This window comes from Marinomonas mediterranea MMB-1, from assembly GCF_000192865.1.
Lineage (GTDB): Bacteria > Pseudomonadota > Gammaproteobacteria > Pseudomonadales > Marinomonadaceae > Marinomonas > Marinomonas mediterranea.
In genome coordinates this window covers 2,133,847-2,190,497 of record NC_015276.1, presented here as the reverse complement: position 1 = coordinate 2,190,497, position 56,651 = coordinate 2,133,847, and the positions used below count along the sequence as shown (strand labels likewise).

Annotated in this window: 63 protein-coding genes, 2 tRNA genes and 1 pseudogene (1 of these 66 running past the window's edge); 13 read left to right on the top strand and 53 right to left on the bottom strand. The window is 43.7% G+C overall.

Annotated features, from left to right (window positions below; all coding sequences use genetic code 11):
- The 5 genes in view from fabG to MARME_RS10080 are tightly spaced (at most 35 nt apart) and all read right to left on the bottom strand, a layout consistent with a single transcriptional unit that may run on beyond the window.
- On the bottom strand, positions 1–256 hold the start of the coding sequence (gene fabG / locus MARME_RS10100) for a 3-oxoacyl-ACP reductase FabG (protein ID WP_013661162.1). 479 nt of this gene lie to the left of the window's left edge; only the first 256 of its 735 coding nucleotides appear in the window; its start codon is at positions 254–256; the stop codon falls past the left edge of the window.
- Positions 257–291: 35 nt separating this feature from the next.
- Positions 292–1,212 (bottom strand): ACP S-malonyltransferase, encoded by a 921-nt coding sequence (gene fabD / locus MARME_RS10095; RefSeq protein ID WP_013661161.1) that lies wholly within the window; start codon positions 1,210–1,212, stop codon positions 292–294.
- On the bottom strand, positions 1,209–2,177 hold the full coding sequence (locus MARME_RS10090) for a fatty acid synthesis protein (protein WP_013661160.1): 969 nt from the start codon (positions 2,175–2,177) through the stop codon (positions 1,209–1,211). Before MARME_RS10090 ends, fabD begins: the two co-directional genes overlap by 4 nt.
- A 12-nt stretch (positions 2,178–2,189) precedes the next feature.
- Positions 2,190–2,369, bottom strand: coding sequence for a 50S ribosomal protein L32 (gene rpmF, locus MARME_RS10085; RefSeq protein ID WP_013661159.1), 180 nt, complete (start codon positions 2,367–2,369; stop codon positions 2,190–2,192).
- 11 nt (positions 2,370–2,380) lie between these two features.
- A complete protein-coding gene (locus tag MARME_RS10080; RefSeq protein WP_223295026.1) occupies positions 2,381–2,932 on the bottom strand; it encodes a YceD family protein in 552 nt (183 codons plus the stop codon).
- Positions 2,933–3,105: 173 nt separating this feature from the next.
- Between MARME_RS10080 and MARME_RS10075 the strand changes: the two genes are divergently transcribed.
- Positions 3,106–3,738 carry a Maf family protein gene (locus MARME_RS10075; protein WP_013661157.1) on the top strand — a complete coding sequence of 211 codons (633 nt, stop codon included), beginning with the start codon at positions 3,106–3,108 and terminating at the stop codon, positions 3,736–3,738.
- A 32-nt stretch (positions 3,739–3,770) separates the two neighbouring features.
- Here MARME_RS10075 and MARME_RS10070 read toward each other — a convergent pair whose 3' ends face one another.
- Positions 3,771–4,874 (bottom strand): S49 family peptidase, encoded by a 1,104-nt coding sequence (locus MARME_RS10070; RefSeq protein ID WP_013661156.1) that lies wholly within the window; start codon positions 4,872–4,874, stop codon positions 3,771–3,773.
- Positions 4,875–4,994: 120 nt separating this feature from the next.
- Here MARME_RS10070 and MARME_RS10065 point away from each other — a divergent pair, with 120 nt between their 5' ends.
- Entirely contained in the window at positions 4,995–5,402 is a 408-nt protein-coding gene (locus tag MARME_RS10065; RefSeq protein ID WP_013661155.1) for a MaoC family dehydratase, read from the top strand.
- Positions 5,403–5,505: 103 nt separating this feature from the next.
- On the opposite strand, the gene rluC is transcribed toward MARME_RS10065, so the two are convergent.
- Positions 5,506–6,480 carry a 23S rRNA pseudouridine(955/2504/2580) synthase RluC gene (rluC, locus tag MARME_RS10060; RefSeq protein WP_013661154.1) on the bottom strand — a complete coding sequence of 325 codons (975 nt, stop codon included), beginning with the start codon at positions 6,478–6,480 and terminating at the stop codon, positions 5,506–5,508.
- Between the two features lie 28 nt (positions 6,481–6,508).
- Entirely contained in the window at positions 6,509–6,904 is a 396-nt protein-coding gene (locus MARME_RS22295) for a hypothetical protein (protein ID WP_013661153.1), read from the bottom strand.
- Between the two features lie 44 nt (positions 6,905–6,948).
- Here MARME_RS22295 and rne point away from each other — a divergent pair, with 44 nt between their 5' ends.
- Together rne and MARME_RS10045 are read left to right on the top strand one after the other, a co-directional pair.
- Positions 6,949–10,236, top strand: a complete 3,288-nt coding sequence (gene rne, locus MARME_RS10050; protein ID WP_013661152.1) for a ribonuclease E — start codon at positions 6,949–6,951, stop codon at positions 10,234–10,236.
- 88 nt (positions 10,237–10,324) lie between these two features.
- Positions 10,325–12,010 (top strand): SulP family inorganic anion transporter, encoded by a 1,686-nt coding sequence (locus MARME_RS10045; protein WP_013661151.1) that lies wholly within the window; start codon positions 10,325–10,327, stop codon positions 12,008–12,010.
- 73 nt (positions 12,011–12,083) lie between these two features.
- Here the strand turns inward: MARME_RS10045 and murI are convergent, their stop codons facing one another.
- From murI to MARME_RS10005, 8 genes are read right to left on the bottom strand one after another with little or no spacing between them, the layout of a single operon-like run.
- Positions 12,084–12,914, bottom strand: a complete 831-nt coding sequence (murI, locus tag MARME_RS10040; RefSeq protein ID WP_013661150.1) for a glutamate racemase — start codon at positions 12,912–12,914, stop codon at positions 12,084–12,086.
- The gene (gene murB / locus MARME_RS10035; protein ID WP_013661149.1) at positions 12,911–13,924 is read right to left on the bottom strand and encodes a UDP-N-acetylmuramate dehydrogenase; all 1,014 of its coding nucleotides are present in this window, start codon (positions 13,922–13,924) and stop codon (positions 12,911–12,913) included. Before murB ends, murI begins: the two co-directional genes overlap by 4 nt.
- Before the next feature lie 5 nt (positions 13,925–13,929).
- On the bottom strand, positions 13,930–14,391 hold the full coding sequence (locus tag MARME_RS10030) for a low molecular weight protein-tyrosine-phosphatase (RefSeq protein ID WP_013661148.1): 462 nt from the start codon (positions 14,389–14,391) through the stop codon (positions 13,930–13,932).
- A 1-nt stretch (position 14,392) separates the two neighbouring features.
- Entirely contained in the window at positions 14,393–14,587 is a 195-nt protein-coding gene (locus MARME_RS10025) for a Trm112 family protein (RefSeq protein WP_013661147.1), read from the bottom strand.
- Positions 14,580–15,611, bottom strand: a complete 1,032-nt coding sequence (lpxK, locus tag MARME_RS10020; protein ID WP_013661146.1) for a tetraacyldisaccharide 4'-kinase — start codon at positions 15,609–15,611, stop codon at positions 14,580–14,582. Before lpxK ends, MARME_RS10025 begins: the two co-directional genes overlap by 8 nt.
- On the bottom strand, positions 15,608–16,030 hold the full coding sequence (locus MARME_RS10015; RefSeq protein ID WP_013661145.1) for an ExbD/TolR family protein: 423 nt from the start codon (positions 16,028–16,030) through the stop codon (positions 15,608–15,610). Before MARME_RS10015 ends, lpxK begins: the two co-directional genes overlap by 4 nt.
- Positions 16,031–16,055: 25 nt before the next feature.
- Complete coding sequence (locus tag MARME_RS10010) at positions 16,056–16,670, bottom strand: MotA/TolQ/ExbB proton channel family protein (RefSeq protein WP_013661144.1); 615 nt, start codon at positions 16,668–16,670, stop codon at positions 16,056–16,058.
- Between the two features lie 11 nt (positions 16,671–16,681).
- On the bottom strand, positions 16,682–18,532 hold the full coding sequence (locus MARME_RS10005; protein WP_148231020.1) for a ComEC/Rec2 family competence protein: 1,851 nt from the start codon (positions 18,530–18,532) through the stop codon (positions 16,682–16,684).
- An 89-nt stretch (positions 18,533–18,621) separates the two neighbouring features.
- Here MARME_RS10005 and MARME_RS10000 point away from each other — a divergent pair, with 89 nt between their 5' ends.
- On the top strand, positions 18,622–19,143 hold the full coding sequence (locus MARME_RS10000) for a DUF2062 domain-containing protein (protein ID WP_013661142.1): 522 nt from the start codon (positions 18,622–18,624) through the stop codon (positions 19,141–19,143).
- A gap of 90 nt (positions 19,144–19,233) precedes the next feature.
- On the opposite strand, the gene MARME_RS09995 is transcribed toward MARME_RS10000, so the two are convergent.
- The 5 genes from MARME_RS09995 to dapA all read right to left on the bottom strand — a co-directional run bounded on the left by MARME_RS09995 (position 19,234) and on the right by dapA (position 24,017).
- The gene (locus tag MARME_RS09995; RefSeq protein ID WP_013661141.1) at positions 19,234–19,914 is read right to left on the bottom strand and encodes an ABC transporter ATP-binding protein; all 681 of its coding nucleotides are present in this window, start codon (positions 19,912–19,914) and stop codon (positions 19,234–19,236) included.
- A complete protein-coding gene (locus MARME_RS09990) occupies positions 19,907–21,148 on the bottom strand; it encodes a lipoprotein-releasing ABC transporter permease subunit (protein ID WP_013661140.1) in 1,242 nt (413 codons plus the stop codon). Before MARME_RS09990 ends, MARME_RS09995 begins: the two co-directional genes overlap by 8 nt.
- Positions 21,149–21,294: 146 nt before the next feature.
- A complete protein-coding gene (gene purC / locus MARME_RS09985) occupies positions 21,295–22,011 on the bottom strand; it encodes a phosphoribosylaminoimidazolesuccinocarboxamide synthase (protein WP_013661138.1) in 717 nt (238 codons plus the stop codon).
- 33 nt (positions 22,012–22,044) lie between these two features.
- Complete coding sequence (locus MARME_RS09980) at positions 22,045–23,139, bottom strand: hypothetical protein (protein WP_013661137.1); 1,095 nt, start codon at positions 23,137–23,139, stop codon at positions 22,045–22,047.
- Entirely contained in the window at positions 23,139–24,017 is an 879-nt protein-coding gene (dapA, locus tag MARME_RS09975; protein ID WP_013661136.1) for a 4-hydroxy-tetrahydrodipicolinate synthase, read from the bottom strand. Before dapA ends, MARME_RS09980 begins: the two co-directional genes overlap by 1 nt.
- Positions 24,018–24,277: 260 nt before the next feature.
- On the opposite strand from dapA, the gene bcp reads away from it, so the two are divergent.
- Positions 24,278–24,727 (top strand): thioredoxin-dependent thiol peroxidase, encoded by a 450-nt coding sequence (bcp, locus tag MARME_RS09970; protein ID WP_013661135.1) that lies wholly within the window; start codon positions 24,278–24,280, stop codon positions 24,725–24,727.
- An 87-nt stretch (positions 24,728–24,814) separates the two neighbouring features.
- Here bcp and MARME_RS09965 read toward each other — a convergent pair whose 3' ends face one another.
- Together MARME_RS09965 and MARME_RS09960 are read right to left on the bottom strand one after the other, a co-directional pair.
- On the bottom strand, positions 24,815–25,885 hold the full coding sequence (locus MARME_RS09965; RefSeq protein ID WP_013661134.1) for an AI-2E family transporter: 1,071 nt from the start codon (positions 25,883–25,885) through the stop codon (positions 24,815–24,817).
- A gap of 4 nt (positions 25,886–25,889) precedes the next feature.
- Positions 25,890–26,141 carry a sulfurtransferase TusA family protein gene (locus tag MARME_RS09960; RefSeq protein ID WP_013661133.1) on the bottom strand — a complete coding sequence of 84 codons (252 nt, stop codon included), beginning with the start codon at positions 26,139–26,141 and terminating at the stop codon, positions 25,890–25,892.
- A 47-nt stretch (positions 26,142–26,188) separates the two neighbouring features.
- Between MARME_RS09960 and MARME_RS09955 the strand changes: the two genes are divergently transcribed.
- Positions 26,189–27,616, top strand: coding sequence for a M48 family metallopeptidase (locus MARME_RS09955; protein ID WP_013661132.1), 1,428 nt, complete (start codon positions 26,189–26,191; stop codon positions 27,614–27,616).
- 137 nt (positions 27,617–27,753) lie between these two features.
- Here the strand turns inward: MARME_RS09955 and nadA are convergent, their stop codons facing one another.
- From nadA to MARME_RS09860, 19 genes are all read right to left on the bottom strand, one after another.
- Positions 27,754–28,800 (bottom strand): quinolinate synthase NadA, encoded by a 1,047-nt coding sequence (gene nadA / locus MARME_RS09950; RefSeq protein WP_013661131.1) that lies wholly within the window; start codon positions 28,798–28,800, stop codon positions 27,754–27,756.
- A gap of 40 nt (positions 28,801–28,840) precedes the next feature.
- Positions 28,841–28,916: transfer RNA gene (locus MARME_RS09945), tRNA-Lys, on the bottom strand.
- Between the two features lie 34 nt (positions 28,917–28,950).
- Positions 28,951–29,026 (bottom strand) — tRNA-Lys (locus MARME_RS09940).
- A 43-nt stretch (positions 29,027–29,069) separates the two neighbouring features.
- Entirely contained in the window at positions 29,070–29,882 is an 813-nt protein-coding gene (gene ybgF, locus MARME_RS09935) for a tol-pal system protein YbgF (protein ID WP_013661130.1), read from the bottom strand.
- A complete protein-coding gene (gene pal / locus MARME_RS09930; RefSeq protein WP_013661129.1) occupies positions 29,882–30,484 on the bottom strand; it encodes a peptidoglycan-associated lipoprotein Pal in 603 nt (200 codons plus the stop codon). Before pal ends, ybgF begins: the two co-directional genes overlap by 1 nt.
- A gap of 20 nt (positions 30,485–30,504) precedes the next feature.
- Positions 30,505–31,803, bottom strand: coding sequence for a Tol-Pal system beta propeller repeat protein TolB (gene tolB, locus MARME_RS09925; RefSeq protein ID WP_013661128.1), 1,299 nt, complete (start codon positions 31,801–31,803; stop codon positions 30,505–30,507).
- Positions 31,803–32,822, bottom strand: coding sequence for a cell envelope integrity protein TolA (gene tolA, locus MARME_RS09920; protein WP_013661127.1), 1,020 nt, complete (start codon positions 32,820–32,822; stop codon positions 31,803–31,805). The genes tolB and tolA overlap by 1 nt, the downstream gene beginning before the upstream one ends.
- 3 nt (positions 32,823–32,825) lie before the next feature.
- A complete protein-coding gene (tolR, locus tag MARME_RS09915) occupies positions 32,826–33,251 on the bottom strand; it encodes a protein TolR (protein WP_013661126.1) in 426 nt (141 codons plus the stop codon).
- Positions 33,251–33,931 carry a protein TolQ gene (gene tolQ, locus MARME_RS09910; RefSeq protein WP_013661125.1) on the bottom strand — a complete coding sequence of 227 codons (681 nt, stop codon included), beginning with the start codon at positions 33,929–33,931 and terminating at the stop codon, positions 33,251–33,253. The genes tolR and tolQ overlap by 1 nt, the downstream gene beginning before the upstream one ends.
- Before the next feature lie 10 nt (positions 33,932–33,941).
- A complete protein-coding gene (ruvB, locus tag MARME_RS09905; protein ID WP_013661124.1) occupies positions 33,942–34,958 on the bottom strand; it encodes a Holliday junction branch migration DNA helicase RuvB in 1,017 nt (338 codons plus the stop codon).
- Between the two features lie 6 nt (positions 34,959–34,964).
- Entirely contained in the window at positions 34,965–35,564 is a 600-nt protein-coding gene (gene ruvA, locus MARME_RS09900; protein ID WP_013661123.1) for a Holliday junction branch migration protein RuvA, read from the bottom strand.
- A complete protein-coding gene (ruvC, locus tag MARME_RS09895) occupies positions 35,554–36,111 on the bottom strand; it encodes a crossover junction endodeoxyribonuclease RuvC (RefSeq protein WP_013661122.1) in 558 nt (185 codons plus the stop codon). Before ruvC ends, ruvA begins: the two co-directional genes overlap by 11 nt.
- 117 nt (positions 36,112–36,228) lie before the next feature.
- A complete protein-coding gene (aspS, locus tag MARME_RS09890) occupies positions 36,229–37,998 on the bottom strand; it encodes an aspartate--tRNA ligase (protein WP_013661121.1) in 1,770 nt (589 codons plus the stop codon).
- Positions 37,999–38,259: 261 nt separating this feature from the next.
- Positions 38,260–38,745 (bottom strand): GreA/GreB family elongation factor, encoded by a 486-nt coding sequence (locus tag MARME_RS09885; RefSeq protein ID WP_013661120.1) that lies wholly within the window; start codon positions 38,743–38,745, stop codon positions 38,260–38,262.
- A 2-nt stretch (positions 38,746–38,747) separates the two neighbouring features.
- On the bottom strand, positions 38,748–39,359 hold the full coding sequence (locus MARME_RS09880) for a pyridoxamine 5'-phosphate oxidase family protein (RefSeq protein ID WP_013661119.1): 612 nt from the start codon (positions 39,357–39,359) through the stop codon (positions 38,748–38,750).
- A 127-nt stretch (positions 39,360–39,486) separates the two neighbouring features.
- Positions 39,487–41,100: a sulfate adenylyltransferase subunit CysN gene (gene cysN, locus MARME_RS09875; protein WP_013661118.1), complete on the bottom strand. Its 1,614-nt coding sequence runs from the start codon at positions 41,098–41,100 to the stop codon at positions 39,487–39,489.
- Between the two features lie 18 nt (positions 41,101–41,118).
- The gene (gene cysD, locus MARME_RS09870; protein WP_013661117.1) at positions 41,119–42,030 is read right to left on the bottom strand and encodes a sulfate adenylyltransferase subunit CysD; all 912 of its coding nucleotides are present in this window, start codon (positions 42,028–42,030) and stop codon (positions 41,119–41,121) included.
- A 127-nt stretch (positions 42,031–42,157) separates the two neighbouring features.
- Complete coding sequence (gene trhP, locus MARME_RS09865; protein WP_013661116.1) at positions 42,158–43,513, bottom strand: prephenate-dependent tRNA uridine(34) hydroxylase TrhP; 1,356 nt, start codon at positions 43,511–43,513, stop codon at positions 42,158–42,160.
- Between the two features lie 126 nt (positions 43,514–43,639).
- A complete protein-coding gene (locus MARME_RS09860; RefSeq protein ID WP_013661115.1) occupies positions 43,640–44,647 on the bottom strand; it encodes a coiled-coil domain-containing protein in 1,008 nt (335 codons plus the stop codon).
- A 164-nt stretch (positions 44,648–44,811) separates the two neighbouring features.
- Between MARME_RS09860 and MARME_RS09855 the strand changes: the two genes are divergently transcribed.
- Positions 44,812–45,396: a superoxide dismutase gene (locus MARME_RS09855; RefSeq protein WP_013661114.1), complete on the top strand. Its 585-nt coding sequence runs from the start codon at positions 44,812–44,814 to the stop codon at positions 45,394–45,396.
- Between the two features lie 90 nt (positions 45,397–45,486).
- On the opposite strand, the gene MARME_RS09850 is transcribed toward MARME_RS09855, so the two are convergent.
- Together MARME_RS09850 and MARME_RS09845 are read right to left on the bottom strand one after the other, a co-directional pair.
- Positions 45,487–45,930: a tellurite resistance TerB family protein gene (locus tag MARME_RS09850; RefSeq protein WP_013661113.1), complete on the bottom strand. Its 444-nt coding sequence runs from the start codon at positions 45,928–45,930 to the stop codon at positions 45,487–45,489.
- A 23-nt stretch (positions 45,931–45,953) separates the two neighbouring features.
- Entirely contained in the window at positions 45,954–46,442 is a 489-nt protein-coding gene (locus MARME_RS09845) for a DUF6942 family protein (protein WP_148231019.1), read from the bottom strand.
- Between the two features lie 248 nt (positions 46,443–46,690).
- Between MARME_RS09845 and MARME_RS09840 the strand changes: the two genes are divergently transcribed.
- The 3 genes from MARME_RS09840 to MARME_RS09830 all read left to right on the top strand — a co-directional run bounded on the left by MARME_RS09840 (position 46,691) and on the right by MARME_RS09830 (position 48,480).
- On the top strand, positions 46,691–47,104 hold the full coding sequence (locus MARME_RS09840; RefSeq protein ID WP_013661111.1) for a YeeE/YedE family protein: 414 nt from the start codon (positions 46,691–46,693) through the stop codon (positions 47,102–47,104).
- A 6-nt stretch (positions 47,105–47,110) separates the two neighbouring features.
- Entirely contained in the window at positions 47,111–47,551 is a 441-nt protein-coding gene (locus MARME_RS09835; protein ID WP_013661110.1) for a DUF6691 family protein, read from the top strand.
- Between the two features lie 95 nt (positions 47,552–47,646).
- On the top strand, positions 47,647–48,480 hold the full coding sequence (locus MARME_RS09830) for an MOSC domain-containing protein (protein WP_013661109.1): 834 nt from the start codon (positions 47,647–47,649) through the stop codon (positions 48,478–48,480).
- Positions 48,481–48,545: 65 nt separating this feature from the next.
- Here MARME_RS09830 and MARME_RS09825 read toward each other — a convergent pair whose 3' ends face one another.
- Complete coding sequence (locus tag MARME_RS09825; protein WP_013661108.1) at positions 48,546–48,827, bottom strand: DUF6404 family protein; 282 nt, start codon at positions 48,825–48,827, stop codon at positions 48,546–48,548.
- Between the two features lie 365 nt (positions 48,828–49,192).
- Here MARME_RS09825 and MARME_RS09820 point away from each other — a divergent pair, with 365 nt between their 5' ends.
- Positions 49,193–49,693: a cyclic nucleotide-binding domain-containing protein gene (locus MARME_RS09820; RefSeq protein ID WP_013661107.1), complete on the top strand. Its 501-nt coding sequence runs from the start codon at positions 49,193–49,195 to the stop codon at positions 49,691–49,693.
- Between the two features lie 119 nt (positions 49,694–49,812).
- Here MARME_RS09820 and MARME_RS09815 read toward each other — a convergent pair whose 3' ends face one another.
- Both MARME_RS09815 and MARME_RS09810 read right to left on the bottom strand, forming a co-directional pair.
- Positions 49,813–50,976, bottom strand: coding sequence for a sterol desaturase family protein (locus MARME_RS09815; RefSeq protein ID WP_013661106.1), 1,164 nt, complete (start codon positions 50,974–50,976; stop codon positions 49,813–49,815).
- A gap of 242 nt (positions 50,977–51,218) precedes the next feature.
- Positions 51,219–51,581: a hypothetical protein gene (locus MARME_RS09810; protein WP_013661105.1), complete on the bottom strand. Its 363-nt coding sequence runs from the start codon at positions 51,579–51,581 to the stop codon at positions 51,219–51,221.
- Positions 51,582–51,729: 148 nt separating this feature from the next.
- Here MARME_RS09810 and MARME_RS09805 point away from each other — a divergent pair, with 148 nt between their 5' ends.
- Positions 51,730–52,071: a thiamine-binding protein gene (locus MARME_RS09805; RefSeq protein WP_013661104.1), complete on the top strand. Its 342-nt coding sequence runs from the start codon at positions 51,730–51,732 to the stop codon at positions 52,069–52,071.
- A gap of 40 nt (positions 52,072–52,111) precedes the next feature.
- On the opposite strand, the gene MARME_RS09800 is transcribed toward MARME_RS09805, so the two are convergent.
- From MARME_RS09800 to MARME_RS22480, 6 genes and pseudogenes are all read right to left on the bottom strand, one after another.
- On the bottom strand, positions 52,112–52,555 hold the full coding sequence (locus tag MARME_RS09800; RefSeq protein WP_013661103.1) for a hypothetical protein: 444 nt from the start codon (positions 52,553–52,555) through the stop codon (positions 52,112–52,114).
- A 58-nt stretch (positions 52,556–52,613) separates the two neighbouring features.
- Complete coding sequence (locus tag MARME_RS09795; RefSeq protein ID WP_013661102.1) at positions 52,614–53,069, bottom strand: hypothetical protein; 456 nt, start codon at positions 53,067–53,069, stop codon at positions 52,614–52,616.
- A gap of 129 nt (positions 53,070–53,198) precedes the next feature.
- Positions 53,199–53,648, bottom strand: a complete 450-nt coding sequence (locus tag MARME_RS09790; protein ID WP_013661101.1) for a GNAT family N-acetyltransferase — start codon at positions 53,646–53,648, stop codon at positions 53,199–53,201.
- A gap of 425 nt (positions 53,649–54,073) precedes the next feature.
- Entirely contained in the window at positions 54,074–54,892 is an 819-nt protein-coding gene (locus MARME_RS09785; RefSeq protein WP_013661100.1) for an alpha/beta fold hydrolase, read from the bottom strand.
- A 304-nt stretch (positions 54,893–55,196) separates the two neighbouring features.
- Positions 55,197–56,330 (bottom strand): annotated as a pseudogene (locus tag MARME_RS22685) (IS91 family transposase).
- Between the two features lie 5 nt (positions 56,331–56,335).
- Positions 56,336–56,533, bottom strand: a complete 198-nt coding sequence (locus MARME_RS22480) for a hypothetical protein (RefSeq protein ID WP_013661099.1) — start codon at positions 56,531–56,533, stop codon at positions 56,336–56,338.
- Between the last annotated feature and the right edge of the window lie 118 nt (positions 56,534–56,651).

Sequence of the window (56,651 nt, the reverse complement as noted above, 5' to 3'; positions counted from 1 at the left end):
TATTAACCAATACAGTGGGAGCGCCAAATTCTGCTGTAATCTGCTTTATAGTACTGTCTACTGAATCAGCATCAGAAACATCTAGAATATAACCTTTGCCGTGCTCACCCAAGTACTCACTGATACTTTGAGCACCTGATTCACTAGTTGCTGTACCGATTACTGTAGCACCTTGTGCAACCAATGCCTGCGCAATCGCCTTGCCAATTCCTCGCGTAGCTCCCGTTACCAGAGCAACTTTTCCATTTAGACTCATTTCAACCTCAGTTCTAATTTTAATGCTGTATTCGCTTAAAGCGCTGCTTCCAATCCAGCCAAATCTCCAATTGAAGCAGCACCAATACCTTTAACAATCCGTTTGTTCAGCCCTGAAAGCACTTTACCAGGACCACATTCTATCGTTTTAACAACACCAAGACTTGATAGCAACTGAACAGATTGCGTCCAAAGCACAGGCTGACTTAACTGCGCCACCAAATTCTTTTTAATAATTGCAGCATCAGAAACCGCTTCTGCAGACACGTTTTGCACCAAGGTGATCTTTGGCTCATTAAACGCAATACTATCCAGTTTAACAGCAAGCTTCTCACCCGCTGGAATCATCAATTCGCAATGAGAAGGAACACTTACCGGTAAAGGTAACGCTCGCTTAGCACCTGCCTCTTTGGCGTTCGCCATAGCCTGTTCTACAGGCTCTTTATGCCCTGCGATAACAACTTGGCCGGGGGAATTAAAGTTAACAGCACTCACGACGCCAGATTCAACTTTAGCACACACTGCTACGACATCTTCATCAGCCAAACCGATGATAGCAGCCATAGCACCCTCACCAGCAGGAACCGCTGTCTGCATAAACTCACCGCGAAGCTTAACCAGCTCAACAGCATCTTTAAACTCAATCACACCCGCACACACGAGCGCCGAATATTCACCAAGACTGTGGCCTGCAACGTAAGCTGGCTGGTCACCGCCAAGCTCTTCCCAAAGTCGCCACAAAGCAACACTAGCAGTTAAAAGCGCAGGTTGCGTTTTATCTGTTTGATTTAGACGTTCGGAATCGTTCTGAACGAGATCCCACAAATCATAGCCAAGTATCTCTGAAGCCTCAGCGAACGTCGCCGTCACAATATCATGTTTCTCGGCCAAATCGGCCAACATACCTAAAGCTTGTGATCCTTGTCCAGGAAAAACAAAAGCTAGCTCATTATTCATACAAAGCCCTCTTTTTCTAATTTTTTATCAATTGCACACCAAAGGTCTGCTCGCGCCATTTCGATGCCGTGCTCAATTGCACCAATAGCTGCGCGGAAATCAGATCTGCCGTGCCCTTTTACCAAATTGCCACGCACACCAATAAAACTCGCCCCATGGTGTCGTTCATTTTCGTAAAAAGACTCTAACATTTGTTTATTTGCCCCAGTTTTAACGAGCTTCTGTGAAAAGTATGTCAATAAGCCTTCAGAAGCCTTCAATACCGTATTACCCACCATGCCATCACAGACAAGCACATTATTCTCTCCATCAAATAGATCAAAACCTTCGGCGTAGCCATTATAGACAGGCCATAGCCGCGAAGATAAGGCAGAGTCTGCTTGCCTAATAACGGAATTCCCCTTTGTACTCTCCACCCCAACATTAAGCAGTGCAACTTTAGCAACTTCAGAGCGAAGCACCTCAGTATAAGCAGCGCCCAAAATGGCAAAGCCTTCTAGCATCTGAGCGGGACAATGAACATTTGCACCAAGATCCAATAAGCAACGCAATGGATTAAGACGTAGCTCTCTAACTAAAGCTGGGTAAAGTCGGGGGCGGATTAACCCTAACAGACGACGCGCCAAAGCGACCATTGCCGCAGTATTACCTAACGTAACGACGACATCATGTTGACCCGCTGACATGTCAGACAAACTTTTGTAGAGAGTGCTTTCTGAACGCTTATAAAGAGAGCGATCGACTTGCTCATCCCCAGCAATAAAATCCTGACAGAATACGGTCTTTAAGCGTTGGCGTGAAGAAGAATCGAGTTGAGAGAAATCATCGGATGAAAGGCCATCATCCTGTGAAAGATAGAGTGTGATGTTAACGCGTTCATGGCGATCAAGCACTTCTTTCGCTGCTTGAAAAGCAATGCGGGGACCTAAGTCCCCGCCCATAGCGTCGATAGCTACCCGAATCATAAGGGTAACTATTTATTCACCTTTAGGGGTGATTACTTGACGACCACGGTAAAAACCGTCTGCAGAAACATGGTGGCGACGGTGTAGTTCACCAGTAGTTTGTTCAACAGAAAGTGTTGCGCTTGTCAAAGCATCATGAGAACGACGTTGGCCACGACGTGAACGAGTTACTTTGCTTTTTTGTACAGCCATTTTTGGAGCTCCTAACTTTTCTTAGCTTTTAGATCAGCTAATATACTAAATGGATTCGGTTTAGTTTCGTCATCCGGTGCGTCATCGGCAGACGAGGCATACTTTAAAGCCACAGGGTTGCAACCAGTTTCTTCGTGATAAGCAACTATTGGAACAGCAAGAATAAGCTCTTGCTCTACCATATCCGCAAGAATTACTTCACCTTCGGTCATGACAACGGGGTCGTATTCCTTAGGTAGGTTATTCGCGTGCTCTTCGTCATAAACAAAGCCTAACGCTAACTCCACCTCCAGATTGCAATCAACACCCTCCATACATCGTTGACAAACAACTTGTACAGTAGTGCTCATTGAACCCTTTGCGATGTAGCGCCTATCTTCATCGACTTTAAAGTTCAGATGAATAGAGACATCACCTTCGTCAGACACCAAAAGTTCACGTAATTCACTGAAATCACGGAGTGGCAAACGCCCCTCTAAAGTCACTTCTTGAGTCGCATACTTTCGGGGGTCAAAATACTTGGGTAATGAGTCATTCAACATGGCGAGGAATAATATTGCCAAGCAGCGGCATTGTCAAAGAGTTCAGGCACTTAAATCGCTTTTTTTAGTAAAAAAACGAATAAGAAAGGGATTTTCATAAATTCAATGCGTATATTATTCTAAACAAACCAACATTACGTCAGTCTTTAACGTGATAGCGAATACATTAAATCAATAAAAAGTCAGTAAGCACAATGCATCCAAAGATTATTTTGGGGTCCTCATCCCCCTACAGAAAAACACTTTTGAATCGATTAAAGGTACCTTTTTCAACGCACTCACCAAATATTGATGAGACACCGAAAAAACAAGAGTTAATTGAGAACTACGTTTTACGAATGAGCGAAGAAAAAGCAGACGCCATCCTTCAAATTTACGACACATCGAATACACTAATCATCACATCAGATCAGTCCGCCACCTTAGAAGAAAACTCACACGAAGACGGCCTTTTAACCAGCAAAATTATTGGTAAGCCCCTTACGAAAGAGAACGCAGAAAAACAACTTACGTCTTTTTCATCAAGAACCGTTAAATTTTACACCAGCGTAACGATCACCTGCTGCAAGACCAAGCAACGCAGTTCAAAGATCACAACTTACTCAGTTCAATTTAAAAACCTAAGCTCTCAAGAGATTTCAAGATACCTCGACATTGAAAAACCATTCGATTGCGCAGGAAGCTTTAAATGCGAAGGTTTAGGTATAAGACTGTTCGAAAAGATGGAAGGAGACGACCCCACTTCATTGGAGGGTCTTCCCCTTATCGCAACTAGCGAACTACTTTGTGAATTCGGCGCAGACCCACTGAGCTATGCATCCGATTAAAGCATCTCATTAAAAAGCCGTTACACATACCTTTATCTCATAGAGAAAATAGTCGATAAACGCGTTGCAAACGAGATACCCAATTCCTTTGCAACTTCTTTCCAAGGCTCTTCGCGAGGTTCATAGTAAACAGGTGTCAGATTGGAGAAACGACTTGATAGCACATGTCCCGTGTAATCAAGTCCATCTATCAATCCGTAAGAGACCGCCTGTTCACCTGTAAACACCATACCAGTAAATAGGTCACGTTCTAGTGAAAGCCTATCTCCCCGCCCCTTTTTAACTGCTTCAATAAACTGTTTATGGGTACTATCCAATACAGATTGCCATTTTTGCGCAGCACTAGGTGTCATAGGAGAGAATGGATCTAGGAACGCTTTATCTTCCCCAGCAGTAAAGGTTCTGCGCTCCACTCCAATAGACTCAAGAAGACCACTCGCATCAAACCCTGGCGACACAACGCCAATAGAACCGACAAGACTGGCCTTGTCTGCATAAATTTCGTCAGCAGCAGAAGCAATATAGTAACCGCCGCTTGCCGCCATATCACTAACGACCACAATCAAAGGGATATCTGGATAACTTTTTCGCTTACTCATGAGAAGGTCATACAAAATGCCCGAATGCACCGGACTTCCGCCAGGGCTATTCATCTTAATTACGACCGCTTTCGTACGAGCATCAGCGTAGGCATCTTCTATTAATAGGGAATATTCATCAGCATCGATGTCCAGCCCAGCCCCAATCGTCCCCCGCATAGGAATAAGTGCGACAGAGTCGCCAGTTAAAGCGGCATCCTCAACGACACTAGACGCGCTCCATCCAACAAAAATACCGACGATTAAAAACAAACCGACGAAGCGGAAAAATATTTTCCAGCGTCTAGCACGACGCTTTTCTACCACATTTTCCAGCAAAGCCTCTTTTAGCAATTCGAAAACGGCCGTTTGCGACGCAACATCTTCATTATTAGAAGACGTTAGTTTTGGCTTTGATGTGCTATCAGCCTTCGCGTCCGTTCCTTGATCTACATCCACATACATATCATTTGACTGCGCTTTATTTGAAAACGACGCATCTTCAGATGACAACATATCATTGGATGCCTTGCGATCATCCTCTTCATTCCAGCTCATTCACAACCCTCAAAACGATTTCTTTATCATAGACTTAGTCTCGTTCGCTCAATACCTTTAAGACTATGCCGCGTAAGTGTACCATAGGCGAATTAACGTAAAATAAGGATAGTCAACAAAATGAGTTATTCTTTCGAAGACCTTTCAGTCGGTCTAAGCGAAACTTATTCAAAAACCGTCTCCAAAGAAGACGTACATACGTTTGCTGCTGTGACCGGCGACAACAACCCCGTTCATTTAGATGAAGAATATGCCGCAAACACCAGCTTTGGAGAACCTATCGCTCACGGCATGCTAACAGCAGGCTTTATTTCTGCTGCCATTGGCACGAAGCTTCCTGGGCCAGGATGTATCTACCTAGAGCAGACACTAAAATTCCGCTCCCCCGTATTAATCGGAAAAGAAGTTCAAACGACGGTAACAGTAAAAGAAATCAATGAACGTCGCAGACGTGTTGTGTTGGAAACAGTATGCCATTGTGACAGTAAAAAAGTCGTTACTGGGGAAGCGACCATCATGCTCCCATAAATAAAAAGCGGAACATCACATTCAGATGTTCCGCTTTTTATTCACCTATTTTTTATAGCCCTAGCACTTTTAGTGCTAATACCTTGAGACTAATACCTCGAAACTAATACCTCGAGACAAGCACATTAGACATCAGCGCTTTCCATTCATCATCAAGTGGCGCTTCTAAAATCAACTTCTCACCTTCGTAATCAATCTCTAATCGAGTTGCATGCAGGCACAAACGCTTGAACCCCATTTCTTTGGTTTGCTTATTGAGCTCGCTCGATGTGTATTTATCATCACCAACAATAGAATGTCCTGCAAATTGAGTGTGCACACGAATCTGATGAGTCCGCCCAGTGACCGGCTCACATTGAATCAAGCTAAACCCTTCAAACTCTCGAACTAAATTAAATCGAGTTAACGATTCCTTTCCTTCTGGGTTCACGCGGACGACTCTTTCACCCGACTTTAATTCATTTTTCAAAAGTGGAGCATCAACCTTCTGCTTACGCTTAGACCAAGCTCCGTGCACTAATGCTAAATACGTTTTTTGAACACCACTTTTTTCACGCAATGCCTCATGAAGCAACTTCAATACACTTCTACGCTTGGCGATCATAATCAAACCAGATGTGTCTCGGTCTAGTCGATGAACAAGCTCAACAAATTTCTCTAACGGCCGCATTTGACGTACCACTTCAACCAGACCAAAGCTCAAGCCACTACCGCCGTGGACAGCCAGCCCTGACGGCTTATTAACAACCAACAAGCCTTTATCTTCATAAATAATACGAGATTCAATCTGCGCTTTTAGCCCTTCAGCAACCGTCGGCTTATCAGCGCGTTCTGGAAGAACCAAAGGAGCAATGCGAACAATGTCGCCAGACTGGAGGCGATAATCTGGTTTTGTTCGCTTTTTATTAACGCGTATCTCACCTTTTCTTAACAAATTGTAGATTTTACCTTTCGGAAGGCCTTTCAATTCTGTAATAAGAAAATTATCTATGCGTTGGCCATGATTATTTTCATCAATATCAACGAACCGGACCTTTGTTTTGGTAGGTTCGACGACAACTTTGTCTTTGTTATCCAAAGAATGGTTTCCTTTATAATTGAAGCACTTAGTTTTTACTGCTATATTCAGTTCCGCAGAGGGTAAGAGGCAACAAAACGCCTCGAAGAAAACGTATGATACCGAATTTACTACCACCAGAGCGATACTCTGGCTCATATCTTACCTCTGTAACAGTTAAGCTTAAATAATAAACCGCATGAATCGAGAGAAGTCGACCATGGGTTGCCTGATTTTGTAGTTCGTTTGACTGAGTACGAGACGCTTTCAAAATAAAAAGTTGCTGAAAGCCATTGATGACAAAATACAACCGTAAAATGACGTAACTAGCTAAGATATAACCAGTCCACTGATATAATTTCGCAGTAGATCCTCTTTGCGTGTTACCCATCAACAGATATGTTGTGTCCGCCGTACTTGGAAAAGCACTATTTTTCAACGCCACTCAAACCGCTCCCTCTGTTCGTGACTAAACAGAGTTCAAAATTAATGATTAGAATGCTAATAAACGCGACGCAACAAGAAGAATTGCGCGTTGCACTAGTGGATGGCCAGCGCCTTTATGATTTAGATATAGAGTCCGGGTCAAGAGAACAGAAAAAAGCAAATATCTACAAAGGGAAAATCACACGCATTGAGCCTAGCCTCGAAGCGGCGTTCGTTGACTACGGCGCAGAACGACACGGATTCCTCCCTCTTAAAGAAATTTCTAAAACTTACTTTTCAAAAAAATCTAACTCTGACGGACGCCTAAACATCAAAGATGTTTTAACCGAAGGTCAGGAAGTCATAGTTCAAGTAGACAAAGAAGAGCGTGGAAACAAAGGTGCAGCACTGACGACATTCGTAAGTTTGGCAGGGCGATACTTAGTACTAATGCCAAACAACCCTCGCGCAGGCGGCATTTCTCGCCGAATCGATGGTGATGATCGTACGCAATTAAAAGAAGCAATGTCCGGCCTTTCAACCCCTGAAAATGGCGGCTTAATTGTTCGTACAGCGGGTGTAGGTCGCTCAACTGAAGAACTACAATGGGACTTAGACTATCTCGATACATTGTGGAGCTCGATCACAAAAGCAGCTTCAGAAAAGCCAGCTCCATTCTTGATCTATCAAGAAAGTAACATCGTTATCAGAGCAATTCGTGACTACTTGCGCGATGACATTGGCGAAGTATTAATCGACGAAAAAGGCGCCTACCAAGACGCAATCAACTTCGTTATGCAAGTTATGCCACAGTTTAAGAGTCGCATTAAGCAATACTCTGATACCACTCCGCTGTTCAATCGTTTCCAAATCGAAACGCAAATCGAAACCGCTTTCCAACGTGAAGTTCGACTACCTTCAGGCGGCTCCATCGTAATTGATCCGACTGAAGCGCTCGTATCGATTGATATCAACTCCGCACGTGCAACAAAAGGCGGAGATATCGAAGAGACCGCACTGCAAACCAACTTAGAAGCCGCTGACGAAATTGCACGTCAATTGCGCCTACGAGACATAGGTGGACTGGTTGTCATTGATTTTATCGATATGACACCACTAAAAAACCAGAAAGAAGTTGAAAACCGCATGAAACAAGCACTTGAAGCGGACCGCGCTCGAGTGCAACTAGGCCGTATCTCGCGCTTTGGACTTCTAGAAATGTCCCGCCAACGCTTGCGCCCTTCTCTAGGCGAAACAAGCGGCATTGTTTGCCCACGCTGTAATGGACAAGGCTTTATCCGTGACGTTGAATCACTAGCCCTGTCCGTACTTCGCCTTATTGAGGAAGAGTGTGCGAAAGAACGCACCGCTCAAATACGCGCAATATTACCGGTCTCTGTTGCGACTTTCTTGTTAAACGAAAAGCGTACAAACATCGCGAAAATCGAAAAACGCAATGACGTGCACATCATTTTGGTGCCAAATCCACACATGGAAACACCGCACTTCACTGTGGAGAGAATTCGCGACGACAACGCCGTAATCACTCAGGACGACAGTAGCTACACCCTTGTAGAAACTCCCGATGAAGCACCTTACGAGCCTCGCCAGGCGGTTGAGCAAGCTCGACCACAAGCGGCGGTAACAAGTATTGCTCCCAAGTCCCCTGCTCCAGCCCCCACTCCAGAACCTAAAAAAGTTGAAAAAACTGGATTGCTAACACGCATTTTCCGCGCACTGTTTGGTGCAACGGAAGAAGCGGAAACCAAAAAGGACAGCAAACCATCCACAACAACTAAAAGCCGTTCTAACCAAGGTACGCAAGGAGATAGAAACAAACGCTCCAAACCACAACGTACGAACAAACACCAAAAGCGCGATCAAGGTGACGAACGCAAACAAGAAAAACCGCGCTCGACACGCAAAACCCGTCGCGAGCAAGCGGAAGCGCAGGTAAAAACTCACGCTCCTCAAGCGAAGAAAAAAGCGCCGCAATCCGAAGAGCGCAGTGAAACCAAGCGTAAAGCGACCGTTGAAGTTGCACCTGAGAAGAAAGTTCCCGAAGTAAAAGAGCGCAAACGTACACGCAATGAAAACAAGCGTCGAAACGGTAAACTTCGTGATGAAGCAGAACTAGCAAAACAAGAAAACGCAAAACAAGAAGCTGATGCGAAAGAAGCAGCTCAAATTGAAGCTCAAGAAGGACAACGTTCCGACGCGACGTCTACAGACTCAGCTTCAACTAAAGAAAGAAAACCGCGCAGATCAAGACGCTCTCGTAAATCACCACGAGGTGATGCAGCACCGACGCAAGCAGAAGCTACTCAGCCAGCAACTGAAGAAACCTCTGTCGCTACTGAAACACCTTCTTCTGTTGAAGTTGTAGAGAGCAAGCTAGAAGCGAACACTGCGAAAAAGGAACTTGAGACTACCTCAATTCCTAAAACAGCTGCGAAAGAAGAAACGTCATCAAACGAAGAAGCACCTCAAACTACGCCAATCGTTGACGCGGAACCTGCAAAGGAAACCGCTAGTGATGACACCACTAAAAATGCAGTTGAGAATAGCGCACAACCTGCAAGCGAACCTGTTGCTGAAAGTGAACCAGTAGAGACTACAGATCCTGAAAGCACCTCTTCAGAAGCGGCGAATGCAGAAGACACAAGTGTCAAAACTGAACAGGAAGAGCCTGTAATGGAAGCAGCTCAAACTGAAACTGCACCCACTCCAGACACTGTCGAAGTAAGTTCGACAAACGAGAATCAGCAGACAGCCTCTAACGAGACCTCTTCTGATAACGAACCCGCTGTATCTACCTCCGAGGCAACAACGACAAAAGAGACTAGTACTGAAGAGGCTAACACCGAAGAAACTGATGCCAAAGAGTCTAGTACTCAGGAAAGCATTCTAGAGAAAGCGGATTCCGAAGAGTCTAGTACTCAGGAAAGCATTCTAGAGAAAACGGATTCCGAAGAGAGCTCTTCAGAGCAAAACAACTCAGTTGAAGCAGTGACAGAGACGCCTGATAGCAAGCCCGAAGCACAACCAACGCCAGAGCCCACTGCCGATCAGCCAGAGCCTACGACTCAACGAGCACGCGCCCCAAGACGCGGTCGCGGCAAGCCTGCTCCGAAAGTGACAGAAAAAAGAGCATCAGTAGAGCTACCTGAAGCAATACTCAAACAACAAGAAGAAGCTCGAAAAGCGTTGGAAGAAAAACGAGCAGCGTCGAGTGAACGTCGCGGAAGACGTCAAGGACGAGTAAAAAATGATCCGAGACTATCACGAGGAGAAGACGTACAAGCAACTCCTCCAGAAAGCGCTAGCTCCGGAACAGAGACCGCTGAATAAATTTAGCTATTAGCTCAAAAAAAGCCCGCTGCATGCGGGCTCTTTTTTATCAATCATTAATTTTGGTTAATAACTTTTATTTGGAAAAATGAAAACACTTATAGACCTATCTAGATTCAAAAACTTATCTCTCGCCGGAGATCTATTTGGCGGATTAACAACCGCAATTGTCTCCCTCCCGTTAGCGCTTGCGTTTGGCGTGGCATCTGGCGCCGGAGCAGAGGCAGGGTTATGGGGTGCAATACTGGTCGGCTTATTTGCCTCCATCTTCGGTGGCTCCACATCCCTTATTTCCGAACCGACAGGCCCAATGACGGTTGTCATGACCGCAGTACTAAGCGCAATGATTGCCGCGAACCCAGATCAAGGCGTCGCAATGGCATTTACTGTTGTGATGATGGCAGGGGTATTTCAAATTTGCCTAGGTGCATTGAAGCTGGGTAAGTACATCACACTTATGCCTTATAGTGTCATATCTGGCTTTATGTCTGGCATCGGGGTGATATTAATTATCCTTCAACTTGCTCCATTTTTAGGTCAACCCACCCCTCCTGGTGGTGTAACAGGAACACTTTCGGCGCTACCAAACCTATTGCTGAACATTTCATTTTCTGAACTTTTTCTTGGACTAGTCACCCTTGGAATTTTGTTTTACCTACCGAAGCAATGGAGAAGGCGCATCCCTCCTCAACTCGTTGCGCTTGTTGCCGTCACCTTGCTATCGATCATCATTTTCTCTGATGATGGCGTGCGACGTATAGGCGCAATTCCATCCGGTCTGCCTGATTTTCACATCCCAACATTCACGTTCGACCAGATGATGACCATGGTATTAAATGCACTTGTTTTAGGTACATTAGGGTGCATAGATACCCTACTTACCGCCGTCATTGCAGACAGCCTAACAAGGAACGAGCACGACTCTAATCGCGAACTTATTGGGCAAGGTATCGCTAACACCCTTTCTGGCTTTTGCGGCGGTTTACCTGGCGCTGGCGCAACAATGGGCACCGTCGTCAACGTTCAATCCGGAGGAAAGTCTCCTCTTGCAGGCATTACAAGAGCACTCATCCTACTAACAGTTGTTTTAGGCGCCTCGTCGTTAACACAAATGATACCGATGGCCGTCTTAGCTGGCATTTCACTATATGTTGGCATAAATATACTGGATTGGAGCTTCATACAACGAGCACATAAAGTCGCATTAAGCCCAACGATCATTATGTATGGCGTAATGGCCCTAACAATATTTGTTGATCTGATGGTTGCTGTCGGCATTGGCGTTTTTATTGCTAACATTTTAACCATCGAAAAACTAAGTCGATTACAAGAGACAAATGTTAAAGCCATCAGCGATGCAGACGATGGAGTCCCCCTTAAGGACGATGAAAGAGCGCTGCTCGACAGTGCGAAAGGAAAAGTTTTGTTCTTTTACCTGTCTGGCCCAATGATCTTCGGAGTTAGTAAAGCAATTGCGCGACAGCATAACAGAATCAACGAATACGAAGCGGTTGTGATCGATTTAAGCGCCGTTCCGATGATGGATTTAACAATTGGATTAGCATTGGAAAACGCCATTATTGATGCGGTCGATGCAGGCTGCGCGGTGTATATTTTTAGTCCAAACGGACAGACTACAGAACGCTTGGAAAAACTTGGAGTCATGGCGCGATTACCCAATGAAACATTCTGCGACACACGAATAAATGCATTAACGTCTGCCGTTACCTCAATTAACCTAGAAACAAGTTCCGAAAAAGAAGCTCAAGGATAGAGAAAAACACGAGAACAGAAAGAAACACAAGAATAGAAAGAAACGCTGTAGACCGAAGACAGCCTAGAGGCTCTTAAGAAAGTACAGTGGTGTGGAAGTTTAAATGGCACTTTCCCATCACTGCGCTTTGATCGTCGCACCACCTATGCAGAGACTTTAAATCCCCTTCATCACCTGACGAGTGAAGCGTAACGCCTCCTATCGGCAGACCCTCATCAGAAATGCAATCAATGCATATTTCCTGCTCAAGGCGTCTAATTAACTGGTTTGATACACTACTACTAGGCTCTAAAATTTCAACGCCGTGCAAGCTTCCCTCAAATCGATCTCTAACCAGCGGGTAGTGAGTACAAGCAAGAACCAAGACATCAGGGCGAAATACGGTTACTTCACTGCATATACGCTCAATCTCTTTGCATAAAGCACTCTCAGAACGAGAATCAGCACTGTCGATTAACCGAGCTAAATCGGCACTCGAAATCAACTGAACCTGCTTATCATTTTTCCAAAGAGATATTAGCGCCTGCAAACGATTACTGCCAATCGTTACAGGCGTTGCCAATACTGAAACACGACTGACATTCGGATTAACTAACGCAGGCTTAACCGCTGGCTCCACCCCAACCACAGGAATTGATACAGCGCGCCTTAAGGCGTCAATCCCTTCAACCGTTGCCGTATTACAAGCTAAGACAATCGCATGGACAGGCTCAGACAAAGCCTCCAAATAGCGTCCAATCTGAACCAATCTAGATTTTAAAAATTCTGACGATTTTTCCCCATAAGGAGAGAAGCAGCTATCTGCGTAATAATGCAGATTCAACTCTGGCGATTGTCGACGAATGGTATTCAATACGGACAGTCCGCCTGACCCTGAATCAATAATGGCGACATTGTATTTCATGGCGAATCACCGAGAAGTACTGGTTCGCGCTCCAATGTCACACCAAACATATCGTGGACAGACTGAATAATTGTTTTTTCTAGGCGACGCAACTCGGTCGCTTTTTCATCACCTAAATTAACCAGAACCAATGCTTGTTTTTCATAAACACCAACATTGCCCACCTTAACCCCTTTCCACCCCGCCTTCTCGTTCAACCAGCCAGCTGCCAACTTCCAGCCACCTTCTACTTTAAAGCTAACCAAGTCTTCAAATTCGGCCACCAGCCTTTCTCTCGTTGCCTCGCTGACCACAGGGTTCTTAAAGAAACTGCCAGAATTGGGGATATCAACAGGGTTAGGTAATTTAGAACGCCTAATATCACACACCTTATGATACACATCGTCAAAACCAGAAGACTCAGACAGCACCTTAGCAAGCCCCCCATAACCTAGTTTTAGTTCAGATAGAGAACTCAGTCTCAAATGGATACGCGTAATAATATACTTAGATGACCACTTTCTCTTAAAATGACTTTCTCGATAAGCAAAGCCACACTGATAGGCATTTATTGTTTCAATCTTCATAGATTCTCTATTGAGCGCCTCAACACTCATTAGAACATCTTTAATTTCGACGCCGTAAGCACCAATGTTTTGCACTGGAGCAGCACCACAGGTCCCTGGAATTAAACCAAGATTCTCTATTCCACCAAACCCGCGTGAAACACTGTCTTCAACACACTCATCCCACACTTCTCCAGCCCCGAAGACAACGTCGACGTCAGCAGCATTCTGAGAGTATTCTCGCCCCATGATTCGATTTAGAATAACTAAACCTTTTATATTTCCATGAATTAGCAGATTACTTCCACCGCCAATCACCGTGACATCAAGACACTCTTTCTTTGCAAACTGAACTAAGAAAATCAGAGCGTCTATCGTATCAGCTACGGCAAATCGCTCAGCGGCATAATCAAAAGCAAAGGTGTTATAGGGTTTCAAACTGATATTTGAATAAATATGGGGCATATTACTTAGCTTGCAGAATAAATAGAGTCGAAAAATGACTCTGCGATCTCAGTTAAATGAAGTCTCATTGAGTGAAAAGAAGAGTCATCACCATAATACGGGTCTTCAACTTCGCCCAACCTGACATACTCGGCGAACTCACCAAACATAACCACCTGAGCCGACGCATCATCAGGCATGATCACTTTTAGATTTTGCAAATTTGACGCATCCATAGCCAAAATCCAATCATACTGATAGAAGTCCGCTTCAACGACCTGCCTCGCTCTTTGCTGTGACAAATCGATCCCGACGCTACGTAACTCGTTAATCGACCGTCTATCTGGCGATTTACCTATATGATAAGCTGCTGTACCCGCAGAATCGACGGTCACATTAATGCCACGCTCTTGAGCAAAATTTTCAATAATCCCTTGTGCTGCTGGAGATCGACAAATATTTCCTAAGCAAACAGTTAGCAGCTTCATCTTATTTCTCTTCTGTATTTAAGCGCTCGTCATTCGTTAGGGTGCGAGCTTCCGTTTCCAAAAGGACAGGAATACCATCTCGAATTGGGTAGGCCATACCGCCTACTTTGCTAATCAACTCTGTCCCTTCCGCATTTAAAGACAAGGGTGCTTTCGTCACAGGGCATACCAAGATATCTAATAAGGCCTTATTCATTACTTTTCTCTCTTACAACATTGTTTAAACGGCCAAGCAACGCCGTTTTAAATTGATCTGTTAGCTCCAGTGATACAGGCATGTACCACCAATCACTTTCTTCGTCAGCGATAAAAGCACACTTTACCGCATCTTTTTCCGTCATGATTACTCGATCATCAGGAAGGTCCGCCTTCTTATAATGATGATGGTCAGGAAACCAAGTGCATTTAGAGTCCATTTTTAAGCCCGATTCGATTAGAGTCTGCAAAAATCGACTGGGATTTCCAATCCCTGCCACAACGTGCCACATTCCTTGCGTTAATTGCGACAATGACATTTTTTTCGTTGGAACTTTGACTGACCTTAACTCCGTTAAACTAAGTTCACCGTGATAAACATCCACTCTGCTTAAAATCGAATCCATATTAAAGGTAGGACGCCCAACGCTAAAAATAAAATCGACATAATTAAGTCGATCAACGCTTTCTCTTAGCGGACCAACAGGGAGTAAAAAGCCATTACCAACCCCTCGCGAAGCATCAATCATCGCTATTTCGATGTCACGATCTAGACTATAGTGCTGCATCCCATCATCACTAACAATAACATCGACATCAGACGTAGACTCCAAGAGCTTCACAGCCTCTATACGGCGCTTACATACACAAACGGGAACACCAGTGCGTTTAGCCAGCATAACTGGTTCGTCGCCCACCTCTTGCGCCGAGGATTTCTCGGTTACTAAAGCTGGCCGCTCATTGTTTCCTCCATGACCTCTCGACACGATGGCAGGAGAAAAGCCCTTTTCTTTAAGTAGCTGACACAATGCAACGACCATCGGTGACTTACCTGTTCCGCCGACAGTAATATTTCCGACGACGATGACAGGCAGAGAGGATCGATATACTCCCTTCTTATTAACAAAATCAGTGCGCTTTCTATAAGTAATATATTTAACGATAGGTAACAGAGGTGCAAACAACCAAGTAACACCGATTTTCTTTCTATACCATGAATCAGTAATTTTTTTTTCCAAACTCACTGCTCTTCTCTTTCCGCAGTATGTGCAATCTTATAAATTCCTAGTTGAGACGCTGCGTCGTATACTCGTAGTACGAGCTCATAAGGCGCTTGAGCATCTGCCGTAATAACCAGCGGCATATCATCTGTTTTTTCGTTCGCGGTCTCTTTTATACCTTGAACCAATGTAGATACCTGTTCATTTACAAGTGTCTGTCCATTAATGACATACTGCCCGTCAGAGGTAATAGTAATTTCAATAGGATCTTGAGCATTTAACGAAGGAGCGTCACTCGACGCACTCGGTAGATCGATAGTGAGTTCCGTACTTTGTTTAAACGTTGTACTCACCATAAAAAAGATTAACAGAAGAAACACCACATCAATAAGAGGTGTTAGGTTTATTTGTACGTCCTCGATTTTTTGGCGACGAAATTTCATTGGGAGCCTCTAGTTCAGATTCTCTTTAATTCGAATCTCGATCGCCTTGAAGTGCGTCGATCAGTTTGGACGACTGTTGCTCCATGGAAACAACAAGTTCATCTATTTTCCGGCTAAAAAATCGGTGAAATATGATGGCAGGAATAGCAATACCCAATCCAGCGGCGGTCGTCAACAAGGCTTCAGAAATCCCGCCAGCTAACAAAGACGTATTTCCAGCTCCCTCTTCCATCAACACAGAAAAGACTTTAATCATGCCAACAACGGTTCCTAACAAACCTAATAAAGGAGAAATTGCCGCGATTGTTCCAAGCGTACTCATGAACCTTTCTAACTCATGTATGACATGAGAAGCAGCATCTTGAACTGAGTCTTTCATAACACGCCGACCATGCTTAGAACTCAGCAGTCCAGCAGCCAAAATAGAGCTCAATCCGGTGTGTTGCTGCATATTTCGGATATATTCCAAGCTCATGCGATCTTCTCTTAAACGAGCCATAACTTCCGACAGTTGATTTTTCGGCACGACTCTTGAACGACGCAAAGTCCAAAATCGCTCTATCACAATGGCCAGTGTTAAAATTGAGCAGCCCAATAAAGGCCACATAAACACACCACCTGTTTGAATAAACTCCAGCACAACACCTCCTATTACAGACGCTCCAAATTTAACACACTATTCAGTTCAGCAACACGCATACAATACAATGATTTCAATATAAAATTTATTTCTGAACAAGAGCTTGATCTTATCGACGTTTGCTCACTATCAGAGCTAAAGTAGAGCCTTTCATTAACTGGAACCTCCAATACATTCACCTTCAACGCTGACAACGTTTTGGATATATTCTCTTTTAATGGGCCCGTCGCAACTAGCCAATCCGCGTCACTTGAAAATATATCCTCTATAGAAAAAAGCCGTTGGTCAATGAGAATACCTAATGTTGAACTATATTGCTGTTGATTGGAGTTCAGACCCTCCAGCTTAGAAATTGCTTGATCATATTGAAGGGCCATCGGATACATTTGATCCCCCATTTTTTCATATAGATCGCCATACTTATTATACAGCACAACACCTTCATGGACGTATTCTTGGTAGTTTGGCGTAAACATCAATAACAGCAAGAAAAGCTGAAACAAGACGATTCGCCTAAGCGAATAAAAGACAAGGCAGCACAGAGCGACGAGCACTAGCAGTAATTTCTTTAACGCTAGTCCAGATAAGATCACACCCATAGAAACACCGTTTAACGCGACACTCTCTAGCAACCAAATTAGCCAACTAAAAATTGGATCGACCAGCAAATACAAATCACAATCAAAAGCACCCCAAAAAAAGCTCGCTACAACAGATACAGGAAACCAGAATAGGCCAACGATAGGCAACATTATTATGTTAACGACTGGCATCAGCGCATTTATATTGGCTTGCCACCCAAAGACTAGGACCAACGAACATAACGACAACATGTACTGGGCGCTCAAGACCCTCGAGCGCGACGAAGCAGACGAAATTGCTATTAGCACAAACACCATTCCATACGACAGCCAAAAACCCGGAGCAACCAATTGAAAAGGCGCAAATATCAGCATAACAATCATGGAAACAACTAGAACGACAGAACTTCCAACCCGCGCCCCCATAATTCGCACAGCAAAGTAAAGCAATGCCATCAGCACTGATCTCTTTACAGGGTCTCCCCACCCAACAAGATTACCGTAATAGAAAGCGAGTGCGGAACATACACAGACCCTCAAAACGAGAATATCTGTTATATAGCGTAAAACAAACTTCGGTAAGCAGTGCCATATCACAACCGACAACCACCACCCTAAAAATACGACAAACCCAACATGCATACCAGATACAACAAAGAGATGTGAAAGACCAAGCTCTCGAATCACCCATACATCATATTGAGAAAGTAGGGATTTTTCACCGAACACTAACGCCTGACTAACTCGCCATGAGGCATATCGCTCAAAATAGCGATATGCCTCAACATTCACCTTTGAGGTAAGCGACAAATGCGTTGTAAAAACACCTGATTCACGCGAGTCAACGACAAAAGCTGCGCCACTGCCATGCTGAAAAGCTAATCTTTGATAATAGCCTCCAAACGCATCAGCCCAATACTGCTGATCTATCGAAACACCTAAAACATCGTCGTTAATCGTGTCGGTTAAAGCAGGAGAAACAGCCATGTTGGAGCATTTGGAATACACGTGTTTTTGACGAGTACGCTTATCCACCAAAAGAACGTTCACCCCATACATACGACCAGTCTCATCATAGTAACAATTCTCTGCCACACTGATTTGAATAGAATCAAGCGGATCGCCTTCAAAGTCTTGCTTTAAAGAGTACGTATTGTGGAAAGACAGGAGCAACATCAATAAAAAAACGAATATTACCCACAGATATCTATATGTGCCGATTAGATAGAGACATAGCAAGATGATACAAGTAGAATACAGCCCAATTAGATTATGTGGCACTAAAATTCCACTCACTAACACTATAAGGTTAATGATTAGCAAACGGACCTCCTTATCCTGAATATTGCTAAACGTTTTACACGTCTATTATGCCAAAGCGCTTTTTACAAAAATACATCCCACGCCCCGAAAAATTACGCGAAAACAAAGCGTTAAAGATCCTAGGCTCCAAAGTCTACGAGCCTGACCTCTGGCATATGAACAGAAAATCCATAGCAAAAGCATGCTGGAATGGACTATTCTGGGCGGCTATTCCGATGCCCCTGCAAATGTTAGCAGCTGCTCTTCTTGCCATACCGCTACGCGCAAATATTCCTTTATCCATCGCAATGGTTTGGATCACAAACCCAATCACAATGCCGTTTGTGTTTTATTTCAATTACCTAATTGGCAGTCTGTTCGTTGGAGACGACAGTGATCGAGACTTCCACCTATCCGTTGAATGGATTTGGGCAAAGATCGAACACATATGGCTACCACTTTACACTGGGTCGGTCATTGTCGGCATGGTTGTCGGACTTTTGTCCTATATCGCAGTACTCGTATTATGGCGAATGCACGTTATCAAGCGATGGAAAAATAGAAAGCAAAACAGAAAAAAGAAATCGTAGGCCTAGTCCAAGAAAACCAGACAAAATAAAAAGAGAGCATCCGCTCTCTTTTTATTTACTCAGCCTTTTTATCCAATCAAAGACTCTATATCAAATTTCATTCAATTCGCCATTTGATAGTCGATATGCACCATCCATCCAACTCAACATTCGCTCATCATGGGTCACCACAATAAAAGCCATCCCCAACTCCTCTTTTAGCTCCCCAATAAGGGCCTGAATTTCTTTCGATGTCGTTTCATCCAAGTTGCCAGTAGGCTCATCCATAAGAACGCACGCGGGCTGCGTAACCAACGCTCTCGCAATGGCAATACGCTGCCTTTCTCCGCCGGATAACTGACCCGGGCGATGACCAGATCTATCTGCCAATCCAACGCGTCCTATTACCTCTAGCGCTTTATCCCTTGCTAAAGAAGACTTCATACCGCTAATATTCAACGGCATCATAACGTTCTCAAGCGCACTGAACTCTGGTAACAAATGATGGAATTGATAGACAAAACCCATTGAAGTATTGCGTAATTTCGAACGTTTAGCGTCTTTTAATGAATACCAGGAGGTACCCTCAATGCGCACTTCACCGTCAGTAGGTGAATCTAAGCCAGCTAATAAATTCAATAACGTTGTCTTCCCTGAACCAGAAGAACCCACGATGGCAAAAGCTTGACCAGATTCTATCGAAAAATTAATCCCCTGAAGTACATCAACCTCTCTCTTGCCATCAAGATAAGTTTTAGACAAGTTAGCACATTCCAATACCGCATTATTCATAACGCAATGCCTCCGCAGGTTCAACTTTAGATGCACGCCAAGCTGGATAAAGAGTGGCTACGACAGTCATAATAAAGGCAGCTCCAACTATTAGCTGCACGTCGCTCCACTGAAGTTCTGATGGTAGGTAGTTGATAAAATAAACATCGCTATTTAAAAATTTGGTACCCATTAGCCCTTCGACCCATGCAATCACACCACTAACATTCAAAGCGGCAGCAACCCCCAGAACCAATCCAATCACGGTTCCCAAGCAACCTATAAAGACCCCCTGAACCACAAACACTTGCATTATTTGCCCAGATGTTAAACCCATAGTACGCAGAATGGCTATGTCACTTTGCTTGTCCGTCACGACCATTACTAGTGTCGATACAATATTAAACGCAGCAACTGCAACAATTAGAGTCAGCAATAGACCGATCATTGTCTTTTCCATCTGAATAGCTTGAAACAAATTACCGTGGGTTCGAGTCCAGTCACTTATACGATTTTGTCCCGGCACCGCTCGTGCAATGTCCCAAATCTTAGTTGGCGCATCAAATAGATTTTCAAAGCTAATTCTTAAGGCCTCTACTTTTCCAGCAGGGTAACGCTTCAACTTAGCCGCACCTGCAATATTGATATACGCTAACGAGCTGTCTAATTCGGCTCCGACAGAAAAAGTACCCACGACAGTAAACCGCTTTAACGTTGGCGTCACGCCTGCAATCGAAACATTGGCCTTTGGCAACAACGCCGTCACTTTATCACCGACTGACACGCCCAACATTCTGGCCAATTGGGCCCCAAGCACAATCCCAAAATGCTTCTCGTTAAGCGCACTAAGCGAGCCGGACTTCATATTTTCATCCAGTATAGAAATTTTTGCCTCCATGTCCGGATCAATTCCATTTAACAAGGCCCCATGTACGCCGCGCGTAGACTGGAACATCACCTGCGCTTGAGTATGCGGAGCAACACCAACAACGCCAGGCATCTTGCTGACCATTTCAGCAGTACTTTTCCAATCCGTTAACGTTGGGTCTCCCCAAACGGTTGCATGAGGTACCATACCAAGAATGCGCTGACGTAACTCTCTATCAAAGCCATTCATCACGGACAATACAGTGATTAATACTGCAACACCGAGTGCCAACCCAGCGATCGAAGAAAAACTAATAAAGGAAATGAAGTGATTTTTACGCTTTGCTCGCGCGTATCTAAGTCCAATTTTTACGGGTAGCAAGTTCAATTAAATATTCCAATTTCTTAAATAAAGGCGATTGTTAGGACACTTAGAGAATGTATAAGTTGCAAGAAACCATTCAAACAAAGCAAATCAATCTACTCTCTAAAACAAAAAGGGGCTTTATAGCCCCTTTTTTAAAACACATAATGTTACGCGTCGAAATCAATTCCAATACGACGGCCCACATCTTCATAAGCTTCAATAACACCACCTAACCCTTGGCGGAATCGATCTTTATCAAGCTTTTCGTTTGTTTTCGCATCCCACAAGCGGCAACCGTCAGGAGAGAACTCATCCCCCAACACCACTTTGCCATCAAATATGCCGAACTCTAACTTGTAATCAACGAGCGTCATACCACCTTCAGCAAACAATGCCTTCAAGACATCATTAACTTTATAGGTGAGTGTTTTTGCTTCTGCAAGGTGAGTGGCCTCAGCCCAACCAAATGATTCTACGTGAGATTCATTGATCATTGGATCACCCAACTCGTCGTTCTTAAGAAACAACTCGAATGTTGGTGGTGTTAGCTTAGCACCCTCTTCCACCCCTAGACGACGGCATAGACTTCCTGCTGCGACATTTCGTACAACGCACTCAACAGGCATCATGTCCAAGCGCTTCACTAGGGACTCATTGTCACTCAGCAAGGACTCAAAATGCGTTGGAATACCCGCATCTTCTAACTTTTGCATTATAAAAGCATTAAACTTGTTGTTTACCATGCCTTTTCGATTCAGCTGCTCAACCTTTTTGCCATCAAAAGCAGACGTATCATCGCGGAATACGAGAACCATTTTGTCAGGATCATCCGTACGAAATACAGATTTTGCCTTACCTGCATATAGCTCTTGTCGTTTTTCCATTGGAGGGTCTCCGATTATTTCTTTGAGGGGTAATTATTTTTCCGATAGCAATGTAAGCAATCGGTATGAAACAAGTAGTGGATGTTTTGCTGCCGAAGAATCAACCTCCAACAATACACCAGACGGTTGCTGAACAAGCTTAAAGGGATACTCCCTTTCTTGCCATGTCACGTCATCAAGGTCTTTGCGCCTAACATTGAACCACTTCACTTGGGCGTCTTCCCCAAGAAGAGAAGAACTAAATGGAACAATATCACCTACTTTGGCAATTTGCTCAGGCGGAACGACAGAAAGCATTTGGCCATTATTATCGATAAAAAGCTTAGGGTTGGATTCTATCTTCTCTTTAAGTTGGGCAGCCTGAATACCACTACCTAAGTACAATGCTAGACTTCCGTTCAAAGCAGACCAAATAGAATACGGACGCAATTCTTTATTTTCCCGTTCAGACAAAATAACCGAACTTGTATCTAGGTTTTGACCAAGACTTCGCCAGAAGGCTAAAGCCTGTTCTCCCGTATCAAGATCAGCAAATGGAGACTGCCAATCGCCTTCGAACTCTTCGCCTTTCTTAAAACGCACAGAAACACTTACTCGCGTTTGACCTGCAATCAAATCATCAGACAGCGCATATTTCCAGACAACAGTGTCTAACGGCAAACGCGTAACCTTACTCCAAAAACGTTTTAACGTACTTACTTCTCTAATGGATCGAGGAGTGGTTGTAATAACACCGTCTATCTCACCCTCTACCGCTTTTTCATCACCATAACGCGCATTTAAATAATTTAGTACCAAACGCTTAGTCGTTGTAACAGGGGCCGGTACACTAAAGACAGCCGTCGACTCTTGTTCACTTAACACTATATTAGCCATTTGAGAGTATACAAAAGGCGCCCTAGGCGCTTCAAACTCAGACGGCTCGCTATAAGATGCTATTCTTGATTCATTTGGTATTTGCAGCTTATCGATTGGTTGCTCACTTCCCTCTGGTAACGCGAGCTTTTTAGAAGAAGCCTGACTACTTTGGTAATCGAGTCCATGATCAGGTAGCACAGAGCAGCCACTCAAAAGCGTGAGAGAAAACGCAGCCGATACAAAAAGGACTTTTTGTTTGCTAAGATTCATTATTTGGCAATTCCCGCCTGAGTTAACGCTTCACGTACGATGTCGTGGTTCTCGTTAGAAAGAACAGTAAGTGGAAGACGAATACCGAAATCACACAAACCTAATTCCGCACAGGCCCACTTAACTGGGATAGGATTAGACTCTACAAATAGTTTTTCGTGAAGAATCGAAACGGATTGATCAATTTTTTCTGCTGTATTTTTATCACCAGCAATGGCTGCTTCTGCTGCTTGAGCAACCTGCTTAGGAGCAACGTTAGCGGTTACCGAAATATTTCCTTTACCTCCTAACAACATCAAACCTACCGCAGTTGGGTCATCACCCGAATAGACAGCAAAATCAGATGGAGCAGCCTCAATCAATTCTTTAGCACGAGATAGATCCCCAGTAGCGTCCTTAATTCCGACGATATTAGCAATGCCGGTAAGTCTCAAAACCGTTCCATTAGACATATCGCAAGCGGTACGTCCAGGGACATTGTATAAAATTTGGGGAATGTCGACAGCCTCTGCAATCGCTTTAAAATGCTGATATAAACCTTCTTGTGTCGGCTTATTGTAATAAGGAGTCACCAGCAAACAAGCATCGGCTCCAGCTTGTTTCGCTCGTTGAGTTAAATCAATCGCTTCGTGAGTGGAGTTAGCGCCCGTTCCTGCAATAACAGGAACACGACCTTTCACCGTTTCAACAACCTGTCGAATCACATCTGCATGCTCTTCATAGGTTAATGTTGCGGACTCTCCAGTCGTACCGACCGCCACTATGCCGTGCGTACCGGCTTCCAAATGAAACTCAATAAGTTCATCTAGCTTTTGCTTATCAACATCGCCATTTGACTTCATCGGGGTGATAAGCGCAACTAAACTACCTGTGATCATTTCAAGACTCCAATTAAAATTTTAAGCGTGCTAATAGTACCGTCGTGCTTAGGTGGAAACAACACGAGTTTAGCTTTAAGTGCGGTAATTTTATCAGTACGGCCTAGTGAAAAACACTCATCAGGTGAATTTTTCACACTGACACTCAAAACAAAACTAAAATCTTCAATATTTCGTATAAATTTTGCTTTATTCTACGGCGCTCTGAATCTGGTAGAATACTGAAACTATTATAAATTTAGATTTTAAGGAGAGGCACAATGAGCCTAAATATTGGAGATATCGCCCCACACTTTACGTCGAAAGATCAAGAAGGAAGCGACATTTCATTGTCCGATTTTAGTGGCAAAAAAGTCGTCTTGTATTTCTACCCAAAAGACTCTACTCCTGGCTGCACCGCTCAAGCATGCAACCTTCGAGATAATTACCAAGCGCTTCTAGATCAAGACTACGTTGTACTCGGCGTAAGCACAGACACAGAAAAACGCCACCAAAATTTCATCAAAAAAAATGAGCTTCCTTTCCCCCTCATTGCGGACGTAGAAAAAGAAGTTCACGAGCTGTATGACACATGGCAACTGAAGAAATTTATGGGAAAAGAATACATGGGGACCGTTAGGACAACATTTATTATTGATGAACAGGGAAAAATTGAGGACATCATTACTAAAGTAAAAACAAAAGATCACACTGCACAGATCCTAAAATAATAGTCCGACCTCAACCTCTAACCAGCCTAAAAACTGATTAGAGGTTGATAAAGCGCAAGTGTTCTAGCGACGAGCAGTCCTTACCTATCAACGACTATATTGCCGATATTCTTGACTATCTGGCCACGCATTAATAATCGCCTTAACCAACGTTGCCAACGGAATAGCGAAGAAAATCCCCCAAAAGCCCCAAATACCGCCGAAAAACAAAACAGCGACGATAATAGCCAACGGATGTAAGTTTACCGCCTCTGAAAAAAGCAATGGCACCAAGACATTTCCGTCCAGCGCCTGTACCACTAAATACGCGCCAAATACATACCAAAATTCGTTACTAGTACCGTGCTGATAGAATGCGACCAATACAACCGGCACCGTCACTGCCGCCGCGCCAATATAAGGAATTAAAACCGACAGACCTACTAATAGCGCAAGTAATTCAGCATAGCGCAAGCCAAGAAACCAAAACACGATATAAGAGACCACACCTACAACAAGCATTTCAATTACTTTTCCGCGTACATAGTTCGCTATTTGATCGTTCATCTCGTGAGCAATATTCCTCATCATGCTTCGCTCATGAGGAAGCCAAGAGGTCAAATACGCCACTATTTTTTTCTGATCTTTTAGTAAAAAAAACATCACCAAGGGCACAAGTACCAAATAAATGGCAAGAGAAAATAACGAGGGAATACTTGATAGCGAAAATGAAACAACCCACTGACCTAATCCAGCCAGCTCATTCGTCACAGTATTGATCACCTCTTGAATAGCCGACTCGCTTACATACGCCGAATTTTGTTTTGCCAATGCCTCCAAAAATATCTGTAGATCCAAAAACATCCGAGGAAGGTCATTCACAAACCTAACCGCCTGCCGCCAAATAATAGGAACCATAACACCGATAAATAACGAGCAGCTAGACACAAATAAAACGAACACAATAGACACAGAGAGGTTGTGCCCAAGCCCAACTTTTTTTAGCCTAGTCACCCCGCCTTGAAGCAAAAAAGCCAAGACAACCGCAATGAGAACGGGCGCTAAAATACCCCCCCAAAACGCAAGCACTAAAATACATGCAGTCAAAAGAAGCATGAAGACCACAACTTCTTCATTAGAAAGGTATCTTTTGATCAATGAATCGACAATTTTAAACATAAAACTAAACACTACCTTTCTTTATTACGAACATAAATATCCCGTCAATTGTTTTACTATCTTCCAATATATACTCGGATATTTCTATGTATTTTGGGATATCTTTCATTGATCCTTCATCTGATGCTAGAACACATAAGCGGCCTTCCACGTCCATTTTTGCAAGCGCCATTTTCGTTTTTAGCAATGGCATTGGGCATCTATCTTCTAAAGCATCGACGAATACGTCATACTCCGTCTTATCAATAGGTAACATTTACACACCTTGTTATCATTTTAGTCCTTAGCCGAATACACTACACGATGCAACGACTCAAAAATACTGTAAACATTCTATTGGCATTGATCAGTCTCACAACAGTGCTCTCATCAAGCTCTTGGGCAACAACAAACATTCCGGATCTCGAAGCAATCAAAGATGAGCGAAGCCTTTCTAACCCTTCCTATGTGTTAGGGCAATATTGGTTTAGGCAATACAATGGCAGCAACGCACTCATCGATTTTCCACCTGCTTATGAATTCTTACGCAACGCCGTTAGCAAACTCGCCTCTTACAGTGATCTATACAACAAAAATGTTGAACTTGCTTTATTGAACAGCAGTCAATCCAACGCCTTTGTAATCCCCGGAAATCATCTATTTATATACAGCGATATACTATCTCTGATTAAAGAGGAAGACGAGCTTTTCGCTTTACTTGCCCATGAATTGTCCCACTTAGAGCTAAGGCATTACGAACGCAGACTTCAAAATGCAGAACAAGAAAAGAAAAAACTACTCATGCTGCTTGCCGCTGGTGTCGCGGCCGCCATTATGACAGATGACTCAGAAACCACATCCGCATTATGGATCGGCGGAATCGCAAACCAAACAACCAACCAACTCGCTTACTCTAGAGAAAATGAACAAGAAGCAGATAGGAACGGTAGACAGCTATTAAATCAAGCAGGCATTAGTAGTGATGCAATGACAAAGCTTTTTAATGAATTTCTAAAGAAGACACTAGGAGGTAACTCTTTAGAGTTTCTATCGACGCATCCACTCCCGAAAACAAGACTAAGCGACTCAATAACCGGTAAAACCTTGCCAAAAACAAAAACATCTCTTGAGGCATCAACGTTACATACCTCATCAAATTTTGGCTTTTTTAGAGCGACACTCATTGGCTACAGAGCACTCTTAGACGACAGGCCAAATTACTACATTAACAGCCAACAACTTAGTACTGATGAGGCTCTTTTCGCAACAGCCATTGTCAACTACCAATCAGAAACACCAGAGAAAGCAATTCAGACACTCAAAAAGATGACGAGCATTAATCGATTCAGCGATTACTTACTCGCTCTGTCATACATAAAAAACAATGCTATTAGCGAAGCAACAAGCATCCTAAATAAACGCCTCGATCTAGCACCAGGTGACGCGATATTTAAGCCTCTCCTAGCTCAAATAGAAGGCAACCACTATCTGCCCTACTCAATTGATGAACTTCAGTACGAGCTACGACTAAAATTAAAAACCAACATACAAATTGCTATCAAACGCGGCGACAACGCATCTGCCCTATTGTATAAAGCGTTTCTAGAATTTAATAAGGGTAAAAACAACATTGGACAGGTACTTCTAGACAGAGCGAAAAAACAAGGCGCGGACAACGCTAAAGCAATGAAGTTAGCAGACTTCTTTCAACGCATTATTGAAGCTGAGCAATTATTAGACATTGGCCCATAATCGAAGCTACGTGTTTGATAATTTTTTCAAGCAAAGTCATCTTAAATCACCCTTATAGACCTCGCATACAAAAAAGCTCCAACTAAATAAATAGTAGGAGCTAATTTTTTTACGGCGTTTTGATTCTTTAGAGCAATTTACGCAACATTAAAATCCAACATTCGTTGCAAAGGAATCAACGCCTTATGACGAGTTTGCTCATCTACAAAAACTTCTCCGTCATTATTTTTCAGTGCGTCCCGCAACATTTCCAAGCTATTTAACGCCATCCAAGGACAATGCGCACAACTACGACAAGTCGCACCGGAGCCCGCTGTAGGAGCCTCTACAAAACGTTTTTCAGGAGATGCTTGACGCATCTTATAGAAAATCCCTCGATCTGTTGCCACAATAAATGTGCTATTACTCATACTCTTAGAAGCATTAAGTAATTGAGAAGTTGAACCTACGACATCTGCGATTTCTACAACTGACTCCGGAGATTCCGGATGCACGAGAATCGCCGCATCAGGATAGACCGTTTTCAAATCCAGCACGCCTTTGGCTTTGAACTCTTCATGCACAATACACGCACCGTCCCAAAGGACCATATCAGCGCCTGTTTGCTTCTGTACATAGCCACCAAGATGCTGATCTGGCGCCCAAATGATTTTTTCACCTTGATCGTGAAGGTATTCAACAACATCGAGAGCAATCGAGGATGTAACCACCCAGTCCGCCCTTGCTTTAACCGCTGCGGAAGTGTTCGCATAGACAACGACTTTTCTATCAGGGTACTGGTCGCAAAAAGCCGAAAACTCATCAGCAGGACAGCCAATATCGAGAGAACAGGTAGCCTCAAGCGTTGGCATTAGGACTGTCTTTTCAGGACTTAGAATTTTCGCTGTTTCGCCCATGAACTTAACGCCAGCAACCACCAGTGTTTGAGCCGGATGATTTGCTCCGAAACGAGCCATTTCTAGAGAGTCAGCAATAACGCCGCCAGTCTCTTCAGCTAATTCCTGAATAGCGTCATCGGTGTAGTAATGAGCAACGAGAACCGCGTTTTTCTCAACGAGGAGATCTTTAATTTCCTGACGGATTTCTTGGTTATCAAGAGTCGGTTGCAGTAGGTTTTGTTCTGCTTCTGAAAGAAACTTTTGAACGGTCTCTCTCAATGCAACTTTATCAACAGACTGAGACATATTCGCCCCCTTAAAGGACTGCAATTGAAACCGGTGTATATGGTGGGTCGTACTGGATTCGAACCAGTGACCAATTGATTAAAAGTCAACTGCTCTACCAACTGAGCTAACGACCCGCACACCTTTTGAAGGCTATATATAGAGAATAGTTGGTGGGTCGTACTGGATTCGAACCAGTGACCAATTGATTAAAAGTCAACTGCTCTACCAACTGAGCTAACGACCCAACGGGCGCGTATAATACAGCACCCACTGGGAAATGCAAGCCATTATTCCATATTATTTAAGTAGCCCGCAGCAAGTGTGGCCGAATTCGTTCCGGAGAACTGAGAAACAACCTTTTGAAGAAACTGTTTAGCCTCTTCTTTATTGCCAAGCTGGTCATTAACGATACCCAATTTATAAGTCGCATCAGCAACTTTACTATGATTAGGAAATTGCGTTACAACCATATTAAACTCGTTTAAAGCTTCTTCAGGCTTTCCTAGCACAAGCTTTAGTTCGCCAAGCCAATAATGCGCATTACCAGTCAATGTGTTAGACGGATAAACCAAAACAAAATCATCAAATGCTTGAGCCGCTTCTTCAAACTTCTTCTCTCGAATAAGTGCATAAGCAGCCTTATAGGCTCCTTTTGCCTCATCGCTCGGCTCGGTTATAGCCACGACAGGTGTTGTTTCCATCGCATCCGATGACGCACTACCTATATCACTACCGGCTGAGTTAATCGGAGCAGAGGCAACCGAAATTGAGCCGCTCTCTTGCTGAGGTTGAGACTCCGTTTGCGAAACTGAAGCCACCTGAGCCTGAGGCGCTTGACTAGAAGACATAATCAGCGAAATACGCTTATCAAGATCGATATAGCGATCCCTTTGACGCGTCTTCATTTTTTTCAATTCATACTCTTGCTCTTCAACCAAACCTCTCAATTGCTGAACTTCCTGTTGCAATGATTCGAGTTGGAATAATAGATCTGCCGCTGCCGCAGGAGATAAACCTTGAACAGTATTTGCAGATGCAAAAGAGGCAGCCGAAGCTGCCACCAAAGCAATAGAGCGAATGACCGCCTTATTAAACGCCATTATTCGTAACGAACTTCAACGCGACGGTTTAACTGCCAAGACGCATCGTCATGGCCAAATGCTACAGGCACTTCCTCACCAAAGCTTACAGATTCGATCTGAGAAGCTGCAACACCTTGAATAGTTAAGTAACGTGCGACGGCTTTAGCACGACGCTCGCCTAGTGCCATATTGTATTCACGAGTACCACGCTCATCAGCATGACCTTCTAATACAACGCGCGCATCAGGGTTGGCTACTAAGAATTCTGCATGCTTCGCCAACGCTTCACGAGCTTCTGGACGAACAATAGACTTGTCGAAGTCAAAATAGAAAACTGTTTCAACACCAGCAAGCAAGTCAACATCTTGATCTACAGCACTAGCAGAACCTGAATCATCTACAACAACACTTGTGATGCTACCATCTTCACCAGCACCAAAAGATTGATCTGAACCAGCCTCTTGACCCGCAGCATCTGCACTTTGCTCTTCAGTAGCTGATGCAGAATCTTCTGCTACAGTAGATGAAGAATCAGTTTCAGTTGCGTTTGTACTACAGCCCGCGATCCAAGCCGCAGACAAACCGATCACAGCAAACTTACCTAGTTTGTTTACACTCATTATTCGCTCCTTAATGCGCTTTATTTGAAATACGGTGACCAAGCAGGTTCACGTACATCACCATTTGATGATGGTAACTTATATTTCACCAAACCATCAACGGAAACTACAGAAAGTATACCTTTATTTCCTTCTGTTGTTGCGTACATAACCATACTTCCATTAGGTGCGATACTTGGAGACTCATCTAAATAGGTCTGTGTCAAAATAGTCACTCGGCCATTTTTCATATCCTGAAGTGCTATATGATAATTGCCTGAGTCTTTTTGAACCGTCACCAAGTAACGACCATCAGGTGTCATACGAGCACGCGTATTTGAATCCCCCTCAAATGTCACACGCTCGACTTCTTTACTTTTTACATCCAATCGGTAAATCTGAGGATTACCACCCCGATCAGAGGTAAATATAATACCTTTTCCATCCGGCTCCCAGCTTGGTTCCGTATCTATGGCGTAATGATTTGTCATTCTATCTAGCTTTTGAGTCGCTATATCAAGCACATACACCTCTGGATTGTTATCTTTTGATAACACAAGCGCTAACTTTTTACCGTCAGGAGACCAGGCGGGCGCCCCATTCAACCCTTTATATTGCGCAACTTTACTGCGTTTTCCCGTTGCCAACTCTTGAATGAATATATTAGGTCGACGATCTCTAAACATAACATAAGTAATAAAACGTCCATTGCGACTCCATGATGGAGACAATATCGGTTCTTTCGATTCGACGATTACCTGAGCTCGATGACCATCAGCATCCGCCACTTGCAACTTATAATTAGGCGCCGATCGATCGCCTTCAGCTGTGACATATAATATACGAGTACTAAACGCACCCTTTATACCTGTAAGCGCTTGATACACTTTGTCACTAATAAAGTGAGCAGCATCTCTGAAACTTGATGGCGTAACTGAGATAACCTCTTTATTACCAACTCGTTGTTGAGTATTGACGTTTAACAATTCAAATGCAACTTGGTAGTTACCGTTAGATGCATTTAGAACCGCCCCCACCAAAATATATTCAGCCTTTAATATTCGCCAATCCCGATAAAATACATTATCAGAAGAACTTGGCTCACTTAACATTGAAGCTCTCGGAATGGTTTCAAAAACACCACTTCTAAGTAAATCACTCTCGACAATTTGCGCAATATCTTCTGGCAGAGGATTCGCTCCAGAATACTCAAATGGAACCACCGCTATCGGTAAAAGCTGATCAGCCCCACTTGTAATCTCAATCACCAGCTGTGCTCTTACACTTTGCGACGTAATGACCATTACAAACATCAAAAACAACGGCTTAAATAACTTCATTAGTTTCTCAAATCTTGTGGGTTAAATATTAAATCAACTTGACGGAAGTTTCTCTCAAAAATATAAGAATCTAACTCCGACAACTCCTCTATCCGCTCAACTTTTTTAACAGCTGCAATAGCGCTTCGGTCAAAAGCATCATTACCGCTTCTATCCATAATTTGTACATCACGCACCTCTCCTGTTGGAACAAAGAAAATACGCAACTTCACGTTCATATTATTACGCGCACTTGGCGGACGTATCCACGACGCTGTAATTCGTTCATTAATCAAACCACTCAAAGACTGAACCGCTTGCGCTTCGGCAACATCCCGGTCCTTTTGAGCCTGAACCTCTTGCTGTTGACGCTTTTGATCATCACGTTTTTTTCTTGCTTCAGCGGCTTTTTTCGCGGTCTCTTCGCGCTGTCGCGCCAACAATTCCTGCTCAGCTTTTTTCTTTTGTTCAGCTTCTAACTGCTTACGCCGCTCAACCTCTTGACGCTTACGTTTTTCTTCTTTTGCCTTTTCCTGCTCGCGTGCTTTCGCATCAGCGTCCGCTTTCGCCTTATCTCTGGCCTTTTTATCAGCCTCTTCCTTCGCTTTCTGTTTAGCTGCTTGCGCTTTCTTTTTCTCGTCAGCTTTACGTTGCGCTTCTAATTTTTGACGCTGCAACTCTTTATTACGAGCTTGTTCAGCCCGTTTTTGCGCCTCTTCTTGTTTACGCTTTGTTTCGGCCAGTTGCTTTTTCTTTTCAGCAAGCGCTTTTTTCTGGATTGATCGCGCTTTTTCTTTATCTGCTTTTTTCTTCGCTTCGTTCGCTACCTGAATTGCTGCCGCTTTATTTTCAGCTTCTCGCTTTCCAATTATGGTTTGAGAAATATCAATCACGGTAGCTTGGACAATTGCAGGCTTAGGCGCGACTTTGGCCTCCTCTGAAAAGTTAACCGCAAACGCACCACCTACCAATACAACAGCGTGAAGCGCAATCGCAAACACAACTGGCAACGAGTAGTTTTCTTTATCGAGCCATTTCATGTTTTATTCTGGCTCCGTCACCAAACCAACGTTTGGTACTCCCGCCCCTTGAAGTGACACCATCAGGCCTATCACCTCGCCATACGAAACGTTTTTGTCGCCACGCACCAAAACAGGAATATTAGGATTTTGACTAAGTACTTTTTTAACGCGAGTCTGAAGGTCCGCCAGTGATATTGGAGACTGCTCTCCACCAATATCGATAAAGTACTGTCCGCTTTTATCTACGGAGGCAATCAACACATCCGTCTCTTCTTGCTGAATAGGCGCCGCATTAGCGTTAGGTAACTCAACGTCAACACCCTGGGTCAGCATAGGAGCGGTGATCATGAAAATAACCAGCAGAACGAGCATAACGTCTATATAAGGTACAACGTTTATTTCTGCAACTTGCTTGCGATGCGCACGCCGCCTTCTAGTGCGAGCCATTATGCACTTGCCCCCTCGCGAGAATGAACCTTCCTATGGAGAATACTACTAAACTCATCCGAGAAGTTTTCATAACTAGAAGCTAGATTATCGGCACCCGCCGAGAAGCGGTTATAGGCAATGACAGCAGGAATAGCAGCCGCTAGGCCAATAGCCGTGGCAATTAATGCTTCCGCAATACCTGGCGCAACTGTGGCAATAGTCGCTTGCTGAACCTGCGCCAAGCCGATAAAGGAGTGCATGATACCCCACACGGTTCCGAACAAGCCAATGTAAGGGCTAATAGAACCAACCGTCGCCAGAAAAGGAAGGTGCTGGTCTAATTTCTCTTCTTCCTTATACAAGGCAACGCGCATAGAACGCGCTACACCCTCCATAACGGCATCAGGCTCGACACTGGAACCTTGACGCAAGCGGGTAAACTCACGAATCCCCGACGTGAAAATATTCTCAATACCTTCTACTTTTCGCCCATCCGCAGTTAACTGTTTGTACAGCTTACTGAGATCGATCCCAGACCAAAACTGTTCTTCAAATCGATTTCTTACCACCTTTGCCCGCTTTAAAATGCGAACACGTTGAAAAATAACAATCCAAGAAAACAATGACGCTAGCAGTAGTGTCAACATAACCAACTGAACGACAATACTAGCACTGGCAATAAGCCCCCAAATCGACATCTATAACCTCTTACTTAAAATCTTCTGACGGTAACTGATAATTAAAGTGCTCGTAAGCACGCTTTGTGACCTGCCTTCCACGCGGAGTTCTAATCACAAACCCCTGCTGAATTAGAAACGGCTCGATCACATCTTCGATCGTATCTTTATCTTCTCCGACTGCCGCGGCAATACTATCCAAACCTACCGGACGTCCGTCGAACTTCTCTATCATAGTCAATAACATACGTCGATCAAGATGATCGAAACCTTGACTATCTACACTTAACATATCTAGGGCCCGACGAGCAACCTTTTCCCCTACTACTTTTTCGCCGCCCACTTGAGCGACATCCCTCACCCGACGCAACAATCGGTTGGCAATACGCGGTGTACCGCGAGATCGTCTTGCCACCTCAAAGCAACCACTTTCATCCAGAACAACGCCCATTTTGCTAGCAGAACGACCAACAATAGTCGTCAACGATTGGACATCATAAAACTCCAAACGTTGCACTATTCCAAATCGATCTCTTAAAGGAGAGGTAAGCAGGCCGGCACGAGTTGTGGCACCGACTAAAGTAAACGGAGGAATTTCGATTTTTATAGAACGAGCTGCAGGCCCCTCACCAATCATAATATCTAACTGATAGTCTTCCATTGCGGGATAAAGAACCTCTTCAATAGCAGGACTAAGACGATGAATTTCGTCAATAAATAATACATCACCATCTTCGAGATTAGTAAGCAGTGCCGCCAAATCGCCTGCCCTCTCTAAAACCGGTCCCGACGTTGTTTTTATGTCCGCTCCCATCTCATTTGCGACAATATTAGCAAGCGTCGTTTTACCCAACCCTGGTGGTCCGAAAATTAAGGTATGGTCAAGCGGCTCCGAACGTTGACGCGCCGCTTGAATAAAAATTTCCATTTGTTCTCGAACAATGGGCTGACCAATGTACTCATCGAGCATCTGCGGTCGAATAGCACGATCAACCTGTGACTCACTACCCTGAGTTTCTGAAGAAATAATCCGATCTTGTTCTATCAATTCCGCCTACCTCAACATACCTTTTAATGCCGCCTTTATAATTGTCTCGCTATCGGAGCCATCTTGAGGCACTTTAGCGACGGCTTTCGATGCTTCCTGAGGCTTATAACCCAACGCGACCAACGCCGCTTCCGCCTCTTGCCTTGGATCTGCTTGAACCTGTTTAAGCACTTTAGGTGTAGAAAACAAATCTTGTTTCGCCGCCTGCCCAAGCTTATCACGCAACTCGATAATCAAGCGTTCGGCAGTTTTCTTGCCAACACCTGGTATTTTAACCAAGGCATCGACATTTGATTCTTGAACATTCTCTATCAGTTCACTTGTCGACATACTAGAAAGAATGGCAAGGGCCATTTTAGGACCAATCCCATTCACCTTTATAAGCACCCTGAAAACAGCGCGCTCATCTTTTGAATGAAATCCGTATAACGTATGAGAGTCTTCTTTTACTTGAAGATGAGTGTGCAATACGACCGTTTCGCCAATCGAGGCCAAATCATAGATCGTCGTCATTGAGGCATAAACCTCGTAACCAATACCATTAACATCCACGAGCAACTCTGGCGGCATTTTCTCGATCAATGTACCAACAATTCTACTTATCACCGTATTTCCTCAAATCCGCGGCACTCCAACGGCCGGTACGTTTACCAGCGCGTTTACCCACGCCATACTCTAAACCACCCGACGTTCTTGTATTCGCGTGACACATAGCAATTGCCAACGCATCAGCGGCATCTGCTTGCGGTGGCGAAGGCAGCTTTAACAAAAGCTGAACCATGGCTTGTATTTGCGCTTTGTCAGCATTCCCGTTCCCTGCAATGGATTGCTTTACACGTCGCGCTGCATATTCATAAACAGGTAAATCAGCAACGCCAGCCGAGACAATAGCCGCCCCTCTAGCCTGACCCAATTTAAGTGCAGAACTCGCATTTTTAGCCATAAATACTTCTTCAATAGCAAATTCTGAGGGTGAAAACTGAGAAATCAACTCTGAAACGGATTCAAATATCACCCTTAAACGCACCGCAAGGTTAGCATCGGGCAATCGAACACAACCACTTGATACATATGTCGTTTTACCATTTTTAGAATCAATAACCCCGTACCCTGTTATGCGAGAACCGGGGTCAATTGCCAATATACGCGCCACTCAAACTTCCAACCTAGCATCTTCAATAACTGTATATTTGACCAGTTATTATAGAATCATGCAATTGATTCATAAAAAAAGCCGCTTAAAGCGGCTTTTTAAACAAAACGAATAGCGTTACTCCGCTACTGGCTTACGTACACGAATACTTAACTCTTTCAACTGTTTGTCACTTACATCACCAGGCGCTTGTGTTAACAAACACGTCGCACTTTGCGTTTTAGGGAATGCAATTACATCACGAATCGAAGCGGAGTCCGTCATAAGCATGACAAGGCGATCTAAGCCAAACGCCAAACCACCGTGCGGCGGCGCACCGTACTTAAGCGCATCCAATAAGAAGCCAAACTTCTCTTGCTGCTCTTCTTCATTGATATTCAGAAGTTCAAAAACCGTTTGTTGCATTTCAGGCTGATGAATACGAACCGAACCACCACCAAGCTCAGTGCCGTTTAACACCATATCATACGCCTGAGACAAGGCAGCAACTGGATTCGCTTTTAGCTCTTCTGGAGAACAAGACGGCGCAGTAAACGGATGGTGAATGGCAGTGACACCACCGTCAGGTAACTCTTCAAACATTGGGAAGTCAACAACCCAAAGAGGCGCCCACTCACAAGTATAAAGATTTAAGTCTTCACCCAACTTGCAACGAAGTGCACCTAGCGCTTCATTTACAACCGTCGCTTTATCAGCACCGAAGAAGATCAAGTCACCATCGTTCGCATCAGTACGCTCTAGAAGCGCTTTACGCACTTCAACAGGCAAAAATTTAACGATTGGAGATTGCAGACCCTCTTCTAGATCTGCTTTATTGTTCACTTTGATATAAGCAAGGCCTTTCGCACCATATATACCAACAAATTTCGTATAAGCATCAATCTGCTTACGAGTCAGTGAATTACCACCTGGTACTTTCAATGCCGCAACGCGTCCTTTAGGGTCAACCGCTGGACCAGAAAATACTTTGAAGTCAACGCCTTCCATTAAATCAGATACAGTCTGAATGGTTAAAGGAATACGTAAATCAGGCTTATCGCTACCGTACGTTTCCATTGCTTCTGCATATGGCATACGTGGGAATTCACCAAGATCAACATCCTTCAATTCTTTGAACAGGCTGACAATCATAGACTCGGTCATTTCCATGATCGCTTCTTCGCCCATGAACGACGTTTCAATATCGATTTGAGTAAATTCAGGCTGACGATCTGCACGCAAATCTTCGTCACGGAAACATTTAGCTATTTGGTAGTAACGATCAAAACCAGACACCATCAACATTTGTTTAAATAGTTGAGGAGACTGCGGCAATGCAAAGAAACTACCTTGATGTGTACGGCTAGGAACAACATAATCACGCGCACCTTCAGGTGTTGCACGCGTTAGAATTGGTGTTTCAATATCTAAGAACCCATTCTCATCCAAATGGCGACGCAATACAGAAGTCACCTTAGAACGGAAACGCAGTTTTTCCTGCATTTCAGGACGGCGAAGGTCAACAAAACGACTCTTAAGTCGAATATCCTCACCCACGTTTTGATGCTCATCCAATTGGAATGGAGGTGTTTCAGAGCGGTTTAATATCTCCAACTCTTTTCCAAGCACTTCGATTTCACCCGTTGTCATATTCGGGTTAACCGTACCTTCTGGACGAGGACGAACCAAGCCTGAGACTTTTACAACATACTCATTACGAACGCTGTCAGCCAAAGCAAAGCTTTCAGCACGATCTGGGTCAAATACGACTTGTGTAATGCCATCACGGTCACGTATATCAAGAAAGATGACACCACCGTGGTCACGACGACGATGTACCCATCCGCACAATGTAATTTCTTCTGAAATATTTTTCGCTGTTAATTCGCCGCAATAATGGCTGCGCATAATGTGTTTCCTATTCCTATCTCTCTTTGGAGCTGTCTCGCAAATGTACGTTTCTCTTTGGACGACCCGTAAGCACGGTCATTCTCGTCAGAAAAAGTCTAGATAATTTTTAAAGCACTGCATTATATGCGAAGCCAAAGCGACTCTCCAGACTTTTACCCGCCCTAGCGAAACTTTTGCAGAACTCTAATGAGTTTCAGCAGCAATTACAGACAGACTTTAGAGCTTAAAAAACACGACAATCACTCTTACCGCTAATATCTAATAGTGAATATCAGAAATCTCTGCATACACCTCAACGCCTGCCCTTAAAACCGTGAACTCATCCCCCTCACTTTTCCCCATCAAAGATTTGCCAATGGGTGAATCCAACGAAACAAGCTGAATATCGGCTGCCTGCACGCTTACCTTGTTGCCACCACATCGAGGTACGAGCAAATAAAATGACGTTACTCCGTTGACATCAACCTCAACCAAATCACCCACTGACACCGCACCCCGATCTTTAGTGTTTGGACGCCAATTCATAAAAAAGTGCAAATCTTCTCTACACTCAAATACCCTTTGAGTTTGCCCGTGAGCCAGATAAGAGTTCTCCAACCCAAACGTGTCGTATTTTGTTTCCGCCACACTTTCAGCGTCCGTCGCCGCCGCTCTCGCCTGATTCGCGGCCGACACCGCGCGATCAAGTCGCTCCTGAAAGAACGTCGGCAACAGCTCTAAAAGCCTTTCTTTTAATCCAAGCATACCTAGTACAAGCTTTTCGCCTGCCGCCTCTCCATCTCTTCTTGTGATTCTGGCTCTTCTGACATACCAACCTGGTCCTTTATCATTTGACCTAATGTCGGTAATTCCGAGCGCTCTATTTTATTCTCATCTAACCATAAACCAGAACGTACAATCGCCTTTGCGCAGTGCAAGTAAGCCTCTTTGATGTCAATTAGAATGACCGATCTAGGTAGCTTCCCACGCGTTTCAAACTGCGCCAAGAAAGACGCATCCACCACGATAGACGCAAGACCATTAACCCTAAGCGTTTCATTCACCCCAGGAATCATAAACATCAAACCAATTCCCGGATGGTCAATAATATTTTTAAGGTTATCGAGTCGATTATTTCCTGGCCAATCAGGCAGAGCAATGGTCAATTCATCGACCACCAGCGCGAACCCTGGATCTCCACCACGCGGAGAAACGTCACCTAACCCATCTGCACCTTTTGTCGAAATTACCGCAAAAGGCGATTTCGAGATAAAATTGCGCATATGCTTATCGAGCGCGGACATTTGCTTTAGCTTAGCTCGCTCTTTCGTTGGCGGATATAACGATTCGAGCTCGCCAATGGATTTTATTGTTTTCATTTTGCACGCCTCCATGTATACCAATCCAAATAGGCATTCTAGAATAAAAAAACGCCCGATGGGATACATCGAGCGTTTTTAGCCATTCAGCAAGCCACGCACCTTATAAAGGTGCAGAGCCATTCACTTACAATCGAACTAGAGCAGCAATCTCTTCAACAGCTGCAGCGACATCCGCAACATCGATACTGTTATCAGCACCCACTTCAGCGTCCGTAATAACAACAACACCTGTTTCACTTAACAAGGATACCTGTTCCACAGTCAAACCAGACTTAACAAGTGCAACCAAACCAGAGCGCAACAACGCACGCTCTAAAGCAACGCCATTTTCGACTAATGCCGACGTTGCTTTGATTACAGCTGGTTTTTGGCCTAAACGAGCGGCGCGGTCTTCTGCAGTTACTGGCGCATCTTCATTAATGTCCGCCAATTCCTGCTCAACCATGCCAGCACCAACTGTTACGTTAGTTAAACGATCGATGACAATCAACGCGCCCGTTAGGCGACTATCTTGATAACGATCGAATGCAACCGGTGCATCAAATTGAATGGTACAGTCAGCGATGCCGTTTAATTCAAGTGCATCTATATCACTCGTTTCAAGCGTATTAACATCAACTCTATGATTAAAGTGATGAACTTTACCCGGAACCGTTTGTGTACCTAATTTGAAGTCATACAGCTTGCCAGGCACTAAGTCCTGCTCTGACATCCATACGATAGATGCGCGCAATGTCGAACTCATCAACGGCTCTTCGCCTTTGTGAGAAAGCATATCTCCGCGACTAATGTCGATTTCGTCTGCCAGCGTGATGGTAACAGCCTGACCCGCTTTTGCCGTTTCTAGGCTACCATCATAAGTAACGATGTCCGCGACAGTGGATGTTTTACCGGACGGCAAAGCAACAACTTCATCACCCTTCTTAATTTGGCCCGCCGCAATCGTTCCAGCGAAGCCACGGAAATCAAGATTCGGACGATTCACATACTGAACAGGAAGACGGAATGCATCTTTCTTAACATTTCGGTTAATTTCCACCGTTTCAAGAATAGCCATCAACGGCTGTCCTTGATACCAAGGCGTTTGCTCGGAAAGATTAACCACATTGTCACCCTGCAAAGCAGACATAGGAACAAACTGGATATCTTCTGGTGTACGGTCACCCAACTGATCAACAAATGCGAGGTAGTCAGCACGAATTTCGTTGAATTTCTCCTCAGAAAAATCAACCAAATCCATTTTATTAATCGCTACAACCACGTGTTTAATACCAAGCAACGCAGCGATATAACTATGACGACGAGTCTGCGTCTGAACACCATAACGAGCATCGATCAGGATAATAGCCAAATCACAAGTGGACGCACCTGTTGCCATGTTACGCGTATATTGTTCATGCCCAGGAGTATCCGCAATGATAAATTTGCGTTTTTCAGTAGAGAAATAACGATACGCAACATCGATTGTAATACCTTGCTCGCGTTCGGCTTGTAGGCCATCAACAAGCAAGGCCAAATCCACTTCCTCACCTTGAGTGCCTGACTTTTTACTGTCACGCTTTACCGCATCAAGATGATCTTCATAAATAAGCTTAGAATCATGCAGTAAACGACCAATTAGTGTACTTTTACCATCGTCTACGTTACCGCAAGTCAATAAACGCAACAGGTCTTTTTCTTCGTGTTGCTTCAAGTAGCCAAGGATGTCTTGACTGATAAGTTCTGATTGATGAGACATTCTTATACCACTCCGAAATTAGAAATAACCTTGTTTCTTTTTCTCTTCCATTGAACCAGAAGAGTCATGATCGATCACACGACCTTGACGCTCTGAGCTCTTTGTCAGCAACATTTCCTGAATAATTTCAGGCAATGTATCTGCATCGGAAGAGACCGCACCAGTCAATGGATAACAACCCAAGGTACGGAAACGTACAGATTTCATTTCGGGAACCTCGCCCTCTTTAAGAGGCATACGCTCATCGTCAACCATGATCATAGTACCATCACGCTCGACAACAGGACGCTCTTTAGCGAAATACAAAGGAACAATCGGAATTTGCTCTAGGTAAATATATTGCCAGATATCAAGCTCAGTCCAGTTAGACAAAGGGAACACACGAATACTTTCGCCTTTATTTACTTTACCGTTATAGATATTCCAAAGTTCAGGACGCTGATTTTTCGGATCCCAGCGGTGCTGCTTATCTCGGAAAGAGTATACACGCTCTTTGGCGCGCGATTTCTCTTCATCACGACGAGCTCCGCCGAACGCGGCATCAAAGCCATATTTATCTAGCGCCTGCTTCAAACCTTGGGTTTTCATGACGTCAGTGTGTGTTGCACTGCCATGAGTAAACGGGTTTATACCTTGCGCAATACCTTCTGGGTTTTGGTGAACAATCAGCTCAAGACCAAGCTTTGCAACCAGCTCGTCACGGAAAGAGATCATTTCCTTAAACTTCCATCCAGTATCAACATGCATCAATGGAAATGGCGGCTTACCTGGATAAAACGCTTTCATAGCCAAATGCAACATCACAGCAGAATCTTTACCAATGGAATATAGCATCACCGGATTATCAAACTCAGCGGCCACTTCACGAATAATGTGAATACTTTCCGCTTCAAGCTGTTTCAAATGAGTCAGTCTTGCCTCAGTAGTCATAATTCCCCATCTCTAAATATCGAAGGATTTTGTTGCGCTCACTATAACATGCATTTAAGTTATAAAAACCAAATCTTCTAGACTTTAGTGATATAAAAATATAAAAAAAGACATATAAGCTAGATCTCTAATTTGGCAGATTGCGCATAACCAATCCAAATTCCGTATTAAAATCAGGTCTATCTAACGCTATCCGCACTTTATGACCCGATCCTGGTGCAACATCCATTCGTTCGCCTTTTAGGTTTTCCATCTCAGTAATGGTGTGAAATGAACCACCTGATGGCGTAATAAGCTCTAGTGTGTCACCGAGTTTAAAACGATTCTTAACATCAATACTTAACCAACCATTGTTATATTCCATCATTTCGCCAACAAACTGCTGGTGCGTTGACGTCGAGTTTCCATGCTGATAATTCTGATACTTATCATGAACATGGCGTCGATAAAATCCTTCGGTATAGCCTCGATTTGCCAATCCCTCTAACCGATCCAAAAGAGACATATCAAACGCCTTACCATAAGTCGCATCGTCAATCGCCTGACGGTATAGCTGTGCAGTTCTAGCAGCATAGAAATGCGATTTTGTTCGCCCTTCAATCTTCAAAGAATGCACCCCCATTTCAATAAGGCGTTCCACATGCTGAATCGCACGAAGGTCGCGACTGTTCATAATGTAGGTGCCATGCTCATCCTCAAACGCAGGCATATACTCTCCTTCACGCCCTTGCTCTCTCAGCAAAACCACATCATCGAACGGTTTACCTACACCCAGCGTCGTGCTCTCTTCAGAACCGTCCGGTGTAAATTCCTGCACACCTTTTAAGTGACTGCCGTCCGCTGGAACAATATCGCCAGTTGGTAACTCTTTTGCCGCTTTAACATCGTATTGCCAACGACATGAATTAGTGCAGGTCCCTTGATTTGGGTCGCGCCGATTAAAATACCCCGAAAGCAAACAACGACCAGAATACGCAATGCATAACGAACCATGAACAAAGGTTTCTATTTCCATCTCAGGAACTTGCTGACGAATATCTCCGATTTCGTCCAACGACAACTCACGCGACAAAATGACACGCGTCAGCCCATAATCGTGCCAAAACTTTACGGTCGCCCAATTGACAGCGTTCGCTTGCACCGACAGATGGATAGGCATATCAGGCCACTTTTCTTTTACCAGCATCATCATTCCGGGGTCTGACATAATCAACGCATCCGGCCCCATTTCAATCACTGGCTCAATATCTTTTAGGTAGGTTTTTATTTTTGCGTTATGTGGCGCGATATTACTCGCGACATAGAAAGACTTCCCTTGTTTGTGAGCTTCTTCAATGCCCGTCGCAAGGTTCGACATATCAAAATCGTTATTACGCACACGCAAACTATATCTTGGCTGTCCTGCATAAACCGCATCAGCACCGTAAGCATAAGCATAACGCATGTTTTTCAACGTACCGGCGGGAGAAAGTAACTCTGTCATATATTCACTAATTCACTTGTTAAATAGAAAACGCGCGCATTCTATCGAAACCGTGGCAGTGAAAAGTGATCAGGCACAAAAAAGGCCAACTAAGTTGGCCTTTTTTTGATTTAAATCAAACTGCGACTACAAACCTTCGTCGCCCGATAACTGCTGTTGAAGTGCAAGCTGATTAACCTGGGCTTTTAAAGTATTAAGCTGACTTAACACTTGAGAACGAAACACGTCAATCGATGCAATCGCCTCATTGTTATCAGCAACCTGCTTATCAAGCTTGGCCAATGCTTCCGGTTTTACGGTCGGCGCTGCTTGAGTCGGCTTAGCATTCGCAGCCGCCGCAGTCACAGCCACTTCGCTGATTTCCGTTTTATTAGATTCTACCTTCTTAGACAATGCATCGATGTTCGCTAACGCTTGGTTAATCTGCAACCCCAACGCTTCATATTGTGCCTGAAGGTTCGATTGTTTGCCGCTTACCTGCTCACCTTGAAGTTGAACAGCCTGAACAGACAACTGTAATGAAGAAAGCTCCTCGTCTGCCTTTTTATCCAAAGCACTAACGGATTCAACAAGACGATTATATCCATCTTCTATTTCGTTAAACGTATCGCCCTGAACCGCCACTAGCTTACCTTGAGTTGCAACATTCTCTCGCAATTCAGCCAACTTAGACTGCGTCGATTTCAACGAATCTACATTAGTCTGAATATTTTTACGGTTTCGGTCGTATGCGACCCCCCAAAGTTTACGAATTTCGCTTTCGTGCGTTTTCAACGTTTCCTCAACAGTTGACCCCAGTTTCCCAGCTGACACATCCGCCGCAATTAACTGGTGATCTAAATCTTGAATTTCATTCAAGGCACCTGCAAGCTGGCTTTTCAACTGTTGGTTTTGCTGCCATAACCAATACCCTGCAGAGGATGCAGCACCAAGGATAAGCAACAACAAAAAATACACGCCCGCCAAGCTTTGCTTTTTATACACGGGGACCTTTGCCTGAGTCGCTGAAGACGTCGGCTTTGCTGGCGGAGGATTGAGCTTTCTCTTCGGCTTTGATGGTTGCGGGTTTCTACTCTGCAACTCATCCTGATCCAGAGTTAAGCTTGGAATTTCTACTTCGTCATCTCTTTGCATGAAATCTAACGTACTTTACTTATAAACATTAATTGAAATTAGGAAATTAATAACCACACAAACATCATGAATATAATATTCAAATGTTCGGTGCTACTATATAAGCACCAATAACTGCTTGATAACAAGCATTTTTCGTAAAAACAAAGCATGGAGATATAGATATGGCTTTTGAACTACCGGCACTACCTTATGCTAAAGATGCATTAGAGCCACACATGTCTACTGAAACTTTAGAGTTTCACCACGGCAAACACCACAACACATACGTTGTTAAGCTTAACGGACTTGTTCCTGGGTCTGAATACGACGGCAAATCTCTTGAAGAAATCATCAAGGCAGCACCTGCTGGCCCTGTATTCAACAATGCCGCTCAAATCTGGAACCACACTTTCTTCTGGAACAGCTTGAGCCCGAACGGTGGTGGTGAACCGACTGGTGCTTTAGCTGACGCGATTAACGCTAAATGGGGCTCTTTCTCTGCATTCCAAGAAGCGTTCAACGACAAAGCCGTTAACAACTTTGGTTCATCTTGGACTTGGTTGGTTAAAACTGCTGATGGTTCTCTAGACATTATCAACACTAGCAACGCTGCGACGCCTCTAACAACAGATCAAACAGCATTGCTTACCGTTGACCTTTGGGAACACGCTTACTACATCGACTACCGCAACGTTCGTCCTGATTACCTTAAAGGTTTCTGGGCACTTGCTAACTGGGAATTTGCGGCAGCAAACTTCGCAGCGTAAGCGAGATAAAGCGTTCGACCAGTCATAAAAAATGCGGCTTTGCCGCATTTTTTATGTAACATTGACACCAACAAGCTCTAAACGCTCATCTCACAACCCTTTGAGTTCAGATTGCACTGCCAACTTACATTGAATAAATTCCGAATGAGGCATAAACAAAAGCTCACTAATTCGACGAATTCTTTGATCTTCATAAGCATCCAGACTGTTATCAGCAAACGCTACGCGCCACAAACCTTTCAGCAATTCCATTTTTTGAGCATTTGATGCTTGCTCATTAATCACTTTGGTAAACTGATACAAATCGTTCGCCTCATCAACACCTTTGAGTGACTCATCGAAGATCACTTCAATATCATCACCAAGCTCGCTAATTTCTCGCAAACCTTCTTTGACCATTTTTACTTCACGCTCATCCGTTTCATGATCTGCCAACATGACCTCGATAAGCAAGGCTGCAACAGCCCTTTGATAGCTCACTGGCGCCTTCTCTTCCGCTTCAGTGAGAAATAGTTTTTTTAACGCTTGAATCATAATAAACCTTTAAATTCAGAGAACTAAGCACGACGCTGCATATACGTTCGTACTGCATCGATTAACGCATTGGGAAATTGCCTATAATCGAAATACGGAGTCCATAAGACGCCATCATTAACCAAAACTCTACGCTTAGAAGCGTCCTCGAAATCGTCTTTACCTGCCTCATATATACAATCAACGCCATCAGGAACAGGCAATAACTCAGTTAATTGCTTACCTACAACGAATTTGAACTTGGCCTGACTTTTTTCGAAATCCATCCGATCAAAGACGAATCGAACCTCATTGAACAGGCTTTCAATCTTGTACCGACGCCAATCACATGTTGGCGCTACCGCCAATTTCGCTGCGATAGTAAATATTTTACGCCAATGATTGCCATTTTGGATTTCAATGGATAGAACATCAGAGTGATCTAACGTATCCAAATTAGGTGCATTCGGTAACCAAAAGACCATATTCGCTCGACTAAGTTCCGCCCCCAACCCAACATTTTGTACTAACACCAGCAAACCTACATAAAATCGCAAAACAATCAGTGTAACACACGTCACAAAGCGCCGAACAACCACACTTCGCCTCAATAGCAAATCAGTAAATTGAGCCACGAGATATGAGACTAACAACGATCGAAATAACATCAAATCAAAATTAACCGTGCACAACACCTAATAATATATTAGCATACACTTATATTAGAAAAATCTTATATAGAAACTCACTCATACTTCACAAAATAGCCAAAGGTATAACCATGATAGCGTACATCAACCCCATTATAGGGGGCCTATTGATAGGATTATCCGCCACAATGTTACTAATAGGATCAGGCCGCGTAGCAGGTATCAGTGGACTGCTAGCGAACGCACTCTTCAAAAACAACAAAGTACGGCCGCTACTGTTTTTAACAGGTCTCGTTGTCGGAGGCGTGGTCGCACACAACTTATTAGGCGTGGCAACAGCCGACACTTCCTCAAGCTCTTCATTACAGTCGCCCACCTGGGTGATCATCGTATCAGGTTTACTGGTTGGTTATGGCACCCGGCTTGGTAGTGGCTGTACAAGTGGACATGGCGTATGTGGAATTCCTCGCTTATCCATTCGATCGATTGTCGCCACCTGCCTATTCATGAGCACAGCAATTCTAACCGTTGCCATTACGAGGTAACAAACCATGTCTTTATTCAACTATCTACTGTCCGGCATACTGTTTGGCGCAGGGTTAATAATATCCGGCATGGCTAATCCAGAAAATGTCATTGGCTTTTTAGACCTATTTGGAGACTGGAACCCTAGCCTACTTTTTGTTATGGCAAGCGCGATCTCTGTCGGACTGGTGGGCAACCTAATCCGCAAAAAGCGTGCCACACCGATCTTCGAAATTGAATGGCAACTGCCGACAAAAAAAGACATCGACCAAAAGCTTATTGTGGGAGCAAGTCTGTTCGGCGTAGGATGGGGCTTGAGTGGGTACTGCCCAGGCCCAGGCATTCTTACCGCTTTCCTCACCCCCTCTATAGGGTTGATCTTTCTAGTAAGTCTTATTGCAGGAAGCTACGCTTTCGAAAAGAGTGAGGAACTCTCGAAGCCTAAAGCCACTAAGGCAACACCTTAAAAGCACAGTATTTGCACACTTTAAGATCTAATAGGCTGGCATTCTTAGAGCATTAAACGACATAATATTCGTTCACAATGAAGGAGTATTATGTCGTGTTTAACATAGAGTCGCTCGCTGTTTACCCTATAAAATCTATAAAGGGTATCCCTCTTCACTCTTCAGTAGTGAACCTATCCGGTCTAGCCCATGATCGTCGATACATGGTTACTGACACGAGCGGCAATATGATTACCGCTCGTACACAACCCACGCTAACATTGGTACACCCAGTTATCCACGACAATGGATCAATAACGCTTACACACCCAAAAATGACCAGTACGCTTGAGCTTAGAGCGTCCTCTTTTGAAAGCTCATATAACGAAACAGCGGTCTTTAAACAGCCAGTCAAAGGGCAAAAAACAAAGTCACAAGCTGATGAGTGGTTTTCCGAACTGCTCGGCACACCCGTAAACTTGCTTTTCTTTGGCGAAAATTCACAACGATTCACCAGTCGCCGACCTGAGTCTCCCGTTGCATTTGCCGACGGATACCCATTCCTTTTAACAAATACAGCGTCACTGGAAGAGCTAAACCGAACGACAGAAATTGACATTGATATGCGCCGATTTCGATCAAACATTGTTGTATCTGGTGCAGAAGCATTTGAAGAAGACAGCTGGAAAATAATTCAAATAGGCGAAGTGAAATTTGAAAATGTTAAACCATGCGCACGCTGTAAGTTCACCACCATTGATCCAGACACGGCAGAACAAAATAAGTTAGCAGAGCCATTACGAACGTTAGCAAAATTTAGAAAACTCGATAAAAAGGGCGTGACATTTGGCGTGAATCTTATTGCGTTAAATGAAGGGCAAATCAAACAAGGCGACAAAGTCGAAATAATCGAATACCAAACACCAGAGGCATACTTAGATAAACGATAGAATGTGGGAACGAGCGCCCTGCTGCTATAAAACAGGGCGTGAAAAATTAAAGTCTAATAGAAAAATCAAAAATAGTGATGATTGGAATCTGGATATTTTGAATTGGTGTAAGTCATCCAACCACCGACCAACAGACCAACTGCGATAGATAACACAAACTGGCAGCTCAACTCAATTGGGTTGACAGACCAATAGAAAAGCCACATCAGTCCGCCCCAAATTACAGCAAACTGGATTCCCAAAAAGAATGTAGAAAGTGTGAAGCCCAACTTGCCAACGAAGATGAAGTCGAGACCAAAGTACGAAATTAACCTGTGAATAGGTGATGTAAATCTAGAAAAAAACATAATTTTTGCCTGTTATCCTTATGTAAGGCGAAGGAAACGTAATCATAGTTTCCTAAAATAACCAATATTCCTTTTGATTAATATGCTTTGCTGACAAGGTTCTTCACGTTTTCAACTTATATGCAAATTTACAGAAATGAGTCTAAAATCGTGATTTTTAGCATATCTTATATCATTATAGTTATATAGCTACGTCTCAGTTAGATCAAGTTTCGTAACTAGCGCGAACTTTACATAAACTAAGGACGCAGAGCAATAAATTAACGCGCTTTTTTACACACTTCTACGATACGTAGTTAAAACTAACAGTACGCAGCCCATCAGCCTGCCATAATGAAAGAGTAAATGTAAAGGGAGGGTGGCTTATGAACACCGTCAATAGAACTCGAAAACAAAACTATCGTGCTGATTACTTTAAAAGTGGCTCTGTCTTCGGTGCACTATCAGAACCCGCGATTCAGTTTATGATCAACGAAGGCAAGATCCTGTCTTACGAGAAGGGCGAGTTCATCTTCGAATTTGGTGAAAAGGTAAGCAGCTTTTTCATTATTATTGAGGGTGAGGTTGATTTTTACAAACAACATAACGAAGCGATTTATCACACTCGCACAGTTTCGTTTGGCGAAGCTCTTGGGTTTGTTTCCATGATTGCGTTACATGATCGAGTTGGCTCAGCAAAAGCTAAAACAGACTGTGTTTTACTTGAAGTAAATAACGACCTCTTCAACCAATTTCACGATCAATACGCCTTTGATTTTGGCATACTCATTCTAAATTTAGCGCGCGACATGGCCAGAGCGGTTCGACATGTAAGCAATGTCTTAGTAGAGAAAGAAACCATACTCGATACGACGAGAATAAATTAGCCCTGCCCGCTTCGACCGACAGGGACAAGAGAGTAACAGTGACAAGAGAGTGATTATGCACTCTCCTCGCTCAATTCTGCCATTCAGACTCTAACTCTAAGCAAACTGACCACACTCACTTAGCGCTTGTTAATCTTAAAGCGTTTTAAGTTCGCCGTTATAGGGTAAAACAAGTGACCTATGACTGACCTAGGTAAGCGTACGGTTGTACCAAATTCCGCAGGCCAGTGTTTTCCTGGCATATGCATAGTGTTAAACATGGCATCAAACAAAACAGTATGAGCAGAATAGTTGGTATCAATAGCCGGCTTTTCAGAACTGTGATGCCAGTGATGAAACTGAGGAGTTACCAAAACAAATTTTAACGGACCAAAAGGGATAGATAGATTTGAGTGGATTAAGATTGCTTGAAGCGCGGCAAAAGTGACATAAATATTTAATGCAACTTGATCAGGCCCAAGTAAATACAACGGAATCATCACCATCGCTCTTTCAGAGAACACCTGCACGAAATGCCCGCGCGAACCCGCTAACCAATCCATATGCTCTACCGAATGATGCACTGCATGTATTGGCCACAAAGCATTGACTTCATGGTATAAACGATGCTCCCAATACAACACAAAGTCTGCACACAGCACAATTAATACAACCTGCCCCCATATAGGAATAGATCGAATCATCTCTTGTATTGAAGTACTAACCGCCCAACTAAAATGACTTGTGTGGTAGTTAGCAAAAAGCAAGATTGCAGAAATGGCAAGATGGTTAAAGCAAAAGTAGAACATGTCAGTCCCCCATTCGGGACGCATTATGAGTTGATCACGATACCTAGGGAACAGTTTCTCCAACGTAACAAAGACGATAACGGATCCTAAAAAAGCAAGAATAAGCCAATCAACGCCTAAAGAAAGCGCCTTCGGTTCAACTGGCCCAACAGGGACACTGTAGCCTCCCAATGCGAAAGCCACCAACGTCAATCCGATCCCACAGACGCCTACCGCTTTATACCTTCCTTTATTTAGTAAAAAAGTCAGCCCGCCTAGCAACAAAGAAAAATACATTCCATACTTCAAAACAACCTGCAACTGCTCTGCATCATAGACTTTACGTAATTCGGTCGTCGTCAAATAAGAAGGGTAAAGGTAAGCGAGCACCGCCAACAAGCTCAAGACACCGAGCATTAGTGAAGCGATACCGCTAATTCGTCCTTCGCCAAAGCGAAACTCTTTAGACGTATCTTTTTCAACGTTACGCTCCCTGTATTCATATTGCTCTTCCATTAAATCTATTCCTTCTGGATGCTAAATCGTATCTTAAGTTGCTCTTAGTGGAGCCAAAGACTCATATATTCAAGAAGGACTTTTAATATTTACTAATGATGCCTTCTTTAAAACAAATAGCGGCAAGGCCTCGGACATTTGGTACTGTACATTCTGTGATTTCAGTACGGCACCCAACCATTCCAGCGCCTCTTTCACTTTGGCACTCCCCTTAGCCCTTAGCGAAGACTCAGCGACCAAATTTACTGCTCGCCAGTGCCAACGAAACCCACCATACGAGATATTAAGTCGCCTTCTTTCTCGACAAAATATTGTCCTATTTGAGTTTTTTCAACGCCATCAGGGTCAAGTCCGCTAAAAGCAATGTTGGCCCGAGTCACATTACCGATTGTATCTTTACTTACAACTTTTGCTGACCAACCTGGCGCATTTGCACTGAACATACCCACATAGTGACTTAACGCATCAATCCCCGTTACAGTGTTTGGCGTACGAGGGTCGTCGTATAGGATTCCGACCGTGACAGCGCGGGTAATTTGATCAAGTCGGTCATTAGCGTCTTCGATTTGCCATGCATCGAAGAAAGTTGAAATAGAGTCTGACATATTCCTCTCCTATTTAAGTTAGCAATAATTTAAAGTCATTCGTGTAACTCACATCACATTAAGTGATAGGGTGCTCTGGCACCCAACTAAAGCTATCTAATGCTACTATACGTCACTAACTATACACAAAAGCAATGAGAAAGGACTAATGTCTAACCAAAAGCCGCTACTGAATGAAGTCATGCTCGCCTTTCAAGTCATCCCTAGAGTCAAAGAAGGGAACAACTTTGAAGTCGTCGACAAAGCCATAGACGTTGTAAAGGCGTCTGGCGTTCCATACCAAGTGAGCGCGATGGAAACGACAATGAAAGGTGAACTCAACGAATTATTAGAGATCGCAAAAGACGCTCAACAAGCTTGCTATGACGCTGGCGCAGTAGAAGTCATTACCAACATTAAAATCCACAGCAAGACTGAAGCGGCAACAGACACATTTTGCACCTACGATCGTGGCGTGACCAAAGCGAACCACATGTTCGTAAACAGCTAGTTTTTAAAAGCTACCACTCGCAATAAAGCAAATGGCCTCGTTAGTCACTACCGCTAATTGAACGCCATCTTTGCTTTAAACCTAACAGGTATGTTAAACCGAGCAGCAAACAAATACCTGAACTTACGAACCAGAACGTTAACGAGTTATCAGGAAAAGCGGGCATAATGAAATAAAAACCAAACAATCTAGTGAACAAAATAATAGAAATTAGCACTAAAGCCAGCCGAACCAAAGGCAACTTAATAATTAAACCCGCACCAGAAAAAGCGTAAGCTGCCCAAAGTAGAAAAACAGCCGAAAGGACACTCGTCACAATCGTTGGATAAGGATCTCCGCTTTCAGCCAATTGTGCCATTTCCTCACCAGCACCGAGCAACCGATACCAATCCCCACCAAAAATGATGCAAACAATGTGAAATAGAGCGACTAATACCGTAAGCACTCCCACTATATGAAGAAGGTTAATTCTCTGTTTTATCATCTACTTTCCTTGTGAAACCTAACGCACTGCTCCTAAGCAGTCGGCCTTAATACAAATGTTATTGTTCTTTACCAGCGATATACGACCAATTAGTTCGTAAACCATGTAAATAACTTAAGCCAATAGCAAGCCACACTAAAGAACTAAACACCCAAAATTCGATTCCTAAGCCAACGACGTATTCCGTTTTTATTAAGACTGGTACGAAGAAGCCGTAAAGCCCCCTAACGGTACAAAGAAAGGCAATTAAGACAAGTCCGGTTTTTAATAAGGGTAACCGCATGATGATACCAGCACCTGAAAGTGCGTAGATAGCCCAACCAAAGAAAATGAGTACTAAGACGCTGCCAAGAAAAGCGGGATAGACCGACCCTGACTCGGCCATTTGAGCCAATTCATTCCCTGCCCCAGACGCTCTATACCAATCAGGTCCACCGATAATAATCGCTATATGCAATATAGCTCCAGCACTTGTCAATATAGATGCCAATATAAAGCTCCATTTCACCTTCATTGGGAAAACCTTTCCATGTCTGTTTTTGTTCATGTTTCTCTGTGCAGTTTAATACTCAAACTTGCTAGATTATATGGATTAATAAGCCATTTATCGCGTGAAGCCCCGTCCTTTATTACTAACTAATCATCAGCACTTCCTTTTTAAACGAACCATCTCATTCGCAAGCACAGGCTCACAATTATATTCGGTGATAAATTCATCCGATATCACAAAGCCATAAGACTTATAGAGCTCTTTCGCCGGAGTATTTGTCTTAGCAACAAACAGATTCACTTTACCGTCTAATTTGGACAAGAGAAATTTTAAAAGGGCCTTACCAATGCCTTTTCCTCTCGCACTAGGGCATACAAATAGCGCTCTAATTTCTGTACCGAAGTGCGCGCCGTACCCTAGCACTTTTCCATCTTCATATACGTATATGTCCGACTCTTTTAGGCTGGATAACCTCTTTTCATCCTCCTCAAGACGAAGCAAGACAAACGGTTTCGCCTCGAACCGAAGCTCATCTAATTTCGAGCTATTGTAAATGTCGACAATGCTTGGATAATCGTGATCACGATATGCTCGAATCGTCATATAAAGCCTCCATGTAATTTGGTTTGTCTCTTATTGTGATACCTAGGGAAGGTGTGAACAAGTCCACTGGCTTCAGCGAGTGGATAACGCTTCTTTATTCGAGGCAAATGTCTGGAGACAAGTGTCGCTGTCCAATATTGAACATATTGGTAAGAAAGCTAACAAAGAATGAAAGAGAGCGCGAAGTTAACTCAAAGTACGCCACGCCCTTCGGGTCTTTCAGAGAAGCAGCTTATCTTCGTTAAGACTGAAGCCCATAAGACTTATTCGTACTTTCCCGAGATATTTATAGTAAGACGGTTTCGACCCTGTAAATAATTCTGTGTAACTGCTCTTGGTTACAAGTATTCAGATAGTCGATCTTCGAACATAATTATAAAACGGTTTAGAGCTCGCGAGCGTCTTAATTGACGCGTTTGTTATATTCAACTTTCGAAGAACGCTCTAATCTCAGCAGATAGCAAAGCAGGAGCCTCTTCAATCACAAGATGCCCCGTATCTGGCACGGTCACAAGCTTAGAACCTTTTATTTTACTTTGAAGTACATAAGCTTGTTCGCAAGGTATCCACTCATCCTCTTCACCCCACAATATGAGAACAGGTGCGTTTACCTCGTTAAACTTATCTTGAAATTCATCAGTAAAAACTGAATCGGCTTGAGCAATCTGTCGATAAAAAGCTTGCTTTCCCTGTTCACCACTCCATGGCGTTAATATTCCATCGATTGTTTCTTGTGTAAGATTTTGGTGTGCAGCTGTTTTTATATACGCTTCGACTATTGCTGAATGAATATAATCTGGTAGCCCAGAAAAAGCGCTTTCATGTTTTTCGATATGCTTAAAGAATGGTGATCCCCAAGGAGATAACGCGACAGGATCAATGACAACAATCTTTCTATAACTACCTTTATCTAAGATATGATTTCTCAACACTGTCGTACCACCGAAGTCATGACCGACAATAAAAGGCGACTCCAATTCCCAATGTTTAACTAAAGCATTCAATAATTTATTTTGTATTCCAAGAGAAACATCGGCTTCACTTTTATCCGATTCTCCATATCCAAGTAGATCAAAGAAGTAAACCTTATAATGGCAGGCTAAGTCATCAATCAAATGTCTTAAGTTGAAAGACGACCACGGCGTACCGTGTACCAAAATTAGAGGTTCTCCCTCACCTTTAATATCGTACTTTACTTCCCGCCCTTTATATTGAAAGGTGTACTGGAGACTCCAGTTGTTCAATTTAAACTCCTTGAATATAACAATTAATGGTTATAGTGCGGCGCAGCCTCAGTTATAACCGTCTGTTGAACTGCCGCGTCTTTATATAGGGAATTTGCTTTTTTCATGATGTGACCTCCCTGTGTTTTTGCGGTGTGTTTTCGAGTGCTCTTGCCTTTAAATTAGGCTAAGAAGACTCTTTTTGATCGTTTACTATCGTCTATCTCTATAGTTTTACCCAGTTACTAGGCGATTGGCAAGCCTAACCCCTCAGGCTCTTTGACCTGATTCTATTTTCGCTGACGTTCGTGTTCGTTTTATGCCACTAGCATGTTCTTAATCTTTCTCGCTTCCAACGGTTCGAGGTGACTTCACCTATGTAGTGAGCCGACGCATCACCACACGCAGGGCAATGACATCCTATTACCGGAGACTCCTGTTGGGTGCTTTTTTCTTCCGGCTCCTTTTTATCTTTTTCAGGACGGGGCGTGTCTTGTTCCCGTATTTTTAATAGGCTCTTTCGTCGGATCGCATTCGACATATAGCCGTAGTGTCTCACTCGCATGAAGCCTTTTGGCAGGACGTGAAGCAAAAACCGCCTTAGCAGCTCTTCGGGTGTGAGTGTCATCTGGCTTTGTGTATTCGTTCGGTAGTCTTTGTACGATAAGAGAACATGCTCGCCATCCCAAGACTGAAGACGGTGATTACTCAGACCAATACGATGCGTATAGCGAGCAAGGTAGCGGATCAAGGTGTCTTGGTATTCCAGTGCGGATTTGCAATACACTACCCAAGGAACAGACATCAGTTCATTTAGTTTATGAGGTAAGCTGTTGCTGTGTAACATCTTTCAATTCGCCTTGCTTGTGTGCTTCACGTAGCTGGCTCACCATGAGCCCTCTAAAACGATTCGACATCAGTTTGACGGGCAAAAAAACGACTTGTTGACTCGCTTCCAAGATTGAGTGGTCAGCACCCCCGCTGGCACTAAGGTATGCAGATGAACATGTCGTGCCAGCGTTTGCCCCCAAGTATGCAACACGGCCGTCATCCCTGCTCTACCGTGATATTTTCGGGTCGCGAGCACGTTTAAGGTTTGCCAAGCAGAGTGAAACAAGGCGTGGTAGATGACTCTATCATGCTGGCTGATCCATTCATTGAGCTGGTGAGGCAGAGTAAACACGATATGGAAGTACGGCGCTGGCACACTTCGCTCTGTTTGTTTTCTTACCCAATCTTCATTTGCTTTGGTCTGACATTGAGGACAATGACGATCTCGACAGCTGTGATGCCAGTACCAGTGATACCCGCAATGATGGCGTTCGTATTGCCCTGTTCCCATCTTTGAGGTTCGGCAGTCTTCAATATGATGAAGCACCTGCCATTGCCGTGGGCTTGCACATAGGGTTTGGTTATGTCGACAATGCTGAACCAGCTGAGCAAGGTTAACTTTTTCCATGCCTTTCATTGCGTTGCCTCCAGCGGTCTCAATAAGTCTTCTGATAACTCTTCTTTTAGATCCATCATGGCAATCCATTGTAAATACCTGAACGTGGTCTGGATGGCCTGATGACCAATCTGATAAAGATAGGCCTTTTGAGTCAAGGGGGATAACCCTTCAAGGGTCATTGTATCAATGATTTTTTGATGCAACGCAGACATATTAACTCTCCTATAATGAATTAACAGGACCGTTAAGTCTGGTCGCTAACGACTAATTTGGGGTATTCAAAGAACGCTCCGCGAAGCGGCTTAGTTCAACGCCCGCATAAGCTGCGGA

What these genes read in the sequence shown, in the direction of transcription:
- MARME_RS09960 (WP_013661133.1), bottom strand. Translation starts at nt 26,141, where the DNA reads ATGTTACCTATTGATAAGACGGAGTATGACGTATTCGTCGATGCTTTA.
- ybgF (WP_013661130.1), bottom strand. Translation starts at nt 29,882, where the DNA reads ATGGCGTTTAATAAGGCGGTCATTCGCTCTATTGCTTTGGTGGCAGCT.
- fabD (WP_013661161.1), bottom strand. Translation starts at nt 1,212, where the DNA reads ATGAATAATGAGCTAGCTTTTGTTTTTCCTGGACAAGGATCACAAGCT.
- dapA (WP_013661136.1), bottom strand. Translation starts at nt 24,017, where the DNA reads ATGATCACAGGTAGTTTAGTTGCGCTTATCACCCCGATGAAGTCAAAT.
- MARME_RS09820 (WP_013661107.1), top strand. Translation starts at nt 49,193, where the DNA reads ATGAACACCGTCAATAGAACTCGAAAACAAAACTATCGTGCTGATTAC.
- bcp (WP_013661135.1), top strand. Translation starts at nt 24,278, where the DNA reads ATGAGCCTAAATATTGGAGATATCGCCCCACACTTTACGTCGAAAGAT.
- cysD (WP_013661117.1), bottom strand. Translation starts at nt 42,030, where the DNA reads ATGACTACTGAGGCAAGACTGACTCATTTGAAACAGCTTGAAGCGGAA.
- rne (WP_013661152.1), top strand. Translation starts at nt 6,949, where the DNA reads ATGATTAGAATGCTAATAAACGCGACGCAACAAGAAGAATTGCGCGTT.
- rpmF (WP_013661159.1), bottom strand. Translation starts at nt 2,369, where the DNA reads ATGGCTGTACAAAAAAGCAAAGTAACTCGTTCACGTCGTGGCCAACGT.
- tolR (WP_013661126.1), bottom strand. Translation starts at nt 33,251, where the DNA reads ATGGCTCGCACTAGAAGGCGGCGTGCGCATCGCAAGCAAGTTGCAGAA.
- tolB (WP_013661128.1), bottom strand. Translation starts at nt 31,803, where the DNA reads ATGAAGTTATTTAAGCCGTTGTTTTTGATGTTTGTAATGGTCATTACG.
- aspS (WP_013661121.1), bottom strand. Translation starts at nt 37,998, where the DNA reads ATGCGCAGCCATTATTGCGGCGAATTAACAGCGAAAAATATTTCAGAA.
- MARME_RS10070 (WP_013661156.1), bottom strand. Translation starts at nt 4,874, where the DNA reads ATGAGCTGGAATGAAGAGGATGATCGCAAGGCATCCAATGATATGTTG.
- MARME_RS09810 (WP_013661105.1), bottom strand. Translation starts at nt 51,581, where the DNA reads ATGTCAGACTCTATTTCAACTTTCTTCGATGCATGGCAAATCGAAGAC.
- MARME_RS09795 (WP_013661102.1), bottom strand. Translation starts at nt 53,069, where the DNA reads ATGAAGGTGAAATGGAGCTTTATATTGGCATCTATATTGACAAGTGCT.
- MARME_RS10000 (WP_013661142.1), top strand. Translation starts at nt 18,622, where the DNA reads ATGCCAAAGCGCTTTTTACAAAAATACATCCCACGCCCCGAAAAATTA.
- MARME_RS09980 (WP_013661137.1), bottom strand. Translation starts at nt 23,139, where the DNA reads ATGAATCTTAGCAAACAAAAAGTCCTTTTTGTATCGGCTGCGTTTTCT.
- MARME_RS10045 (WP_013661151.1), top strand. Translation starts at nt 10,325, where the DNA reads ATGAAAACACTTATAGACCTATCTAGATTCAAAAACTTATCTCTCGCC.
- trhP (WP_013661116.1), bottom strand. Translation starts at nt 43,513, where the DNA reads ATGACAGAGTTACTTTCTCCCGCCGGTACGTTGAAAAACATGCGTTAT.
- MARME_RS10065 (WP_013661155.1), top strand. Translation starts at nt 4,995, where the DNA reads ATGAGTTATTCTTTCGAAGACCTTTCAGTCGGTCTAAGCGAAACTTAT.
- MARME_RS09835 (WP_013661110.1), top strand. Translation starts at nt 47,111, where the DNA reads ATGTCTTTATTCAACTATCTACTGTCCGGCATACTGTTTGGCGCAGGG.
- MARME_RS09805 (WP_013661104.1), top strand. Translation starts at nt 51,730, where the DNA reads ATGTCTAACCAAAAGCCGCTACTGAATGAAGTCATGCTCGCCTTTCAA.
- MARME_RS09840 (WP_013661111.1), top strand. Translation starts at nt 46,691, where the DNA reads ATGATAGCGTACATCAACCCCATTATAGGGGGCCTATTGATAGGATTA.
- MARME_RS09850 (WP_013661113.1), bottom strand. Translation starts at nt 45,930, where the DNA reads ATGATTCAAGCGTTAAAAAAACTATTTCTCACTGAAGCGGAAGAGAAG.
- murI (WP_013661150.1), bottom strand. Translation starts at nt 12,914, where the DNA reads ATGAAATACAATGTCGCCATTATTGATTCAGGGTCAGGCGGACTGTCC.
- MARME_RS10025 (WP_013661147.1), bottom strand. Translation starts at nt 14,587, where the DNA reads ATGAATAAGGCCTTATTAGATATCTTGGTATGCCCTGTGACGAAAGCA.
- tolQ (WP_013661125.1), bottom strand. Translation starts at nt 33,931, where the DNA reads ATGTCGATTTGGGGGCTTATTGCCAGTGCTAGTATTGTCGTTCAGTTG.
- nadA (WP_013661131.1), bottom strand. Translation starts at nt 28,800, where the DNA reads ATGTCTCAGTCTGTTGATAAAGTTGCATTGAGAGAGACCGTTCAAAAG.
- purC (WP_013661138.1), bottom strand. Translation starts at nt 22,011, where the DNA reads ATGGAAAAACGACAAGAGCTATATGCAGGTAAGGCAAAATCTGTATTT.
- tolA (WP_013661127.1), bottom strand. Translation starts at nt 32,822, where the DNA reads ATGAAATGGCTCGATAAAGAAAACTACTCGTTGCCAGTTGTGTTTGCG.
- MARME_RS09885 (WP_013661120.1), bottom strand. Translation starts at nt 38,745, where the DNA reads ATGCTTGGATTAAAAGAAAGGCTTTTAGAGCTGTTGCCGACGTTCTTT.
- MARME_RS09955 (WP_013661132.1), top strand. Translation starts at nt 26,189, where the DNA reads ATGCAACGACTCAAAAATACTGTAAACATTCTATTGGCATTGATCAGT.
- MARME_RS09790 (WP_013661101.1), bottom strand. Translation starts at nt 53,648, where the DNA reads ATGACGATTCGAGCATATCGTGATCACGATTATCCAAGCATTGTCGAC.
- cysN (WP_013661118.1), bottom strand. Translation starts at nt 41,100, where the DNA reads ATGTCTCATCAATCAGAACTTATCAGTCAAGACATCCTTGGCTACTTG.
- MARME_RS22480 (WP_013661099.1), bottom strand. Translation starts at nt 56,533, where the DNA reads ATGTCTGCGTTGCATCAAAAAATCATTGATACAATGACCCTTGAAGGG.
- MARME_RS09815 (WP_013661106.1), bottom strand. Translation starts at nt 50,976, where the DNA reads ATGGAAGAGCAATATGAATACAGGGAGCGTAACGTTGAAAAAGATACG.
- MARME_RS09995 (WP_013661141.1), bottom strand. Translation starts at nt 19,914, where the DNA reads ATGAATAATGCGGTATTGGAATGTGCTAACTTGTCTAAAACTTATCTT.
- MARME_RS09860 (WP_013661115.1), bottom strand. Translation starts at nt 44,647, where the DNA reads ATGCAAAGAGATGACGAAGTAGAAATTCCAAGCTTAACTCTGGATCAG.
- pal (WP_013661129.1), bottom strand. Translation starts at nt 30,484, where the DNA reads ATGAGTGTAAACAAACTAGGTAAGTTTGCTGTGATCGGTTTGTCTGCG.
- MARME_RS09825 (WP_013661108.1), bottom strand. Translation starts at nt 48,827, where the DNA reads ATGTTTTTTTCTAGATTTACATCACCTATTCACAGGTTAATTTCGTAC.
- MARME_RS09800 (WP_013661103.1), bottom strand. Translation starts at nt 52,555, where the DNA reads ATGATAAAACAGAGAATTAACCTTCTTCATATAGTGGGAGTGCTTACG.
- MARME_RS10015 (WP_013661145.1), bottom strand. Translation starts at nt 16,030, where the DNA reads ATGAAATTTCGTCGCCAAAAAATCGAGGACGTACAAATAAACCTAACA.
- MARME_RS10075 (WP_013661157.1), top strand. Translation starts at nt 3,106, where the DNA reads ATGCATCCAAAGATTATTTTGGGGTCCTCATCCCCCTACAGAAAAACA.
- murB (WP_013661149.1), bottom strand. Translation starts at nt 13,924, where the DNA reads ATGCCCCATATTTATTCAAATATCAGTTTGAAACCCTATAACACCTTT.
- MARME_RS09855 (WP_013661114.1), top strand. Translation starts at nt 44,812, where the DNA reads ATGGCTTTTGAACTACCGGCACTACCTTATGCTAAAGATGCATTAGAG.
- MARME_RS09965 (WP_013661134.1), bottom strand. Translation starts at nt 25,885, where the DNA reads ATGTTTAAAATTGTCGATTCATTGATCAAAAGATACCTTTCTAATGAA.
- MARME_RS09880 (WP_013661119.1), bottom strand. Translation starts at nt 39,359, where the DNA reads ATGAAAACAATAAAATCCATTGGCGAGCTCGAATCGTTATATCCGCCA.
- MARME_RS10030 (WP_013661148.1), bottom strand. Translation starts at nt 14,391, where the DNA reads ATGAAGCTGCTAACTGTTTGCTTAGGAAATATTTGTCGATCTCCAGCA.
- MARME_RS10090 (WP_013661160.1), bottom strand. Translation starts at nt 2,177, where the DNA reads ATGATTCGGGTAGCTATCGACGCTATGGGCGGGGACTTAGGTCCCCGC.